At 70.9% G+C, this 57,671-nt stretch carries 51 protein-coding genes and 1 riboswitch (2 of these 52 only partly in view); of the genes, 14 read left to right on the top strand and 37 right to left on the bottom strand.

The window, feature by feature from the left end:
- Positions 1-290 carry the 5' end (the start) of a GDSL-type esterase/lipase family protein gene (locus B140_RS0108205; RefSeq protein ID WP_018118879.1) on the bottom strand. The gene continues 547 nt to the left of window position 1, outside the view, so only the first 290 of its 837 coding nucleotides appear in the window; its start codon is at positions 288-290; the stop codon falls past the left edge of the window.
- A 281-nt stretch (positions 291-571) separates the two neighbouring features.
- A riboswitch (SAM riboswitch) is annotated at positions 572-663 on the top strand.
- 7 nt (positions 664-670) lie between these two features.
- Between B140_RS0108205 and B140_RS0108200 the strand changes: the two genes are divergently transcribed.
- The 3 genes from B140_RS0108200 to B140_RS0108190 are packed head-to-tail and all read left to right on the top strand — an operon-like array spanning position 671 to position 5,463.
- Entirely contained in the window at positions 671-1,738 is a 1,068-nt protein-coding gene (locus tag B140_RS0108200) for a methylenetetrahydrofolate reductase (RefSeq protein ID WP_018118878.1), read from the top strand.
- A 33-nt stretch (positions 1,739-1,771) separates the two neighbouring features.
- Entirely contained in the window at positions 1,772-4,108 is a 2,337-nt protein-coding gene (gene metE / locus B140_RS0108195; protein ID WP_040426339.1) for a 5-methyltetrahydropteroyltriglutamate--homocysteine S-methyltransferase, read from the top strand.
- A 53-nt stretch (positions 4,109-4,161) separates the two neighbouring features.
- Entirely contained in the window at positions 4,162-5,463 is a 1,302-nt protein-coding gene (locus B140_RS0108190; protein ID WP_018118876.1) for an MFS transporter, read from the top strand.
- A gap of 8 nt (positions 5,464-5,471) precedes the next feature.
- Here B140_RS0108190 and B140_RS0108185 read toward each other — a convergent pair whose 3' ends face one another.
- From B140_RS0108185 to B140_RS0108150, 8 genes are all read right to left on the bottom strand, one after another.
- Positions 5,472-7,100 carry an ABC-F family ATP-binding cassette domain-containing protein gene (locus B140_RS0108185; protein WP_026166153.1) on the bottom strand — a complete coding sequence of 543 codons (1,629 nt, stop codon included), beginning with the start codon at positions 7,098-7,100 and terminating at the stop codon, positions 5,472-5,474.
- Between the two features lie 23 nt (positions 7,101-7,123).
- Positions 7,124-7,489 carry a metal-sulfur cluster assembly factor gene (locus tag B140_RS0108180; protein ID WP_083912282.1) on the bottom strand — a complete coding sequence of 122 codons (366 nt, stop codon included), beginning with the start codon at positions 7,487-7,489 and terminating at the stop codon, positions 7,124-7,126.
- Positions 7,486-7,932: a Fe-S cluster assembly sulfur transfer protein SufU gene (gene sufU / locus B140_RS0108175; protein WP_018118873.1), complete on the bottom strand. Its 447-nt coding sequence runs from the start codon at positions 7,930-7,932 to the stop codon at positions 7,486-7,488. The genes B140_RS0108180 and sufU overlap by 4 nt, the downstream gene beginning before the upstream one ends.
- A complete protein-coding gene (locus tag B140_RS0108170; protein WP_018118872.1) occupies positions 7,929-9,203 on the bottom strand; it encodes a cysteine desulfurase in 1,275 nt (424 codons plus the stop codon). The genes sufU and B140_RS0108170 overlap by 4 nt, the downstream gene beginning before the upstream one ends.
- Complete coding sequence (gene sufC, locus B140_RS0108165) at positions 9,203-9,958, bottom strand: Fe-S cluster assembly ATPase SufC (protein ID WP_018118871.1); 756 nt, start codon at positions 9,956-9,958, stop codon at positions 9,203-9,205. Before sufC ends, B140_RS0108170 begins: the two co-directional genes overlap by 1 nt.
- Before the next feature lie 67 nt (positions 9,959-10,025).
- Positions 10,026-11,195, bottom strand: a complete 1,170-nt coding sequence (gene sufD, locus B140_RS0108160) for a Fe-S cluster assembly protein SufD (RefSeq protein WP_018118870.1) — start codon at positions 11,193-11,195, stop codon at positions 10,026-10,028.
- Entirely contained in the window at positions 11,196-12,641 is a 1,446-nt protein-coding gene (gene sufB, locus B140_RS0108155) for a Fe-S cluster assembly protein SufB (RefSeq protein WP_018118869.1), read from the bottom strand.
- Complete coding sequence (locus tag B140_RS0108150) at positions 12,638-13,309, bottom strand: helix-turn-helix transcriptional regulator (protein ID WP_018118868.1); 672 nt, start codon at positions 13,307-13,309, stop codon at positions 12,638-12,640. Before B140_RS0108150 ends, sufB begins: the two co-directional genes overlap by 4 nt.
- 142 nt (positions 13,310-13,451) lie before the next feature.
- On the opposite strand from B140_RS0108150, the gene mptB reads away from it, so the two are divergent.
- From mptB to B140_RS13790, 6 genes are all read left to right on the top strand, one after another.
- The gene (gene mptB, locus B140_RS0108145; protein WP_040426337.1) at positions 13,452-15,119 is read left to right on the top strand and encodes a polyprenol phosphomannose-dependent alpha 1,6 mannosyltransferase MptB; all 1,668 of its coding nucleotides are present in this window, start codon (positions 13,452-13,454) and stop codon (positions 15,117-15,119) included.
- A 6-nt stretch (positions 15,120-15,125) separates the two neighbouring features.
- Positions 15,126-16,052, top strand: a complete 927-nt coding sequence (locus B140_RS0108140; protein WP_018118866.1) for an ABC transporter ATP-binding protein — start codon at positions 15,126-15,128, stop codon at positions 16,050-16,052.
- Positions 16,053-16,056: 4 nt separating this feature from the next.
- The gene (locus B140_RS0108135) at positions 16,057-16,818 is read left to right on the top strand and encodes an ABC transporter permease (protein WP_018118865.1); all 762 of its coding nucleotides are present in this window, start codon (positions 16,057-16,059) and stop codon (positions 16,816-16,818) included.
- Positions 16,819-16,862: 44 nt separating this feature from the next.
- On the top strand, positions 16,863-17,879 hold the full coding sequence (locus tag B140_RS0108130) for a zinc-dependent alcohol dehydrogenase family protein (RefSeq protein WP_018118864.1): 1,017 nt from the start codon (positions 16,863-16,865) through the stop codon (positions 17,877-17,879).
- Positions 17,880-18,081: 202 nt separating this feature from the next.
- Positions 18,082-19,008, top strand: a complete 927-nt coding sequence (locus B140_RS0108125) for a COX15/CtaA family protein (RefSeq protein ID WP_018118863.1) — start codon at positions 18,082-18,084, stop codon at positions 19,006-19,008.
- Positions 19,005-19,895 carry a zinc-binding dehydrogenase gene (locus B140_RS13790; RefSeq protein ID WP_018118862.1) on the top strand — a complete coding sequence of 297 codons (891 nt, stop codon included), beginning with the start codon at positions 19,005-19,007 and terminating at the stop codon, positions 19,893-19,895. Before B140_RS0108125 ends, B140_RS13790 begins: the two co-directional genes overlap by 4 nt.
- A 19-nt stretch (positions 19,896-19,914) precedes the next feature.
- Here the strand turns inward: B140_RS13790 and B140_RS0108115 are convergent, their stop codons facing one another.
- Complete coding sequence (locus tag B140_RS0108115; RefSeq protein WP_018118861.1) at positions 19,915-20,847, bottom strand: heme o synthase; 933 nt, start codon at positions 20,845-20,847, stop codon at positions 19,915-19,917.
- 240 nt (positions 20,848-21,087) lie between these two features.
- Here B140_RS0108115 and tkt point away from each other — a divergent pair, with 240 nt between their 5' ends.
- The 5 genes from tkt (at position 21,088) to pgl (ending at position 27,527) form a co-directional block, all read left to right on the top strand.
- Positions 21,088-23,181: a transketolase gene (tkt, locus tag B140_RS0108110; RefSeq protein WP_018118860.1), complete on the top strand. Its 2,094-nt coding sequence runs from the start codon at positions 21,088-21,090 to the stop codon at positions 23,179-23,181.
- 28 nt (positions 23,182-23,209) lie between these two features.
- Positions 23,210-24,292 (top strand): transaldolase, encoded by a 1,083-nt coding sequence (tal, locus tag B140_RS0108105; RefSeq protein ID WP_018118859.1) that lies wholly within the window; start codon positions 23,210-23,212, stop codon positions 24,290-24,292.
- Between the two features lie 86 nt (positions 24,293-24,378).
- Positions 24,379-25,896, top strand: coding sequence for a glucose-6-phosphate dehydrogenase (zwf, locus tag B140_RS0108100; protein WP_026166150.1), 1,518 nt, complete (start codon positions 24,379-24,381; stop codon positions 25,894-25,896).
- Between the two features lie 15 nt (positions 25,897-25,911).
- Positions 25,912-26,817 carry a glucose-6-phosphate dehydrogenase assembly protein OpcA gene (locus B140_RS0108095; RefSeq protein WP_018118857.1) on the top strand — a complete coding sequence of 302 codons (906 nt, stop codon included), beginning with the start codon at positions 25,912-25,914 and terminating at the stop codon, positions 26,815-26,817.
- A complete protein-coding gene (gene pgl, locus B140_RS0108090) occupies positions 26,817-27,527 on the top strand; it encodes a 6-phosphogluconolactonase (RefSeq protein ID WP_018118856.1) in 711 nt (236 codons plus the stop codon). Before B140_RS0108095 ends, pgl begins: the two co-directional genes overlap by 1 nt.
- 42 nt (positions 27,528-27,569) lie before the next feature.
- Here the strand turns inward: pgl and secG are convergent, their stop codons facing one another.
- From secG to carA, 27 genes are all read right to left on the bottom strand, one after another.
- Positions 27,570-27,803, bottom strand: coding sequence for a preprotein translocase subunit SecG (gene secG, locus B140_RS0108085; protein ID WP_018118855.1), 234 nt, complete (start codon positions 27,801-27,803; stop codon positions 27,570-27,572).
- Between the two features lie 81 nt (positions 27,804-27,884).
- A complete protein-coding gene (gene ppc / locus B140_RS0108080; RefSeq protein WP_018118854.1) occupies positions 27,885-30,674 on the bottom strand; it encodes a phosphoenolpyruvate carboxylase in 2,790 nt (929 codons plus the stop codon).
- Between the two features lie 61 nt (positions 30,675-30,735).
- Positions 30,736-31,518, bottom strand: coding sequence for a triose-phosphate isomerase (gene tpiA, locus B140_RS0108075; protein ID WP_026166148.1), 783 nt, complete (start codon positions 31,516-31,518; stop codon positions 30,736-30,738).
- Between the two features lie 28 nt (positions 31,519-31,546).
- Positions 31,547-32,767: a phosphoglycerate kinase gene (locus tag B140_RS0108070; RefSeq protein ID WP_018118852.1), complete on the bottom strand. Its 1,221-nt coding sequence runs from the start codon at positions 32,765-32,767 to the stop codon at positions 31,547-31,549.
- An 87-nt stretch (positions 32,768-32,854) separates the two neighbouring features.
- The gene (gene gap / locus B140_RS0108065) at positions 32,855-33,859 is read right to left on the bottom strand and encodes a type I glyceraldehyde-3-phosphate dehydrogenase (RefSeq protein ID WP_018118851.1); all 1,005 of its coding nucleotides are present in this window, start codon (positions 33,857-33,859) and stop codon (positions 32,855-32,857) included.
- A gap of 278 nt (positions 33,860-34,137) precedes the next feature.
- Complete coding sequence (whiA, locus tag B140_RS0108060; protein ID WP_018118850.1) at positions 34,138-35,148, bottom strand: DNA-binding protein WhiA; 1,011 nt, start codon at positions 35,146-35,148, stop codon at positions 34,138-34,140.
- A 14-nt stretch (positions 35,149-35,162) separates the two neighbouring features.
- The gene (locus B140_RS0108055) at positions 35,163-36,119 is read right to left on the bottom strand and encodes a gluconeogenesis factor YvcK family protein (RefSeq protein WP_018118849.1); all 957 of its coding nucleotides are present in this window, start codon (positions 36,117-36,119) and stop codon (positions 35,163-35,165) included.
- Positions 36,120-36,149: 30 nt separating this feature from the next.
- On the bottom strand, positions 36,150-37,037 hold the full coding sequence (gene rapZ / locus B140_RS0108050; RefSeq protein WP_018118848.1) for an RNase adapter RapZ: 888 nt from the start codon (positions 37,035-37,037) through the stop codon (positions 36,150-36,152).
- Between the two features lie 20 nt (positions 37,038-37,057).
- Complete coding sequence (gene uvrC, locus B140_RS0108045) at positions 37,058-39,130, bottom strand: excinuclease ABC subunit UvrC (protein ID WP_018118847.1); 2,073 nt, start codon at positions 39,128-39,130, stop codon at positions 37,058-37,060.
- Between the two features lie 2 nt (positions 39,131-39,132).
- On the bottom strand, positions 39,133-39,681 hold the full coding sequence (locus B140_RS0108040; protein ID WP_018118846.1) for a PH domain-containing protein: 549 nt from the start codon (positions 39,679-39,681) through the stop codon (positions 39,133-39,135).
- 53 nt (positions 39,682-39,734) lie between these two features.
- A complete protein-coding gene (gene ribH, locus B140_RS0108035; protein WP_018118845.1) occupies positions 39,735-40,211 on the bottom strand; it encodes a 6,7-dimethyl-8-ribityllumazine synthase in 477 nt (158 codons plus the stop codon).
- 6 nt (positions 40,212-40,217) lie between these two features.
- On the bottom strand, positions 40,218-41,489 hold the full coding sequence (locus B140_RS0108030; RefSeq protein ID WP_018118844.1) for a bifunctional 3,4-dihydroxy-2-butanone-4-phosphate synthase/GTP cyclohydrolase II: 1,272 nt from the start codon (positions 41,487-41,489) through the stop codon (positions 40,218-40,220).
- Between the two features lie 22 nt (positions 41,490-41,511).
- Positions 41,512-42,120, bottom strand: a complete 609-nt coding sequence (locus B140_RS0108025) for a riboflavin synthase (protein WP_026166146.1) — start codon at positions 42,118-42,120, stop codon at positions 41,512-41,514.
- Positions 42,120-43,109 carry a bifunctional diaminohydroxyphosphoribosylaminopyrimidine deaminase/5-amino-6-(5-phosphoribosylamino)uracil reductase RibD gene (ribD, locus tag B140_RS0108020; protein ID WP_018118842.1) on the bottom strand — a complete coding sequence of 330 codons (990 nt, stop codon included), beginning with the start codon at positions 43,107-43,109 and terminating at the stop codon, positions 42,120-42,122. Before ribD ends, B140_RS0108025 begins: the two co-directional genes overlap by 1 nt.
- A complete protein-coding gene (gene rpe, locus B140_RS0108015) occupies positions 43,106-43,768 on the bottom strand; it encodes a ribulose-phosphate 3-epimerase (protein WP_018118841.1) in 663 nt (220 codons plus the stop codon). Before rpe ends, ribD begins: the two co-directional genes overlap by 4 nt.
- A gap of 39 nt (positions 43,769-43,807) precedes the next feature.
- Positions 43,808-45,346 carry an RsmB/NOP family class I SAM-dependent RNA methyltransferase gene (locus B140_RS0108010; protein WP_018118840.1) on the bottom strand — a complete coding sequence of 513 codons (1,539 nt, stop codon included), beginning with the start codon at positions 45,344-45,346 and terminating at the stop codon, positions 43,808-43,810.
- Positions 45,343-46,287 (bottom strand): methionyl-tRNA formyltransferase, encoded by a 945-nt coding sequence (fmt, locus tag B140_RS0108005; protein WP_018118839.1) that lies wholly within the window; start codon positions 46,285-46,287, stop codon positions 45,343-45,345. The genes B140_RS0108010 and fmt overlap by 4 nt, the downstream gene beginning before the upstream one ends.
- 25 nt (positions 46,288-46,312) lie before the next feature.
- Entirely contained in the window at positions 46,313-46,825 is a 513-nt protein-coding gene (gene def, locus B140_RS0108000) for a peptide deformylase (protein ID WP_026166145.1), read from the bottom strand.
- Between the two features lie 19 nt (positions 46,826-46,844).
- Positions 46,845-48,875, bottom strand: a complete 2,031-nt coding sequence (locus B140_RS0107995) for a primosomal protein N' (protein ID WP_018118837.1) — start codon at positions 48,873-48,875, stop codon at positions 46,845-46,847.
- 11 nt (positions 48,876-48,886) lie between these two features.
- Positions 48,887-50,110 (bottom strand): methionine adenosyltransferase, encoded by a 1,224-nt coding sequence (metK, locus tag B140_RS0107990; RefSeq protein WP_040426305.1) that lies wholly within the window; start codon positions 50,108-50,110, stop codon positions 48,887-48,889.
- A gap of 56 nt (positions 50,111-50,166) precedes the next feature.
- A complete protein-coding gene (gene coaBC / locus B140_RS12285; protein ID WP_018118835.1) occupies positions 50,167-51,414 on the bottom strand; it encodes a bifunctional phosphopantothenoylcysteine decarboxylase/phosphopantothenate--cysteine ligase CoaBC in 1,248 nt (415 codons plus the stop codon).
- A 79-nt stretch (positions 51,415-51,493) separates the two neighbouring features.
- A complete protein-coding gene (gene rpoZ / locus B140_RS0107980) occupies positions 51,494-51,784 on the bottom strand; it encodes a DNA-directed RNA polymerase subunit omega (protein WP_018118834.1) in 291 nt (96 codons plus the stop codon).
- 32 nt (positions 51,785-51,816) lie between these two features.
- Positions 51,817-52,389 carry a guanylate kinase gene (gene gmk, locus B140_RS0107975; RefSeq protein ID WP_018118833.1) on the bottom strand — a complete coding sequence of 191 codons (573 nt, stop codon included), beginning with the start codon at positions 52,387-52,389 and terminating at the stop codon, positions 51,817-51,819.
- Between the two features lie 3 nt (positions 52,390-52,392).
- Positions 52,393-52,716, bottom strand: coding sequence for an integration host factor, actinobacterial type (gene mihF / locus B140_RS0107970; protein WP_018118832.1), 324 nt, complete (start codon positions 52,714-52,716; stop codon positions 52,393-52,395).
- 204 nt (positions 52,717-52,920) lie between these two features.
- On the bottom strand, positions 52,921-53,745 hold the full coding sequence (pyrF, locus tag B140_RS0107965) for an orotidine-5'-phosphate decarboxylase (protein ID WP_018118831.1): 825 nt from the start codon (positions 53,743-53,745) through the stop codon (positions 52,921-52,923).
- The gene (gene carB, locus B140_RS0107960; RefSeq protein WP_018118830.1) at positions 53,742-57,083 is read right to left on the bottom strand and encodes a carbamoyl-phosphate synthase large subunit; all 3,342 of its coding nucleotides are present in this window, start codon (positions 57,081-57,083) and stop codon (positions 53,742-53,744) included. The genes pyrF and carB overlap by 4 nt, the downstream gene beginning before the upstream one ends.
- A gap of 30 nt (positions 57,084-57,113) precedes the next feature.
- Positions 57,114-57,671: the final stretch of a glutamine-hydrolyzing carbamoyl-phosphate synthase small subunit gene (gene carA / locus B140_RS0107955; RefSeq protein WP_083912280.1), read on the bottom strand. 642 nt of this gene lie beyond the right edge of the window; 558 of the gene's 1,200 nt are visible here — the last part of the coding sequence; its start codon lies beyond the right edge, outside the window; its stop codon occupies positions 57,114-57,116.

The following is a 57,671-nucleotide window of genomic DNA, read 5'->3' as shown; positions in this document are numbered from 1 at the left end:
GCCCCCGGGCAGGAGTAGTCGTGGGCCTCCATGCCCTTGAGGCGCGCCACCTGCTTGACCATGCCGTTGGGGTCGGAGGCGCAGTGGTTGTGCACGTTGTGCTTCTGCTCCTCCGGGATGGGCAGGCCCGCGGAGAGGTGATCGAGGAGGCGGGGGTTGGCCATGACGGAGTCGCCGAAGCCCACGAGGGCGTTGGGGGACGCGGTGGCGGGGACGGCGCTGAGTCCCAGCGAGAGGGCGACGGCGGACGCGGCGAACAGCGCGCGCCGAGACAGGGAACGGACGCTCATTTATTCTTCCTCTGCTTTCACGACATGAAACCTATGGGGCGGATGGTGCTCATGTTAATCGGAAATCCGCTGAAACCATACTAGGCCCGAGGTTATTTTGTCACCAAAATTGGAGCATTTATCAGATTGTTACACAGATACTCTACCCATCGCCGCGCCGCGGGCGGGCGTTACCCCGCGCGGGGGGATGGGTATTTATTTTCACATGGTGACCTGCGTCAATGCCGGAAGTTTGCGCGGAATGTACCGCACGGTCTGTCTTGTCTCCTAGGCTGGTCAGCAACCTATTCAGAGCGGCCGAGAGACCCGGCTCTACGACGCCGCAGCAACCCCCAGAGCCCTGGAAGGGTGCTACAGCCAGGTTCGATAGGGAGTAACCCATGTCTACTGCACACCTGTACGCCGGGTACCGCCCCGGCGTACCCACGGACACCCCCACCGTGTCCTTCGAGCTGTACCCGCCCCGCAACCCCTCCCGAGGGTCCGGGGTGTGGGCGGGCATCAGCCGCCTCATCGACACCGCCCCGGACTACGTCTCCGTGACCTACGGGGCCGCAGGAAAGCGCACCGACACCCGCGACCGCTCCGTGCAGGTGCTGCTCAACGTCCTGGACCGGCACCGGGATCTGCCCGCCGTGGCGCACCTGACCTGCCTGGGCTCCACGCGGGCGGAGCTCACCCTCCTCGTGCGCCTGCTGCTGCGCGCCGGGGTCCGCGACTTCCTGGCGCTGCGCGGCGATCCCCCCGGCGGGGACCCGGACTACCGCCCCCCGGCGGACGAGCCCGCCCGCGCGGTGGACCTCGTGCGCCTGATCCGCGAGGTGGCGGCGCAGGAACTCCCCCTGGGTGTGGGGCGCGGGTACAACGGCGCGGGCGCGGCCACCGCCGCCCGGCCGGAGGACTACGTCTCCATCGCGGTGGCGGCCTACCCCGCCACCGGGGGCCGGGCGCGGGCCAACGACATCGCGGCGCTGGCGGAAAAGGAGGCCGCGGGCGCGGACTACGCGATCACGCAGGTCTTTTACTCCGAGGAGGACTACGCCTCCATGGTCCGGGAGCTGCGCATGGTGGGCTCCAGGCTGCCGATCGTGCCCGGCATCATGCCCCTGCACGACCTCAACCGCCTGCGCGCCATGGAAAGGCTGGCGGGCATCCCCGTGCCCAAGCGCATCGAGCGGATCTTCACCCAGGCCACCAGCCCGGACCGCCTGGTGCGCGACACCTTGAGCGCCACCGTGGACCTCATCGGAGGGGTGCTGGACGCCGGGGCGCCCGGCATCCACCTCTATACCTTCAACCGTCCGCGCCCCACCCTGGACATCCTGGAGTACCTCCGGGCCTCGGGGTATCTGGGCAGGACCGCCGGGCCGCGCGCGCCGCGCGACCCGGCGGTGGACACGGAGCTCGTCTCCCTCGCCCTGCACCGCATGACCCCGAGCTACTACTGACCTCACCCCTCAAAGAGAAAGGTTTTGACCATCATGACCGTCTTTCCCTCCGCCACCGTGCTGGGCTACCCGCGCATCGGCGCGAACCGCGAACTCAAGCGCGCCCTGGAGTCCTTCTGGTCCGGACGCGGCGGCGACCCCGCCGAGACCGCCGAGCGGCTGCGCGCCGCCCGCACCGAGCGGCTGCGCGGGCTCGGCCTGACCGAGGAGTCGGCCGTCCCGGAGGACTTTAGCTACTACGACCAGGTGCTCGACGTCGCCATCGCCACCGGCGCCCTGCCCTCCCGGTTTGCCGCGGAGCGCGAGGCCCTGGCGCGGGCCCAGGACCCCGACTCCGAGGAGGCGCTGCGCGCCCAGTTCACGGTGGCGCGCGGGCAGGGCGATCGCCCCGCCCTCGAGCTGACCAAGTGGTTCGACTCCAACTACCACTACCTCGTGCCGGAGATCGGCCCGGAGACCGAGTTCGAGTGGCTCGGCTCCCCGCGCATCGCGGCGGCCCGGCTGGGCGCGCGGCCCGTGATCGTGGGCCCGGTGACCTTCCTCGCCCTGGCCAAGGCCAGCGAGGAGGCGCCGGAGGGTTACAACCCCCTGGATCGCCTGGCGGACCTGCTGCCGGTGTACGCGCGGTACCTGAGCGAGCTGAAGGCGGCCGGGGCGCGGTGGGTGCAGCTCGACGAGCCCGCCCTGGTCACCGACCGCCACCGCACCCCGCAGGAGCGCTCCGCGCTGCTGGCGGCGCTGCGCACCGCCTACACCGCCCTGGCCACGCCGGACGCCCCCCAGATTGCGGTGGCGCTGACCTACGGGCACGCCTTCGACGCCGTGGACGCGCTGGCGGAGACGGACGTGCAGGCCGTGATCATCGACGCCGTGCGCGGCGCGGTTCCCGGCGCGCGGGAGCTGGGGCGCTGGGGGCAGTCCCTCGCCGGAAGGACCCTGGGCGTGGGCGTGGTCTCCGGGCGTAACATCTGGCGCGCGGACCTCGACGCGGCCCTGGCCGTGCTGCGCGGGATCAAGGAGGGGCTGGGCGAGTCCGTGGCGGTGTCCGTGACCACCTCCACCTCGCTCCAGCACGTCCCGCACGACGTGGAGCGCGAGACCCAGCTCGATGAGGAGCTGCGCTCGTGGCTGTCCTTCGCGGACCAGAAGGTGCGCGAGGTGGCCACGCTGGCGCGCGGCCTGGCCGAGGGGGACGAGGCCATCGCCGCCGAGCTGGAGGAGGCGCGCGCGGCGGCGGCCTCCCGCCGGGCCCACCCCGGCGTGGAAAGGAGCGAGGTGCGCCGGGCCGTGGCCGGGGTCACCGAGGAGCAGCGCACGCGCGGCGACGCCGCCGCCCGCCACGCGGCCCAGGACGCGGCGCTGGGCCTGCCGGTGCTGCCCACCACCACCATCGGCTCCTTCCCCCAGACCGACGAGATCCGCCGTGCCCGCGCCGCGCACCGCGGCGGCAAGATCGACGATCGCGCCTACGAGGACGCGATGAAAAAGGAGATCGCGGAGGTCATCCGGGCGCAGGAGGAGATCGGCCTGGACGTGCTGGTGCACGGCGAGGCGGAGCGCAACGACATGGTGCAGTACTTCGCGGAGAACTTCGAGGGCTTTGCCACCACCGTGCACGGCTGGGTGCAGTCCTACGGCTCGCGGTGCACCCGCCCCTCGATCCTGTGGGGCGACGTCACCCGCCCGGAGGCCATCACCGTGGAGTGGTCGCGCTACGCGCAGTCGCTGACCAGCCGCCCGGTCAAGGGCATGCTCACCGGGCCGGTGACCATCATGGCGTGGTCCTTCGTGCGCGAGGACATCCCCTGGGGCGAGGTGGCGGATCAGCTCGGCCTCGCGCTGCGCGCCGAGGTGGGCGACCTGGAGGCCGCCGGGATCGGGATCATCCAGGTGGACGAGCCCGCCATCCGCGAGCTGCTTCCCCTGCGCGAGGAGGACCGGGAGGAGTACCTGGAGTGGTCCGTGGGCGCCTTCCGCCTGGCCACCGCCGGGGCCGCCGAGTCCACCAGCATCCACACCCACCTGTGCTACTCGGACTTTGCCACCATCGTGGACGCCATCGACCGCCTGGACGCGGACGTGACCTCCATCGAGGCCTCGCGCTCCAAGCTCAAGGTGCTGCCCGCCGTGGCCGAGCACGGCTTCCACCGGGGCCTGGGCCCCGGCGTGTGGGACATCCACTCCGCCCGCGTGCCCTCCACCGAGGAGATCGTGGAGCTGCTGCGCGTGGCCGTGGGGGCGCTGGATCCCCAGCAGGTGTGGGTGAACCCGGACTGCGGGCTCAAGACCCGAGGCTGGGAGGAGACCACGGCCACGCTGCGCAACCTCGTGGAGGCGGCGCGCGTCGTCCGGGGTGACCTGGATAACTAAGGGGGATATGCTCAGGGTCGCCTCTGTTTTTCTTAAGCGAAGGGAGCGTGACCATGAGCGCCGCAGCGCCCGAGAAGAGATCCACGCTGGGCACCGCCCGCACGATCGTTGCCGCCTCCAGCGGCAACCTCGTCGAGTGGTTCGACTTTTATATCTACGCCTTCTTCAGCGTCTACTTCGCGGACAAGTTCTTCACCGGCACCGGGGAGACGGGGGCGCTGCTGAGGTCCGCGGCGGTGTTCTTCGCGGGCTTTCTCATGCGGCCCATCGGGGGATACCTCTTTGGCCGGATCGCGGACCGCCACGGCAGGAAGCGGTCCATGCTCATCGCCATCCTCCTCATGTGCGCGGGCTCGCTGATGATGGCGGCGCTGCCCACGGCGGAGACGGTGGGCACCTGGGCCCCGGTGCTGCTGCTCGTGGTGCGCTGCCTGCAGGGCATCTCCGTGGGCGGGGAATACGGCTCCACCGCCACCTACATGTCCGAGGTGGCCACCCCGGGGCGCCGGGGTTTCTTCTCCAGCTTCCAGTACGTCACCCTCATCGGCGGGCAGCTCCTGGCGAGCCTGCTGGCGGTGACCATGACCTCCTTCCTCAGCGAGGAGCAGATCGCGGGCGGCTGGTGGCGCCTGCCCTTCGTGATCGGGGCCTGCGCGGCCGTGGTGGCGCTGTGGCTGCGCTCGCACCTGCACGAGACCACCTCCCGGGAGAGCCGGGAGGACGCCTCGGCGGGCTCCTTCCTGGAGATCCTGGTGGGCTACCCCCGCCCCTTCCTCGTGGTCCTGGGGATCACGGCGGCGGGCTCCCTGGCCTTCTACACCTTCACCACGTACATGCAGAAGTACCTGATCAACACCGGCGGCTTCGCCAAGGCGGACGTGGCGGACGCGATGACGCTCTGCCTGCTGGCGTTCATGGTGATCCAGCCCGCCGTCGGGGCGCTCTCGGATAGGATCGGGCGCAAGAACTCCATGCTGGTTTTCGCCCTGGGCATGATGGCGCTCCCGGTTCCCCTCTTCGGCTTCCTCCAGGGTCAGGCCTCCCTGTGGGCCTGCGCGGGGGCGATCCTGGTGGCGATGTTCTTCCTGAGCTTTTATACCTCGGTCTCGGGCATCGTCAAGGCGGAGATGTTCCCCGCGCACGTGCGCGGCCTGGGCGTGGGCTTTACCTACGCCATCGCCAACTCGCTGTTCGGCGGCTCCGCGGAGTACGTGGCCCTCGGGCTCAAGGACGCGGGCGCCGGGTGGGTGTTTCCCTGGTACGTGGTGGCGATGGCCGCCCTCGGGCTGGTGGCGGTGCTCTTCATGCGGGACCACCGCTACCACTCCACGATCGACGCCCCCGCGCCGCGCTAGGGGTACCGCTACGCCAGCTCCACGATCTCCATGTACTCGTCGCCCCAGAGATCCTCGGTGCCATCCGGCAGCACGATCACCCGCTCCGGCTCCAGGGCGCGCACGGCGCCCGGGTCGTGGGTGACCAGCACCACCGCGCCCGTGTAGGACCGCAGGGCGTCGAGCACCTGCTCGCGGGAGATGGGATCGAGGTTGTTGGTGGGCTCGTCGAGCAGCAGCACGTTGGCCCGGGAGGAGACCAGGGTGGCCAGGGCCAGCCGGGTCTTTTCGCCGCCGGAGAGGGTGCCCGCGGGCTGCTCCAGCTTCTCCCCGGAGAACATGAAGGCCCCGAGCAGGCCGCGCAGGTCCTGCTCGCCCGCCTCCGGGCAGGCGTCGATGGTGTTCTGCCAGACGCTCTTGGCGGGGTCGATCGTGTCGTGCTCCTGGGCGAAGTAGCCCACCTTGAGGCCGTGCCCGGTGACGATGCCCCCCTCGCCGTCGGTGCGCTCCACCCCGGCCAGCAGCTTGAGCAGGGTGGTCTTGCCCGCGCCGTTGAAGCCCAGCACCACCACCCGGGAGCCCTTGTCGATGGCCAGGTCGATGCCCGCGAACACCTCCAGGGAGCCGTACATCTTGGTCAGCCCCTTGGCGAACATGGGGGTCTTGCCGCACGGGGCGGGCTCCGGGAAGGAGATGTGCGCGACCTTGTCCGCCACCCGCACCTCGTCGAGGGCGTCGATCATCCGCTCGGCGCGGGCGGCCATCTGCTTGGCCGCCTTGGCCTTGGTGGCCTTGGCGCCGAGCTTCTCCGCCTGGGTGCGCAGCGCGGAGGCGCGCTTCTCCGCGTTGGCGCGCTCGCGCCGCCGCCGCGCCTCGTCCAGGGCGCGGGCGTCCTTGTACTTGCTAAAGCCCATGTTGTACACGTCGGCCTCGGCGCGCACGGCGTCAAGGTACCAGATCTTGTTGCACACGTCGTCCAGCAGCTCCACGTCGTGCGAGATCATGATGAGCCCGCCCTCGTGCTTGCGCAGGAAGCCGCGCAGCCAGGTGATCGAGTCCGCGTCCAGGTGGTTGGTGGGCTCGTCGAGCAGCAGCGTGGTGGCCGACTTGCCCGAGCCCGCCGTGGCGGCAAAGAGGATCTGGGCCAGCTCCACGCGGCGGCGCTGGCCGCCGGAAAGGGTGTGAAGCCGCTGGTCCAGGATGCGGGCGGGCAGGCCCAGGTTGTCGCAGATCTGGGCGGCCTCGGAGTCCGCCTCGTAGCCGCCCAGGGCGTGGTACTGCTCCTCCAGCCGGGAGTACTTACCGATGGCCTTGTCGCGCGCGGCCTCGTCCCCGCCCTCCATGATCTCCTGCTGGCGGATCATGGAGGCGCGGATGCGATCCAGCCCGCGCGCGGAGAGCACGCGATCCCGGGCCGTCTGCTCGATGTTGCCCTCCCGGGAGTCCTGCGGCAGGTAGCCCACCTCCCCGGAGACGGTCACCGAGCCGCCGTAGGGCTGCGTCTCCCCCGCCAGGATGCGCATGGTGGTGGTCTTGCCCGCGCCGTTGCGGCCCACCAGGCCGATGCGGTCCCCCGCCTGCACCCGAAGATGCTGGCCGGGGGCCGTCAGCAGGGTGCGGGCGCCGACGCGCACTTCCAGATCATTGGTGACAATCACAAGGAAGCAGTGTATCAACCGGCCTAGACGGAAAAACCGAGGGCGCGGAGTTGCTCGCGCCCCTCCTCCGTAATCATGTGCGGGCCCCACGGGGGCATCCACACCCAGTTGATCTGCAGCTCGTCCGCCGCTCCCCCGCCCACCACGGCGGCCTCGGACTGATCCTCCAGCATGTCCGTGAGCGGGCAGGCCGGGGAGGTCAGCGTCATGTTCACCACGGCGCGCTTGACCCCCTCGGTGGCGTGGTCGATCCAGATGTCATACACCAGACCCAGGTCCACCACGTTGATGCCCAGCTCGGGGTCGATCACGTCGCGCATGCACTCCTCGATGGTCGAGGCGTCCGCGACGTCCTGCTCCGTTTGGTCCGGTCGTTGTGGTTCCGTCATCGCTTCTCCAATGCTTCCGTGGTGGCCGCCTCGAACGCCTTCCAGCCCAGCAGCGCGCACTTCACGCGCGCGGGGTACTTGGATACCCCGGCGAACGCGATGCCGTCGCCGATGACCTCGGGATCGCCCTCGCGCTGGCCCCGGGAGGTAATCATCGCCTCGAACTCCGCGAGCTTGGCGCGGGCCTCCTCCAGCGGGCGGCCCACGATCTCCTGGGCCATCACGGAGGTGGAGGCCTGGCTGATGGAGCAGCCCTCGGCGTCGTAGGAGACGTCCTCCACCGTGTGGCCGTCGGCGGAAAGCTGCACCCGCAGCGTCAGCTCGTCCCCGCAGGAGGGGTTGACGTGGTGCACCTCCGCCTCGAAGGGCTCGCGCAGGCCCGCGTGCTCCGGGTTCTTGTAGTGATCCAGGATCACCTCCTGGTACATGGACTCCAGGTTCATGCGCTCACCCCAAAGAAGGTCTTGGCGGCCTCGATGGCCTCCACCAGGCGGTCCACCTCTGCCCTGGTGTTGTACAGGTAAAAGGAGGCGCGCGCGGTGGACTGCGCGCCCAGGCTGCGGTGCGCGGGCCAGGCGCAGTGGTGCCCCACGCGGATGCACACCCCGCGATCGTCCAGCACCTGGCCGAGGTCGTGCGGGTGCACGCCCTCGACCACGAAGGAGATCGCCCCGCTGCGATCGCGAGACTCGGTGGGGCCCACGATCCGCAGCCCGGCCACGCTCCCCAGCCGCTCCAGGGCGTAGGCGGTCAGCTCGCGCTCGTGCGCGGCGATGTGCTCCATGCCCACGGACTCCAGGAAATCCACCGCCGCCCCCAGGCCCACCACCTGGCTGGTCATCTGCGTGCCCGCCTCGAAGCGCTGCGGGGGCGCGGCGAAGGTGGTCCCCTCCATGCGGACCACCTCGATCATGGAGCCGCCGGTGAGGAAGGGCGGCAGGGAGTCCAGCAGCTCCCCGCGCCCGTAGAGCGCGCCCACGCCCGCGGGCCCGCACATCTTGTGCCCGGAGAACGCCGCGAAGTCCACGCCCAGCTCGCGGAAGTTCACCGGCTGGTGGGGCACGGACTGGCAGGCATCGAGCACCGTGAGCGCGCCGACGGCGCGGGCGCGGCGCACGATCTCGGGCACGTCCGCCACGGCGCCCGTCACGTTGGACTGGTGGGTAAAGGCAACCACCTTGACGGACTCGTCCAGCTCGAGGGAATCGAGGTCGATGCGGCCGTCCTCGGTGGCGGAGTACCACCTCAGCGTGGCGCCCGTGCGGCGGCACAGCTCCTGCCACGGCACCAGGTTGGCGTGATGCTCCAGCTCCGTGACCACCACGGTATCGCCCCGGGTTACCCGCAGGTCGCCCGCGCGCTCGTCGCCCAGCGTGAAGGCCACCAGGTTGAGCGCCTCCGTGGCGTTCTTGGTGAAGGCGATCTCCGAGCCGCGCGCGCCCACGAAGCGCGCGATGGCCGCGCGCGCGTGCTCGTAGGCGTCCGTGGCCTCCTCCGCGAGCTGGTAGGCGCCGCGATGCACGGGGGCGTTGGTGTGCAGCACGAAGCGCTCCTCCGCGCGCCAGACCCGCTCGGGGCGCTGGGAGGTGGCGCCGGAGTCCAGGTACACCAGCGGCGCCCCCCCGCGCACGGTGCGCGCGAGGATGGGAAACTCGGCCCGCAGCGCCTCGGTGTCGAGGCCGCCCTCGGGACGCAGGAACTCCGACGCCGCCATTACAGGAACTGCTCGTAGCCGTCGGCCTCGAGCTGGTCCGCCAGCTCCGGACCGCCGGTGGTGACGATCTGGCCGTTGGCAAAGACGTGGATGACGTCCGGCTTGACGTACTCGAGGATGCGCTTGTAGTGGGTGATCATCAGGATGCCGCCGTTGGTGTCGCGCTGGTAGCGGTTGATCCCCTCGGAGACCACGCGCAGGGCGTCCACGTCCAGGCCGGAGTCCGTCTCATCCATCACCGCGAACTTGGGGCGCATGAGGTCGAGCTGAAGCACCTCGTGGCGCTTCTTCTCGCCGCCGGAGAAGCCCTCGTTCACGGAGCGCTCGCTGAAGGACTTGTCGATCTTCAGGTTCTCGCGGGCCTCGTTGACCTCCTTGACCCACTCGCGCAGCTTGGGGGCCTCGCCGCGCACGGCGGTCACCGCGGTGCGCATGAAGTTGGACATGGACACGCCCGGGACCTCGGTGGGGTACTGCATGGCGAGGAACAGGCCCGCGCGGGCGCGCTCGTCCACGGACATCTCCAGGATGTTCTCGCCGTCGAGCAGCACCTCGCCCTCGGTGATCTCGTAGCGGGGGTGCCCGGCCAGCGTGTAGGCCAGGGTGGACTTGCCGGAGCCGTTGGGGCCCATGATGGCGTGAATCTCCCCGGAGTTCAGGGTGAGGTTCACGCCCTTGAGGATGGGCTTGGGCTCGGCGGACTCGTCGGAGGGAAGAACCTGGGCGTGGAGGTTCTTGATTTCCAGGGTAGACATGAGGTGATTTCTCCTGATCGTGGTGTGCAGTGTGGTCGGAGGTGGTCGGACGCGGGTGGGGCGTGGCTTAGGCGGTCACGCGCTCGAGCTCGCTGACCACGCGGGACTCGAGCTCCTCCCGGATCTCCTCCACCGGAATGTGGTTGATGACCTCGGTGAAAAAGCCCCGGATGATGAGGCGGCGGGCCTCGGCCTCGGAGATGCCTCGGCTCATCAGGTAAAAGAGCTGCTCCTCGTCGAAGCGTCCCACCGTGGCGGCGTGCCCGGCCCCGGCGATCTCGCCGGTCTCGATCTCCAGGTTGGGGATGGCGTCCGCGCGGGCGGCCTCGCTGAGCACCAGGTTGCGGTTGGTCTCGTAGGTGTCCGTGCCCTGCGCGTTGGCGCGGATGAGCACGTCGCCCACCCAGGTGGTGCGGGTGTCCGGCTTGTCCGTGGCGGGGTCGCCCTGCAGGGCGCCCTTGTACAGCACGTTGGAGCGGCAGTTGGGCTGCGCGTGGTCCACCAGCAGGCGGTTCTCAAAGTACTGGCCGTCGTCGGCAAAGTACACGCCCAGCATCTCGGCGTCGCCGCCCTGGTCCTCGAACTTCACGCGCGGCACCAGGCGCACCACCTCGCCGCCGAACACGGCCACGTTGTGCCGCAGCACGGCGTCGCGGCCCACCAGGGCGTTCTGGTTGGACAGATGCACCGCATCGTCCTCCCAGTCCGCGTCCACGATCACGGTGAGGCGGGAGTTCGCGCCCAGCACGAACTGCACGTTGTCCGCGTGGGTGCCGCTGCCCCGGTAGTTCAGGGCCACCGTGGCCTCGGCGCCCTGCTCCAGCTCCACGACCACGGCGCCGAAGGAGGTCACGCCCTCCCCCTTGCCGGTGACCGTGACGGTGACCGGCTGCGCGGTCACCGAGTCGCGGGCAAAGCTCACCAGGGTGGCGTCCTCCATCGCGGTCCAGGCCTGCGCGCCCACCCGGTCCGAGGGGGCGCCGGCGCGGGTGGCGCGCTCGTCGTCCTTGGCGATACGCTCGGTGCGCGCCTGCGCGCCCTCGGGGATGCGCACGTCCACGTCCGGGGCCACCGCCGGGGAGAAGGAGCCGTTGTGCAGGCCGCGCAGGCGGCGCAGGGAGATGAAGCGCCACTCCTCGTCCTTGCCGCGCGGCACCTCGAAGTCCTCCACGTTAAAGGAGGTCAGCACGTCGCCCTTGTTGTTGTGGGCGGTGGCGTTGGTGAGGGTCTTGGCCATTTATCCCACCGATCCTTCCATCTGTAGCTCGATCAGCCGGTTCAGTTCCAGCGCGTACTCCATGGGCAGTTCCTTGGCGATGGGCTCGACGAAGCCTCGGACGATCATCGCCATCGCGTCGGCCTCGTCGATGCCGCGGCTCATCAGGTAGAAGAGCTGCTCCTCCGAGACCTGGGACACCGTGGCCTCGTGGCCCAGGGTCACGTGGTCGTTGCGGATGTCGTTGTACGGGTAGGTGTCCGAGCGGGAGATGTTGTCCACCAGCAGGGCGTCGCACTCCACGTTGGCGGTGCAGTGATGCGCGTTGGCGTTGATCTGCACCAGGCCCCGGTAGGCGGCGCGGCCGCCGGAGCGGGCCACGGACTTGGACACGATGTTCGAGGAGGTGTACGGGGCCATGTGCACCATCTTGGCGCCCGTGTCCTGGAACTGCCCCTCCCCCGCGAAGGCGGCGGAGAGCACCTCACCCTTGGCGTAGGGGCCGGTCATCCACACGGCCGGGTACTTCATGTTCACCTTGGAGCCGATGTTGCCGTCGATCCACTCCATCGTGGCGCCCTCTTCCGCCTTGGCGCGCTGGGTGACCAGGTTGTAGACGTTGTTGGACCAGTTCTGAATGGTGGTGTAGCGGCAGCGGCCGCCCTTTTTCACCACGATCTCCACCACGGCGGCGTGGAGGGAGTCGGACTGGTAGATCGGGGCGGTGCAGCCCTCCACGTAGTGGACGTAGGCGTCCTCGTCCACCACGATGAGGGTGCGCTCGAACTGCCCCATGTTCTCCGTGTTGATACGGAAGTAGGCCTGCAGCGGGATGTCCACGTGCACGCCCTTGGGCACGTAGATAAAGGAGCCCCCGGACCACACGGCGGCGTTGAGGGCGGAGAACTTGTTGTCCCCGGCGGGCACCACCGTGCCAAAGTACTCCTTGAACAGCTCCGGGTACTTCTGGAGGGCGGTGTCCGTGTCCACGAAGATCACGCCCTGCTCCTCCAGGTCCTCGCGGATCTGGTGGTAGACCACCTCGGACTCGTACTGGGCGGCCACGCCCGCCACCAGGCGCTGCTTCTCCGCCTCGGGGATGCCCAGGCGGTCGTAGGTGTTGCGGATGTCCTCCGGGAGGTCGTCCCAGGAGGTCGCCTGCCGCTCCGTGGAGCGCACGAAGTACTTGATGCTGTCGAAGTCGATCTTGCTCAGGTCCGCGCCCCAGGTGGGCACGGGCTTCTTGTCAAAGATGTTGAGGGCCTTGAGGCGCTGCTCGAGCATCCACTCGGGCTCGTTCTTCTGAGCGGAGATGTCGCGCACCACCTCCTCGCTCAGGCCGCGGCGCGCGGCCGAGCCGGCGGCGTCGGAGTCGTGCCAGCCGTAGTTATAGCCGCCCATCGAGGCGATGATCTCGTCATCGTTCATGGGGCGCTGCTCGTCAAGGTTCTGCGTCGCCTGGGTCATGAACCGCTCCTTTCGTCAGGAGAATTGGTGGGGTGAACGGGAACGTTGGTGGTGCAGATCCCGTGGCCGTCCGCGATGGAGGCCAGCGGTTGCACGTGGGTGCCCAGTAGCTCGGAGATCACCTCGTGCTCTGCCTCGCACAGTTCCGGGTATTGCGCTGCCACCTGGGAAACCGGGCAGTGGTGTTGGCAGATTTGGATGCCGCCGCCCGCGCGCTGCACGGTGGCGGCATAGCCGTGGTCGTCGAACGCCCGTGCCAGGGCGTGCGCCGTCTCCTCGACGGACCTTCCTCTGTGCACGGAGCCCACGATGGCCTCGGTGCGGGCGCGGGCGAGCTCGCGGATGGCCTCGCTGCCCCCGCTGCGGCGCAGCGCCTCGAGGGCCAGGCCCGCCAGGGCGTCGTAATCGTGGCCAAAGTGCTCGCGGCCGCGGTGAGTCAGGTGGAAGTATTTGGCCGGGCGGCCCCGCGTGGTGCGCGTGGCGGAGCGCCGAGACTCGGCGTAGGCCAAACCCTCCTCGAGGAGAATGTCCAGGTGCCTCCGCACGCCGGCGGCGGAGAGGCCAAGACGCTCGCCCAGGGCAGCAGCGGTAAGGGGGCCGTGGGTGAGCAGGCTGCGCATGATGGCCCGGCGGGTGTCCCCCTCCGAGGAGCCTGTGGAGCGCGTCATGCGTACATCACCTCCTGTGATGGCGTACCGATTCTTCCGAGGAACGATCGTCTCTTTTTAGACAACACTAGTGTTACTAAAATTGTTCCCCGACGCAAAAGTCCCCTTCTCCCGCGCGGCGCCCCGCGCCCTCGCTACGATGATGCCTGTGCGACAACTACCCTCCGCGCTGTGGCAGGCGCTGACCCGCGACCTCCCGCGCCTGGGCGCGGCGGGCTCGCGCTCGGCGGGGCTGCACCGCGATGGCGACGCCGGGGAGGACCAGGCGGCCCCCTCGGCCACCCGGCGCAGCCGGGAGCTGCTGCGCTTTGCCCTCCTGCGGTGGGTGGGCACCACCGGGGCCCTGCTGCTGGCCCTCGGCGCCCTGGGCGGCGGGGCCCTCCCGGTGGTGGACAACCCCTATCAGTCCTTCCCCGGCGGCACCACCCTGAGCCAGATGATGCAGACCTCCTCCTCCGTGGTGCTGGTGGGCACCGCGCTCGTGGTGCTCGCGTGGATCGGGATGGCCCCGCTCGTAGGAGTCACGCTCTGGGGCCGCCCCCTGCCTCGGGTGGTCGGCGTCCGGCGGCTGTGGAGCACCTGGATCGCCTGGATGATCCCCCTGCTGTGGACCGCCCCGATCTTCACCCAGGACATCTACTCCTACCTGGCCCAGGGGGCCATCGTCCGCGAGGGCATGGACGCCTATGCCGCCGGGCCCATCGACCTGCTCGGCACCGATCACCACCTGGCCCGCTCGGTGCCCTTCATCTGGGCGCACTCCCCCTCCCCCTACGGTCCCGTGGCCATGGGATTCTCCGCCCTCATCAGCGGGCTGACGGGGGACTCCATCGTGCTCGGCGTGCTGGCCCACCGGCTGCTCAGCGTGCTCATGCTGGCGGCCGCGGGCTGGGCCGTGCTCTCCATCGCCCGGCGCTGCCGGGTGTATCCGCCCGCCGCTCTGTGGCTGGGCATCCTCAACCCCCTCGTGCTCCTGCACCTTGTGGGCGGCATTCACAACGAATCCCTCATGCTGGGCCTCATGCTCGTGGGCCTCGAGGTGGGCCTGCGCGGGGTGGAGCACCCCCACCCCCGCCGCCGCCTCGGACTGCTGGCCGCCTCCGGCGCGCTGCTGGCCTGCGCGGGTATGGTCAAGGTCACGGCCTTCCTCGGGCTCGGTTTCATCGGCATGGCCTTCGCCCGCCGCCTGCACCTGGGCGGGCGGCGCGCCCCGTGGGCCGTGGCGCTGGCCGGGCTGTTCTTCCTCGCGGTCCTCGCGGCCACCGTGGCGACGGTCTCGCTGCTCAGCGGCATCGGCCTGGGCTGGGTGACCGGGCAGGGCGGCGCCACGACCATACGCAGCTGGATGTCCGTGACCACCGACGTGGGCGTGATCGCCGGGGCGCTCGGCATGCAGCTCGGCCTCGGGGACCACACCACCGCGATGCTCCTGCTGACCCGGCTGGTGGGGCTGGCGGTGGCCGGGGCCCTGATCGTGCGCATGCTGCTGGCCACCCTGTGGGGCAGGATTCACCCGGTGGGGGCCTTCGGGGTGGCGCTCTTCGTGCTCGTGGTGCTGTTCCCGGTGGTGCACCCCTGGTACGTGCTGTGGGCCGTGGTGCCCCTGGCGGCCTGGGCCAACCGCGCGGTGTTCCGCGTGGCGGTGGTGGCCTACAGCGCGGCCTTTAGCTTCTTCGTGCTCCCGCGCGGCCTGGCGCTGCCCGCCGGGACCGTGGTGAACATCTACCTCGGCGCGGCCGTGGCCCTGGCCGTGCTGGTGCCCCTGGGCTGGTGGTGGTTCCGGCGCGCGGGCCTGGTTGGCCTAGACTGAGGGACCGTGCCTGTCGATAACGCCCTCGAACTGCGCGGCGTGGTCAAGTCCTACCGCGCCACCACCGCCGTCAACGAGTTATCGCTGTGTGCGCGGCACGGGGAGATCCTCGCCATCCTCGGCCCCAACGGGGCGGGAAAGACCACCACCATCGACATGTGCGTGGGATTCCAGCGCCCCAGCTCGGGGCGCATCAGGGTGCTGGGGCTCGACCCCGCCGCGCAGCCGGAGCGGGTGCGCGAGCGCATCGGCATCATGCTGCAGGGCGGCGGCTCCTACTCGGGGATCAAAGTGGAGGAGATGCTGCGGCTCACCGCCGCGTACAGCGCCCACCCCCTCGACCCGGAGTGGCTGATGGAGGTCGTGGGGCTCTCCGGCGTGCGCCGCCGCACCTACCGGCGCCTCTCCGGGGGACAGCAGCAGCGCCTCTCCCTGGCCCTGGCCCTCATCGGCCGCCCGGAGCTGGTGTTCCTGGACGAGCCCACTGCGGGGATGGACGCGCAGTCCCGCCTGGCGGTGTGGGAGATCATGCGGGACCTGCGCCGCGACGGCGTCACGGTGGTGCTCACCACGCACCTCATGGACGAGGCCGAGGCGCTGGCGGATCGCGTGGTCATCATGGATCGCGGCCGCGCGGTGGCCAGCGGCACGCCGGAGGAGCTCACCACCGGCTCCCAGCGGCAGGTGCGCCTGCGCACGGCCCGCGAGCTGGACGCGGCGGGCCTGGAGCGCGAGGCCGGGCTGCCCGCCGGGTCCTGCGCGGCCCTGCGCCCCCTGCACTACGTGGTGCGGGTGGACCCCACCCCGGACGTGGTGGCCGCGGTGGCGCGGGCCGCCGCGGCGCAGGGCGTGCTCCTGCGCGGCCTGGACGTGGAGCACCGCAGCCTGGAGGATGCGTTCCTCGAGATCACCGGCAGAGAGCTAAGGAGCTGAACCGTTGCCCTATCCCCGTGGTACCTTTGCCCCCGCGCCCCGGCGGGCCCCCAGGGCCGCGCTCGTGGCAGCGCAGGGGCGCATCGAGACCCTGCTTTTCCTGCGGCACGGCGAGCAGCAGTTGCTGAGCCTCATCATCCCGCTGGGGCTGCTCATCGGCATCGCCCACGTCCCCATCCTGGACGACCCCGACCCCCTGCGCCAGGGCTTTCCCATGATGCTCGCCATCGCGGCCACCTCCTCGGGCTTTACCGGACAGGCCATCTCGCTCGCCTTCGACCGCCGCTACGGCGCCCTGAAGCGCACGGGGGCCTCGGGTGTGCCCTCCTGGGTCATCATCGCGGGCAAGATCATCGCGGTGGCAACGATGGTGCTGCTGCAGACGCTGGTGCTGGGCACCGCGGCCTTCCTGCTGGGCTGGAGGGTGGCCCCCCTGGCCCTCGTGGTCGGGGCGCTCACGCTGATCCTCGGGGCCGCCGCGTTTACCTCCCTGGGCCTGCTCATGGGCGGCACGCTGGGCTCCGAGCTGGTGCTGGCGCTCGCCAACCTGATCTGGGTGCTCATGGTGGGCGTGGTGGGCCTGGTGCTCTACCACTCCCAGCTCGGCGTCGGTACCTGGTGGGACCTCGTCCCCTCCGTGGCCCTGGCCAGCGGGCTCACCAGCGCCTTCGAGGGGCACGTCCCCTGGATGCAGTGGGCGATCCTGGCTGTGTGGCTGGCGGCGGTGGCCACGGCGGCCCGGCGGTGGTTCCGCTTCAGCAGCTAGAGTGGGCGCGCACCTGTTTTCTCGTGATTTTTAGGAGTGCCCGCATGAAGGCCACGTTTATCCACGGCCCCGGCGACGTCCGCGTCGCGGAGGTGGACAAGCCGCGCGTGGTGGAGCCCACCGACGCCGTCATCAAGATCGCCGCCACCTGCGTGTGCGGCTCCGACCTGTGGAGCTATCGCGGCACCGACGAGGTGGCCGAGCCCACCCGCATGGGCCACGAGTACGTGGGCGTGGTGGAGGAGGTGGGAGACCAGGTGAGCACGGTTGCCCCCGGGGACTTCGTGGTCGGCTCCTTCTGCCTGTCCGATAACACCTGCGAGATCTGCGCGGACGGCTACCCCTCGCGCTGCGTCAACGGGGGCTTCGTGGGCGAGGCGCAGGCGGAGTACCTGCGGGTCCCGCTGGCCGACGGCACCCTGGTGGCAACGCCCTCCCACCCGGACGAGGACCTGATCCCCTCCCTGCTGGCCGCCTCCGACGTCCTGGGAACCGGCTGGTTCGCGGCGGACGAGGCGCAGGCGGGGCCGGGTAAGACCGTCGTGGTGGTGGGCGACGGCGCCGTGGGCCTGCTGGCGATCCTGTCCGCCAAACAGATGGGCGCGCGGCGCATCATCGCCATGAGCCGCCACGCGGACCGCCAAGCCCTGGCCCGCGAGTTCGGCGCCACCGACGTGGTGGAGGAGCGCGGCGAGGCCGGGGTGGCCAGGGTCAAGGAACTCACCGGCGGCCTCGGCGCGCACAGCGTGGTGGAGGCCGTGGGAACTCAGGAGTCCATGCGGCAGGCGGTGGCCTCCTGCCGCCCCGGCGGGCACGTGGGCTACGTGGGCGTGGCGCACGGGGTCTCCCTGCCCGGCGAGGAGCTGTTCGCCTCCGAGGTGCACCTCATGGGCGGCCCGGCCCCGGTGCGCAAGTACCTGCCGGAGCTGATCCGGCTGATCTTCGAGCGCGCCATCGAGCCCGGCAAGGTCTTTACCAAGGAGGTGGCGCTGGAGGACATCGCGGAGGGCTACCGGGCGATGGACCGGCGCGAGGCCATCAAGGTCCTGGTGCGCCCCTAGCCGCGATTTTTAGCAGCGATGCCCCGCCGTGATTCCTGGCCGTGATGCTTGGTCCTGATTCCCGGCCCTGATTCCCAGCGGCGTCGGCCCGGGCCGGTGGAAAGTTCCGCCGGTGCCGGGTGTTTTTTCTTACGCGCTCCCGCCGGGCCGCCGTGTGGGCTTTTGCCCCCAGGGAGCATTAGGCTAGTACCTTGTGAGTACCGTGCTGACCAACCTCAAAAAGACCCCCTCCCCGAGCACGCAGCGGCTCCTCGCGCTGATCCTGCTGCTGTGCCAGGGGGGCATCACGGTCACCGGTTCCATCGTGCGCGTGACCGGCTCCGGGCTGGGGTGCAACACCTGGCCGCAGTGCCACGAGGGCTCCCTGGTCCCGGTGCGCGGGGCCGCCCCCCTGGTCCACCAGGCCATCGAGTTTGGCAACCGCCTGCTTACCTTCGTGCTCGTGGCGGCGGTGGTGGCCGTGTTCGTGGGACTCGTGCGCGCCGAGCGCCGCGCCGAGCTGATCGCGTACGCCCTGGTCTCGGGCCTGGGGGTGGTGCTCCAGGCGGTCATCGGCGGCATCTCCGTGAAGCTGGACCTCCAGTGGTGGTCCGTGGCGCTGCACTTCTTGCCCTCCATGGTGCTGGTGTGGGTGGCCGCGCTGCTCTACGTCCGCGTCGCGGAGCCCGACGACGCCTCCCCCGTCCGCGCCTACCCCCGGGCCGCCCGGTGGAGCGCGGTGGTGGCCGCCTGCGCGATGGCGGTGGTGCTGGTCACCGGGACGATGGTCACCGGGGCGGGGCCGCACGCGGGCGACGCCGAGGCCGGGATGTCCGGGCGCCTGGACGTGGACATCGACGTCATGGCCCACGTTCACGGCTACCTCATGTACGCGTACCTGCTGTGCACCTTCGTCACCGTCGTGCTGCTCACCCGGTACCGCGCCCCGGAGCGGGCGCGGCGCGCGGGGCTCGTGCTGCTGGGGATGATCGTGGTGCAGGCCGCGATCGGCATCGCGCAGTACCGCCTGGGGGTGCCCCGGTGGTCCGTGCCCATGCACATCGCGATGTCCTCGGTGGTGGTGGCGTGCACGGCCTTCCTCTACGCGCACGGGTTCGTGCGGCAGAAAGCGCCCGCCGAGCGGCCATGAGGGTGCTACGAGCGGGAGCCGCCCCCGCGCTCGCCTCCGCGCCCGCGCCGCGCCCCGCCGAGGGTCAGGTGCTGGTGCGCACCCACGCCGCCTCCCTCGACCCGGCCCCCGAGGGGGAGATCATGGGGCTGCAGGGCACCGGCAGGATCGAGGAGGACCCCCAGGGCCTGCTGCCCACCGGCACCGCCGTGGCGTGGGCCGGGGTGCCCGGCTCCTGCGCCGAGTGGGTGTGCGTGCCGCGCCACCGCGTGGTGGCGGTGCCCCGGGGGATCGACACCGAGGTGGCGGCCACCATGCTCCTGCCCGCCATGACGGCGCACCTCCTGCTGTTCTCCCTGCGCCCCGTGGAGGCGGGGGCCACCGTGCTCATCAACCCCGCCGACGACCCGGTGGGCCTCATCGCCGCGCAGTGGGTCCACGCGCTGGGGGCCAGGGCGATCGCGGTGTCCGCCTCCGGGGAGTCCGCCCACCTCGAGCGGGCCACCGTGGTGCGCCGGGCGCACGTGGCCCCGCGGCGGGCCGCCGAGGTGGGCGGGGTGGACCTGGCGCTGCACGGGGCCGGAAAGCCGGGGCTGGAGCACGCGCTGTCCAGCCTGCGCCGCAGGGGCACCCTGTGCCTGTACGGGGACCCCGAGCAGCCGGTCAAGAGGCTCTCCCCCGTGGAGCTGGCCGCCCGGGGCTCCCTCTCCCTGGCCTGCCCGCGCCTGGAGGATTACCTCGAGGAGCCGGACGGCTTCCGGATGCGCTCGCAGGCCGTGACCCAGGCCATCGTGGAGGGGACGATCACCGTTCCCCTGGCGGGCGCCTGCGAGGCCGAGGAGGCGGCCGACGCCGCCGCGCGGCTGCGGCGGAATAGAAGCACCGGCCTGGTGGCCGTGCGCTTCTAGGCGGCCCCGGCGGAAACCCCTAGAAGGCCGCGGCGCCCCACCCCAGGGCCTGCCCGAAGGTCTGCCAGCCCAGGATGGCGTCCACGGAGAGCGCCACGAACAGCACCGCCAGGTAGTTGTTCGAGAGGATAAAGAGCTTCAGCGGCTTGACGTCCGCGCCCGCGCGCACGCCCCGGTGGAGCTGGGTGGCCATGAGGAGAAAGACCGCCCCGGATACCACCGCGCCCGCGAGGTAGATCCAGGAGGTGGCGGGCACCAGCAGCAGGGAGACGCCCACGGTGGCCCAGCTATACCAAAGGATCTGGCGGGTGACCTCCACGGGGGTGCGCACCACGGGAAGCATGGGCACCCCGGCGCGCTCGTAGTCCTCCCGGTACTTCATCGCCAGCGCCCAGGTGTGCGGGGGCGTCCACAGGAAGATGATGAGCCACAGCACGAGGGCCTGCCACCAGCCCCAGGCCGAGGCGTCCGGGGTGTTATCGGTGATCACGGCCCAGCCCACGGCCACGGGCATGCAGCCGGCGGCGCCGCCCCAGACGATGTTCATGTGGGTGCGGCGCTTGAGGTACTTGGTGTACACCACGATGTAGAACCAGATGGTGAACATGACAAAGACGGCCGCGAGCAGGGACCGGCACAGCAGCCACAGCCACAGGAAGCTCACCATGGTGAGCGTCCAGGCGAAGATCGCGGCGTTGCGGTTGGATACCGTGTGGCGCACCAGCGGGCGGGCCCGGGTCCGGCCCATCTTCTGGTCGATGTCGGAGTCCGCCACCATGTTGAAGGTGTTGGCGGCCGCCGCGCCCATCCAGCCTCCGACGAGGGTGAGCAGGATGAGGACGATATTGTTTTCCCCACGATCGGCCTGCAACATCGCGGGGATGGTGGCCACGAGGAGCAGCTCGATCACTCGTGGCTTCGTCAGCGCGATGTACGCCTTGATCGTGTTCAAGGAAAGTGCCTCCAGCGATGTCATGGTCTCCTCGGCCGCCCCGCTGCGGTCGAGCCGGGGTGCGCGTTCGTTCCCGCAGCGATCATATTCGCCGCCGTCGGGGTGCGCACAATCCTTTTCACTCTATCGTGTCCGGGTAATCCGCGGGGAACCGGAGGGGCACCGCTGTGCCGGGGAGAAAAACACTAAGGTGGTACCCACACCTTAAAGTCTTATTGAAGCGAACGTGAGGACAACACTGTGCCCCTCTCCCCCGAACTCCAAGCTCTCACCACGCGCCGCTACCCCGAGGGGTGGGCGGACGCCGATACCAAGGCCGTGGATACCGCCCGCGTCCTGGCCGCGGACGCCGTGCAGCGCTGCGGCAGCGGCCACCCCGGCACGGCGATGAGCCTGGCCCCCCTGGCCTACACCCTCTACCAGCGCGTGCTGCGCCACGATCCCGCCGATCCCTCCTGGGTGGGGCGGGATCGCTTTGTGCTCTCCGCCGGGCATTCCTCCCTGACCCAGTACATCCAGCTCTACCTGGGCGGCTTCGACCTGGAGCTGGACGACCTCAAGGCCCTGCGCACCTGGGGCTCCCTGACCCCGGGCCACCCGGAGTACGGGCACACCAGGGGCGTGGAGATGACCACCGGCCCCCTGGGGCAGGGCCTCTCCTCCGCCGTGGGCATGGCGATGGCCGCCCGCCGCGAGCGCGGGCTGTTCGACCCGGAGGCCGCCCCGGGCCAGTCCCCCTTCGATCACCACGTCTACGTGATCGCCTCGGACGGCGACCTCGAGGAGGGCGTGACCGCGGAGGCCAGCTCCCTGGCCGGAACCCAGCAGCTCGGCAACCTGATCGTGTTCTGGGACGATAACCGCATCTCCATCGAGGACGATACCCAGATCGCCTTCACCGAGGATGTGGTGGCGCGCTACCGGGCCTACGGCTGGCAGACCCTGGAGATCGAGGGCGGCGAGGACGTGGCGGCCCTCGAGGAGGCCATCGCGCAGGCCAAGGCGGAGACCACCCGCCCCACCTTCATTCGCGTGCGCACCGTGATCGGCTACCCCGCCCCGACCCTGGCGAACACGGGCAAGGTGCACGGGGCCGCCCTGGGCGAGGAGGAGGTGGCCGGGGTGAAGTCCGCCCTGGGCTTCGACCCGGAGGCGAGCTTCGAGGTGGCCGAGGAGGTCATCGCGCACACCCGGAAGCTCGTCGAGCGCGGGGCGCAGGAGCGCGAGCGGTGGCAGCGGGACTTCGACCGCTGGGCCGAGGCCAACCCGCAGCGGCACGCCCTGTTCTCCCGCCTGCAGGCGGGGGAGCTCCCCGAGGGGTGGGACGCCGAGCTGCCCGAGTGGGAGGCCGACGCCAAGGGCCTGGCCACGCGCAAGGCCTCCGAGGCGGTGCTCCAGGCCCTCGGGGCCACGCTGCCGGAGCTGTGGGGCGGCTCGGCGGACCTCGCCGGCTCCAACAACACGGTGATCAAGGGCTCCCCCTCCTTCGGCCCGGAGGCCATCTCCACCGGCGCCTTCCAGGCGGAGCCCTACGGCCGCAACCTGCACTTTGGCATCCGCGAGCACGCCATGGGCGCCATCCTCAACGGCATCGCGCTGCACGGCCCCACCCGCCCCTACGGCGGCACCTTCCTGATCTTCTCGGACTACATGCGCCCCGCCGTGCGCCTGGCCGCGCTGATGGGCACCGACGTCTACTACGTGTGGACGCACGACTCCATCGGCCTGGGCGAGGACGGCCCCACCCACCAGCCGGTGGAGTCCCTGGCGGCCCTGCGCGCCATCCCCAACCTCGCGGTGCTGCGCCCGGCGGACGCCAACGAGACGGCCGCAGCGTGGCGCGCCGCCCTCGTAGACGAGCAGCACGGCCCCAAGGCCTTCGCCCTGACCCGCCAGAACGTGCCGGTGCTGGAGGGCACCAAGGAGCGCGCCGCCCGGGGCGTGGAGCGCGGCGCCTACGTGCTGGTGGAGGGCTCGCGCGAGGTCCCGGACGTGATCCTCATGGGCTCCGGCTCCGAGGTGCAGCTCGCGGTGGCCGCCGCGCGGGAGCTGGAGGATCAGGGCATCGCCGCCCGCGTGGTGTCCGTGCCCTGCCTGGACTGGTTCGAGCGGCAGGAGCAGTCCTACATCGACGAGGTGCTGCCGCCCCAGGTCTCCGCCCGCGTCTCCGTGGAGGCGGGCATCGCCATGCCCTGGTACCGCTTCCTGGGCACCCGGGGCCGCGCGGTCTCGCTGGAGCACTTCGGCGCCTCGGCGGACTACGAGCGCCTGTACCGGGAGTTCGGCATCACGGCCGAGGCCGTGGTGGAGGCCGCCAAGGAAACACTCGCCTAGCAACGACGATTTTTTAAGGAGCCGCATCGTGAGCAACACCATTGAGAAGCTGGCCGACATCGGCACCATGACGTGGTTGGACGACCTCTCCCGGGAGCGCATCTCCTCGGGAAACCTGGAGCGGATGATCGCCACGGAAAAGATCGCCGGTGTGACCACCAACCCGGCCATCTTCGCCGCCGCGATGTCGGCGGGCACCTCCTACGACGAGCAGATTGAGCGGCTGCGCGCGGAGGGCGCCAGCGCCGACGCCGCCGTGTACGCCATGAGCGTGGAGGACGTGCGCAACGCCTGCGACGCCTTCGCGGAGGTATTCCGCGCCACCGGCGGGCGCGACGGCCGCGTGTCCATCGAGGTCGATCCGCGCATCTCCGCGGACGCGGAGGTCACGCTGAGGCAGGCGCGCGAGCTGTGGCGGCAGGTGGATCGCCCCAACGCGATGATCAAGATCCCCGCCACCGAGGGTTCCCTGCCCGCCATCGCCGACGCCCTCGCGGAGGGCATCAGCGTGAACGTCACCCTCATCTTCTCCGTGGAGCGCTACGCGCGGGTGATCGAGGCCTACCGCGAGGGCATCCGCCGCGCCGCGCGGGCCGGGCACGACGTCTCCCGCATCTTCTCCGTGGCCTCCTTCTTCGTCTCCCGCATGGACACCGAGGTGGACAAGCGCCTGGAGGCGCTGGGCACCCCCGAGGCGCTGGCCCTGCGGGGCAAGGCTGGCGTGGCGAACGCGCGCCGCGCCTACGGGCTGTTCCGCGCCGCCTTTGCGGAGGCGGACCTGCCGGAGGGGGCCACGGTGCAGCGCCCGCTGTGGGCCTCCACCGGCGTGAAGAACCCCGCCTACCCCGCCACCCTGTACGTGACGGAGCTGGCGGGCCCGGACACGGTGAACACCATGCCGCAGGCCACCATCGACGCCGTGCTGGCCGCCGAGGACCTGCGCGGTGACACCCTCTCCGGCACCCAGGAGGAGGCCGAGGAGGTCTTTGCCGCCCTGGAGCGCGTGGGCATCGACCTCGACGACGTCTTTGCCACGCTCGAGCGCGAGGGCGTGGACAAGTTCGTCACCGCCTGGGAGGAACTGCTGGACTCCATGGGTAAGCGGCTGTAAAGGGTATCTCTGGGATACTGGGCCGGGGCCGGATTCTCGCCGCCCCGGCCAGCGCTATTCTTTGTGCGAAAGGGAAGAGAAAGAACGTGATAAACCCATTGCGAGATCCCCGCGATAAGCGGCTGCCCCTTATCGCGGGCCCCTCGGGGATGGTGATCTTTGGCGTCACCGGGGATCTGGCCCGCAAGAAGCTGCTCCCGGCCATCTACGACCTCGCCAACAGGGGTTTGCTGCCCGCCGGTTTTACCCTGGTGGGCTACGGGCGCAGGGAATGGAGCAAGGAGGACTTCGAGCAGTACGTGCTCGCGGCCGTCAAGGAGAAGGCGCGCACGGAGTTCCACGAGAACGTGTGGCGGCGCCTGGCCGAGGGCATGCACTTTGTCACCGGCGACTTTGACGACGACGCCGCCTTTGACCGCCTGGCGGACACCCTGGCGGAGATGGACCGCACGCGCGGCACCTCCGGCAACTGGGCCCTCTACCTCTCCGTGCCCCCGGACTTCTTCTCCACCGTGTGCCATCAGCTGGAGCGCAGCGGGGTGGCGCAGGCTCCGGATCACTCCTGGCGCCGGGTGATCATCGAGAAGCCCTTCGGCCACGACCAGGAGTCCGCGGAGGAGCTGAACCACATCGTCAACGCGGTGTTCCCCGAGTCCTCCGTGTTCCGCATCGATCACTACCTGGGCAAGGAGACGGTGCAGAACATCATGGCGCTGCGCTTTGCTAACCAGCTCTTCGAGCCCTTCTGGAACGCGCACTACATCGACCACGTCCAGATCACCATGGCGGAGGACATCGGCGTGGGCGGGCGCGCGGGCTACTACGACACGATCGGCGCGGCCCGCGACGTCATCCAGAATCACCTGATCCAGCTCCTGGCGCTGGTGGCCATGGAGGAGCCCATCTCCTTCTCCCCCAACCAGCTCCGGGCGGAGAAGGTCAAGGTCCTGCGCGCCACCCGGCCCGTGTACCCGCTGGAGGAGACCACCGCGCGCGGCCAGTACACCGCCGGGTGGCAGGGCTCCACGAGCGTTAAGGGGCTGCGCGAGGAGGAGGGCTTCGACCCCGATTCCACCACGGAGACCTACGCGGCCTGCACCCTGGAGATCGCCTCCCGCCGGTGGGCCGGGGTGCCCTTCTACCTGCGCACGGGCAAGCGGCTGGGGCGGCGGGTCACGGAGATCGCCCTGATCTTCAAGTCCGCGCCGCACCATCTCTTTGGCGACCAGGGCACCCACGCTCTCGAGCACAACGCCGTGGTGATCCGCATCCAGCCGGACGAGGGCGTGCTCATGCGCTTTGGCTCCAAGGTGCCGGGCTCCGCGATGGAGGTCCGGGACGTGAACATGGACTTCTCCTACGCCGAGGCCTTCACCGAGGAGTCCCCCGAGGCCTACGAGCGCCTGATCCTCGACGCGCTGCGCGACGAGTCCAGCCTCTTTCCCACCAACGCGGAGGTCGAGCTGAGCTGGAAGATCCTCGACCCGGTGCTGGAGCACTGGGCCGCCCACGGCAAGCCCGACGAGTACCAGGCGGGCACCTGGGGGCCGGAGTCCGCCGATCGCATGCTTACCCGAACCGGCCGCGCCTGGCGGCGGCCCTAGAGAAAGGCGCAGGACGTGATCATCGACCTTCCCAACACCACCACGCGGGACATCGCCGCCTCCCTGCAGCACATCCACGAGACCACGGCCCAGACCACCGGGCGCGTGCTCACCCTCATCGTCATGGCGGGGACGGGGGACGACCTGCCGGAGATCATCCGCGCCACCACCGACGCCTCCTGGGAGCACCCCTCCCGGGTGCTCGTGCTCATCGACGGCGGCCCCGCCGAGGCCTCCGGGGTGGACGCGGAGGTGCGCGTGGGCGGCAGCGTGGGCGCCAGCGAGTTCGTCATCATGACGCTGCGCGGCGAGGTGGCCGCCCACGCCAACGCCGTGGTCACCCCCCTGCTGCTGCCGGACACCCCCATCGTGGTGTGGTGGCCCTCCCGCGCCCCCGAGAACCCCGCCGAGCACCCGGTGGGCAGGCTCGCCCAGCGCAGGATCACCGACTCCGCGCTGCGCCCGGAGGCATACTCCCCCGGGGACTCCGACCTCGCCTGGGCGCGCATCACCCAGTGGCGCGGGATCGTCTCCTCCGCCCTGGACGCCCACCCGCACGAGCCGGTCACCGGGGTGCTCATCAAGGGACCCCGGGTAAGCCCCAGCATCGACCTGGCGGCCGGGTGGCTGGCCCGGTGCCTGGGCGTGCCCGTGCGCCGGGGGGTGGCCACCCACGAGATCTCCGGCGGCCTGGAGCCCTGCGAGCTGCGCCTGGAGCGCCCCGGCGGGCCGATCACCATCCACAACCGCAGCCACTCCACGGTGTCCGTGCGGATGCCCCAGCGCCCGGAGTCCCTCGTGGCCATGAGCCCGCGTTCCACCGCGGACTGCCTGGCCGAGGAGCTGCGCCACCTTGACCCCGACGTCATCTATGCCGAGGCCCTGGCGAGCATGGGCTCGGTCGTCTTTGAGGAGGAATAATGCCGCAGATTCGCCGCTACGCGGACCTGAACGCCCTGGTGCGGGCCGCCGCCGAGGAGACCGCCCGGGTGATCGCCCGGGCCCAGGCCGGGGGGGACGGCCTGGCCCGGCTCGTCCTGACCGGGGGCGGGGCGGGCATCGCCCTGCTGGAATCGCTGAGCGCCCGCGAGGACATCGACTGGGGCCGGGTGCACGTCTTTTTTGGCGACGAGCGCAACGTGCCCGTGGCCGATCCCGAGTCCAACGAGGGGCAGGCGCGCGCCGCCCTGCTGGACAAGGTGGGCATCCCCGCCGAGCAGATTCACGGGATGGGGCTGGACGGTAATGCGGACATGGAGGCCGCCGCCGAGCGCTACGAGGAGGAGCTGCGCCGCTGGGCCCCGGAGGGCTTCGACGTGCACTTCCTGGGCATGGGCGGCGAGGGGCACGTCAACTCGCTGTTCCCGCATTCTGCCGCCACGGCGGAGAGCCGACGCTGGGTGGTGCCCGTGTACGACTCCCCCAAGCCCCCCGCACAGCGGCTCAGCCTCACGCTGCCCGCCGTGGGACGGGCGCGGCGGGTGTGGCTGCTGGTCTCCGGTGCGGCCAAGGCCGAGGCCGCCGCGGCGGTGGCGCAGCGCAAAAACGCCGCGGACTGGCCGGCCGCGGGGGCCAGGGGCGCGGCGGAGACGGTGCTCTTCCTCGACGAGGAGGCCGCCGCAGCGCTCTAGCGCGGGCGACCGAGGGGCCCTAAAGGCCCCGCGAGGCTGCCGTTAGGCGTAGGCCTGAATCAGGTTCAGGGCGATGATGCAAACCACCCAGATCAGCGCCACGATGATGGTGTAGCGATCAAGGTTCTTCTCCACCACCGTGGAGCCGGACAGGTTGGACTGCACGCCGCCGCCGAAGAGGCTGGACAGGCCGCCGCCCTTGCCCTTGTGCAGCAGCACCAGCACCGTCATCAAAACGGCGGTCAGCACAAGAATGATCTCAAACGCAAGAACCATGTCATTCCTTATTTCACGTCTATTGAGGGAACCCTCCCCACCCTACACCACGGGCGGGGAGGCCACGGGGAGCGCCGCCGGTTAGCCGGAGTTCCGCAGCGCGGTGGCGAGCCCGTTCATGGTGAGCTGGATGCCCGAGGCTACGCTGTCGCGCTGGTCACCGGCCCGGTAGCGGCGCAGCAGCTCCACCTGGATGATGTTCAGCGGCAGCAGGTATGGGTAGCGCGCCCGCACGGACCGCGCCAGCGCGGGGTTGTCCTCCAGCAGCCGATCCCGCCCGGTGACCCGCCCGAACATCTCGAGGGTGAGGTCGTACTCTTCCCGGATCGTGCGGTAGATCCGGGAGGCGACCTCCGCGTCCCCGATCAGGTCCGCGTAGAGCCTGGCCAGCTCCATCTCCGCCTTGCTCATCACCTGAGCCATGTTGGAGAGCACGGAGTTAAAGAAGGGCCAGGACTCGTTGAGGGCGCGCAGCTCCGCCACCCGCTCCTCCGGGTTCTCCCCCGCCTCGACCCACTGGTGCAGGGCGCTGCCCACCCCGAACCAACCGGGGAGCATGACGCGCGACTGCGACCACGAGAGCACCCAGGGGATCGCGCGCAGGTCGGCCAGCGTCTCCGTCTGCTTGCGCGAGGAGGGCCGCGAGCCGATGTTGAGCGCCCCGATCTCCTGCAGCGGGGTGGACTCGGTGAAGTATTGGATAAAGCCGGGATCCTCGTGCGCCAGGGCGGAGTACGCGCGCTGGCTGGCCTTAGAGAGCCAGGACATGATCTCGTAGGCGCGCTGGGGATCGTCCAGGTCGTTGATGTTGAGCACGCTGGCCTCCAGCGTGGCGGAGACCAGGGCCTCGAGGTTCCAGCGGGCGGTGTCCCGGGAGCCGTACTTGGCGGAGATGATCTCCCCCTGCTCCGTGATGCGCACGGAACCGGCCACGGCCCCGTGCGGCTGCGCGAGGATGGCCTCGTAGGAGGGGCCGCCGCCGCGCCCCACGGTGCCGCCGCGCCCGTGGAAGAGGCGCAGGCGCAGGCCGTGCTCGCGGCACACGCGCACGAGGTCCATCTCCCCGCTGTAGAGCGCCCAGTTGGCCGCGAAGTACCCGCCGTCCTTGTTGGAATCGGAGTAGCCGAGCATGACCTCCTGGACGTCCCCGCGCTGCCGCAGGTATTCGCGGTAGAGGGGCAGCCGCCACAGCTTCTCCAGGATGCCGGCCCCGGCGCCGAGGTCCTCGATGGTCTCGAAGAGCGGGATGACGTCCACGGTGCCGGTGGGGTGCTGCCCGCCGGCCCGGATCAGGCCCACCTCCTTGAGCAGCACCATCGGCTCGAGGACGTCGCTCACGGACTCCGCCATGGAGATGATGCAGTGCGGCACCGCCTCCGGGCCGAAGCGCTCCACGGCGGCCGCGGCCTGCCGGAAGATGCCCAGCTCCCGCTCGGTGACCTCCCCGTAGCCCGCGTGGCCGGTGGGCACGAGGGGGCGCGGGGTCTCCAGCTCCCGGACCAGGAGGGCGATCTTGTCCTCCTCGCTCAGCCCCCGGTAGTCCTCCGTCACGCGCGCCACGGAGAAGATCTCCGTGAGCACGTCCTCGTAGCTCTCGGAGTTCTGCCGGATGTCCATGGAGTAGAGGTGGAAGCCAAAGCTGTGCACCGCCGCCCGAAGCCGGGCCAGGCGGTCGTCCGCGATGATGTCGTCCCGGCTCGCGCGCAGGGAGGCGTCCACCACCGCGAGGTCCGCCTCGAACTCCTCGGCGGAGCCGTAGGGGGCGTGGGCGCGGTGCCACTCCCCCTCCACCGCCTCGGGCCCGATGAGGTGCGCGATGGTGGACAGCATGCGCCCGCGCATGCCGTGGATGGCCCTCCGGTAGGGCTCATCCACGCGGCTGGGCACGTCGTTCTTGCCCCGCTCGGCCAGCGCGTAGAGGTCCACGCTGACCTCGCTCATGCGGTCGGACACGCTGAGCTCGTGCTCCAGCCGGTGCAGCTCGGAGCAGTAGCGCTGGAGCACGGTGTGGGCCGCCCGGCTGGTGGCGTACTCCAGGGTCTGCGCCGTGACGTAGGGGTTGCCGTCGTGATCCCCGCCGATCCACGAGCCGGGGCGGATGATCGCGTGCGGGGGCACCTCCCGCCCCACCGCCTCGCGCAGGCGGGCCAGCACCGCAAGGTTGATGCGGGGGATCTCCTCGAGCAGGCTGAGCTTGTAGTAGCGCAGCCCCACCTCGATCTCGTCCTCGATGCGGGGGCGGGCCACCCGGATGAGGGCCGTCTGCCAGAGCACCGTGAGGCGGCGGCGGATGTCGGCCTCGATGGCCTCCAGGTCCCTCCGCGTGGCGGCGTTGTCCGGCAGGCCCAGCAGGCGGTGGCGGCGGCGCATGGCCGTGGCGATGTGCTTCTGCGCGTCAAAGACGGTGCGGCGCCGGGTCTCCGTTGGGTGCGCGGTGAGCACCGGGGCCACCAGCGTGTGCGGCAGCTCCTCCGCGAGCCGCTCCGGGGCCACCCGGGCGTCGCGGAACTTGGCCCAGGTGGCCTCCAGGGTGGAGTCCGGGGCCGGGGCGCCGCTGTACTGGTGGTCCAGCCGGTCCTGCTCGTCGTGCAGGTCCTCCGCAAGGTTGGCCATGAGGGCGAAGTGGCTAAAGGCCCGGATGACCGGCTCGGCGCGGTCCGGGTCGATGTCGCGGAACATGGCTACCAGGGAGGCCATGTCCTCCGTGCCCCCGGCGATGGAGAAGGCCTGGCGGCGGGCGGACTCCACGAGGTCAAAGACCTCGGGGCCCTCCTGCTGGGCGATCACCTCGCCCAGGATGCGCCCCAGGTAGCGTATGTCGTCCTGAAGGTTGATGGGTTGATCCACGATGGTGGGGGTGTCCTTCCTCATGACGCCGCGACGCCACCCAGCGTTGTGGGGGCGCCGCGGCGTCGGCATGCGTTTTTCCGTTTTAGTTCAGCGGACCGGCGGCGCTGGCCGCCAGCTTGGCAAAGGCCTGCCCGTCCAGGGAGGCCCCGCCCACGAGGCCGCCGTCCACGTCCGGCTGCCCCACGATCTCGGCCACCGTCTCGGCCTTCACCGAGCCGCCGTAGAGGATGCGGATGCCCTCGGCCACCTCCTCGGAGGCCAGCTCGCGGACGAGGCCGCGCAGCGCGTGGCACACCTCCTGGGCGTCGGCCGCGGAGGCCACCTTGCCGGTGCCGATGGCCCACACCGGCTCGTAGGCGATGACGGTGCGCGAGAGCTCCTCCGCGCTCAGGCCCTCGAGGGAGGCCCGGGTCTGCTCCACCACGTACTCCACGTGGGTGCCCTTCTCGCGGACCTCCAGGGGCTCGCCCACGCACACGATGGGCGAGATCCCCTTGTCCAGGGCGGCCTTGGACTTGGCGGCCACCTGGGCATCCGTCTCGTGGTGGTACTGGCGGCGCTCGGAGTGGCCGGTGACCACCCAGGAGCAGCCGAGCTTGGCCAGCATGGAGGCGGAGATCTCCCCGGTGTAGGCCCCGGACTCGTGCTCGGAGACGTCCTGGGCGCCGTAGGTGATCTGGAGCTTATCGCCCTCCACGAGGGTCTGCACGGAGCGCAAGTCCGTGAAGGGGACGGTCACCGCCACGTCCACCTTCTCGTAGTACTCCTTGGGCAGGGCGAAGGCGAGCTTCTGCACGGTGGCGATGGCCTCGAGGTGATCGAGGTTCATCTTCCAGTTTCCGGCGATCAAAGGGGTGCGTGCCATGAGGAAAAACCTTTCTGTTCTGCGGGGGTTACTGGGCGTCGAGGACGGCCACGCCGGGGAGTTCCTTGCCCTCAAGGAACTCCAGCGAGGCGCCGCCGCCGGTGGAGATGTGGGAGAAGCCCTCCTCGTCAAGCCCCAGGGCGCGCACGGAGGCCGCGGAATCCCCGCCGCCGACCACGCTGAAGGAGCCGTTGTGGGCGGTGGCGTCGATGATGGCCTGGGCCACCCCGGCGGTGCCCTTGGAGAAGGCCTCGAACTCAAAGACGCCCATCGGGCCGTTCCAGAACACCGTCTTGGAGTCCGCGAGCACCTCCGCGAACTTCTTCACGGACTCCGGGCCCACGTCCAGGGACTGCCAGCCCTCCGGGATGCCGTCGAGGGAGACCACGGTGTTCTCGGCGTCCGCCGCGAACTCCTTGGCGGCCACCAGGTCCACCGGGAGCACGATCTTCTCGCCGTAGCGCTCCAGCAGGTCCGCGCAGGTATCCACCATCTCCTTCTGCAGTAGGGACTCCTGGACGTCGTAGCCCTGGGCGGCCAGGAAGGTGTAGCACATGCCGCCGCCGATGATGAGGCGGTCCGCCTTCTGCGCCAGGGCCTCGATCACGCCGAGCTTGTCGGAGACCTTGGAGCCGCCGAGCACTACCACGTAGGGGTGCTCCGGGGAGGCGGCCACGGTATCGAGCACGTCCACCTCCTTGCCCACCAGGTAGCCCGCGTAGGCGGGCAGGCGCTTAGCCACGTCGTACACGGAGGCCTGGGCGCGGTGCACCACGCCGAAGCCGTCGGAGACGAAGGCCCCGTTATCGGCGGCCAGCGCCACCAGCTCCTCGGCGAAGGCGGCGCGCTCGGCCTCGTCCTTGGAGGTCTCGCGGGGGTCGAAGCGCACGTTCTCCAGCAGCACCACGTCCCCCTCGCTCAGGCCGTTGGCGCGCTCGTGGGCGTCCTCCCCCACCACGTCGCCGGCCAGGGCCACGTACTGCCCGAGGGCCTCGGAGAGCGCCTCGGCCACGGGGGCCAGGGAGTACTTGGCGTTGACCTCGCCCTTGGGGCGGCCCAGGTGCGCGGTGACGATGACCTTGGCGCCGCCCTCGATCAGGGCCTTGAGCGTGGGCAGGGAGGCGTTGATGCGGCCCGGGTCGGTGATCTCCCCGGCGTCGTTGAGCGGGACGTTGAAGTCGGAGCGCACGAGGATGTGGCGGCCCGCCACGCCCTCGGCAAGCAGATCGTCGATGGTCCTAATAGCCATGAGGGGTGAACTTCCTTTCGAGTGAAGAAAAGCGGCCCAGGTGTGCCGAGGCACACCCCGGGCCGCAGGGTTATCCAAGGATGGGCCTTAGAGCTTGGAGGCCACGTGCTCCGTCAGGCGCAGGAGCTGGCAGGTGTAGCCCCACTCGTTGTCGTACCAGGACACGACCTTGACCTGCTTGCCGATGACCTTGGTCAGGCCGGCGTCGAAGATGGAGCCGTGGGAATCCGTGACGATGTCGTGGGAGACGATCGGATCCTCGGTGTAGGCCAGGGTGTCGCCCATGGCGCCCTCGGCGGCGGCCTTGATGGCGGCGTTCACGGCCTCCACGGAAACCTCTTCCTTAGCGGTGAAGGTGAGGTCCGTGGCGGAGCCGGTGATCACCGGCACGCGCAGGGCGTAGCCGTCCAGCTTGCCCTTGAGCTCCGGGAGCACCAGGGCCACGGCCTTGGCCGCACCGGTGGAGGTGGGGACGATGTTCACGGCGGCGGCGCGGGCGCGGCGCAGGTCCTTGTGGGGGGCGTCGTGCAGGCGCTGGTCGCCGGTGTAGGCGTGCACCGTGGTCATCAGGCCCTCCTCGATACCGAAGGTATCGTTGAGCACCTTGGCCATCGGGGCCAGGCAGTTGGTGGTGCAGGAGGCGCCGGAGATCACGGTGTGCTTCTCCGGGTCGTAGTCCTCGTGGTTGACGTTGTACACGAAGGTGGCGTCCTCGTTCTTCGCCGGAGCGGAGATGATGACCTTCTTCGCGCCACCCTCAAGGTGAGCCTTCGCGGCGTTGGCATCGGTGAAGAAGCCGGTGGACTCGATCACGATGTCCACGTTGTGGGCGGCCCAGTCCAGGTTCTTCGGGTCGCGCTCGGCGGACACGGCGATGCGCTTGCCGCCCACGGTGATGGAATCGTCGTCGAACTCCACGTCCTGGTCCAGCTTGCCCAGGATCGAGTCGTACTTCAGCAGGGTGGACAGCGTCTTGTTGTCGGTCAGATCGTTAACGGCGACGACCTCGAGGTCCTCGCTGCGCTGCAGCACGGCACGGAAGAAGTTGCGGCCGATGCGGCCAAAGCCGTTGATGCCAACACGAATGGTCACTGTAAAAACTCCTCTAGGTTGAGAGCGGTGTCCAAAGCGCCAGGGGCGCTTTGCCTCACACGGACGAGTGTACCGCCCCCGGCCCGCGCCCGCAGCCACCCATCCGGGCGAGAACCCACAGAAACAAAAAGAATATCGGGTTTTTGCGCCGTTTTTCGGCGGAAACCCACAGGAAAACGTCCCCGGGCGGCGCCGCCCTACCCACATACGGGGGTAAGCGGGCGTCGCTCCCCGCGCAACGATCCCCCGACCCCGCAAAAAGTGATACTCACCACTTTTTACTCGTCGCCGTCAAGCATCTCCTCCGTGAGGGCGGAGCGGGTATCTTCCAGCCCCTCCTCCTGCGCCCGCTTGTCCGCCATGGACAGCAGGCGGCGAATCCGCCCCGCGATGGCGTCCTTGGTCATCGGCGGGTCCGCCAGCCGGCCCAGCTCCTCCAGCGAGGCCTGCCGGTGGGCCACCCGCAGGTGCCCCGCCTCCGCCAGATGCTCGGGCACGTCGTCCCCCAGCAGCTCCAGCGCGCGCTCCACGCGGGCGGCGGCCGCCACTGCGGCCCGGGCGGAGCGGCGCAGGTTGGCGTCGTCGAAGTTGGCCAGCCGATTGGTGCCCGTGACCTCCTCGCGCTCCTGGCGCAGGGCGTCCCACTCGAAGCGCGTGCGGTACGCGCCCATCCGGGTCAGCAGGGCTCCGATGGCCTCGGAGTCGCGCAGCGTGACCCGGTGCGTGCCCCGCGTCTCCTTGGGCTTGGCGGTCATCCCCAGGCGCCGAGCGCAGCCCACCAGCGCCAGGCTCGCCTCCTCCCGGGGGCACAGCACCTCCAGGGACACCGCCCGGCCGGGGGCGGCGAGGAAGCCCCGGGCGAGGAAGGCCCCCCGCCACGCGGCCTCCACGTCCCCGACGGTGCCGGAGACCACCTGCGGCGGCAGCCCCACGATGATCACGCCGGTGGGGCCGACCAACCCGGTGCGCCGCACCACGTCCATCGCGCCCGAGGTCACGCTCACCACGTGGCGGGGGGCCTTGCGACCGCTGCCGGGGCGCACCGTGCGCACCCGCGCCGTGGCCTCGAACAGGGCCTCGATCTCCCGGCGCAGGCGCTGCGCGGCGGCCAGGGAATCCAGCTCCGCCTCGATCAGGAGGCTCCCGCCCGCGTTCTCCATGGTGGAACTGCACCGCAGCATGGCCGCGACCTCCGCGATCCGGGCGCTCGTGCCGCGGGTCTCCACCGCCGCCAGCTCCGCCTTGGCCTTAGCGGTCAGCTCCGCTCTACCGGGTTCCTTTTTCTCCATAGTGCCGAGCAAGTCTAATATGCCTTGGCCAGGGAACGTAATGCCGCCGCCAGCTTGGCCGGGTCGTGGCGATTGGTGCGGCGCCCCTCCGCCACGGCCTCCACGTCCGCGAACTCCACGGTGGCCCCCAGGCGGGCGGCCGCGCGCTCCACGTGAGAGCGCTCGCCCCGGGTGGGGATGGAGTAGGCGTCGATGAGGATGCGATCCACCCGCAGGGCGGGCGCGTGCTGGGAGAGCATGTGGAGGTGGCGCTCCGAGGAAAAGCCCTGCGTCTCCCCCGGCTCGGCGGAGAGGTTCAGCACCACCACCTTGCGCGCGGGGGTGCGGTTGAGGGCCTCCACGATGCCGGGAACCAGCAGATGCGGGATCACGCTGGAAAACCACGATCCCGGCCCCAGGGTGACCACGTCCGCCTCCTCGATGGCGCGCTGCGCCTCCGGGTTGGCCGCGGGCTCCTCCGGCAGCAGGCGCACCCGGCGCACCGAACCGGGGGTGGAGGCCACCGCCACCTGGCCGCGCACCGGGCGCATGATCCGGGGATCATCGTCGAGCCCCGAGACGTCCGCCTCGATGTCCAGCGGCTGCAGGCACATCGGCAGCACCCGGCCCCGCGAGCCGGTCAGGCGGGCCACGGTGTCCAGGGCCTCCTGGGTGGAACCCAACACCTCCTCCAGGCCGGAGATGAGGAGGTTGCCCACCGCGTGCCCCGCCAGCGCCCCGTGGCCGCCGAAGCGGTGCTGGAGCGCGCGGGCCCACATCTGGTCCTCCTCGGAGTCCCCCGCCAGGGCGGCCAGCGCCATGCGCAGGTCCCCCGGGGGGATCATCTGCAGCTCCCGGCGGATGCGCCCCGAGGAGCCGCCGTCGTCAGCCACGGTCACGATCGCCGTGATCGTCTCGGGATCGCAGAGGCGATCCGCCCGCAGCGTCTGAAAAAGGCCGTGCCCGCCGCCCAGGCTCACGATGTGCCGCATGGCGCCTCCTCGTTTCTGACTCATCTCGGCCTAGTCTCGGGCGATGTCGCGGTGCACGACGTTGACGTTGAGGTCCGGGCGCCCGCCCAGCCGCTTGCCGATCTCCTCCGCGATGGCCACGGAGCGGTGGTGCCCGCCGGTGCAGCCGATGGAGACGGTCATGAAGTTCTTGCCCTCGTGCCGGTAGCCCTCCTGCATGGAGTCAAACATCTCCAGGAAGTTGCGCACGAAGGGCCGGGCGTCGCGCTGCCCCAGCACGTACTCGGCCACCGGGGCGTCGGTGCCGCGATAGGGGCGCAGCTCCGGCTGCCAGTAGGGGTTGGGCAGGAAGCGCACGTCCACGGTGATGTCCGAGTCCCGGGGGACGCCGTGCTTGAACCCGAAGGACTGCACCGTGACGTGGCGCCGCTTGTCCACCCGGGGCCCGAAGGTCTCCTCGATCCGGCGGCGCAGGTCGTGCACCGAGAGATCCGAGGTATCCAGCGTGACGTCCGCGTCCTCCTTGATCTCGCTGAGCACGCGGCGCTCCCGCGCGATCCCCTCCGCGAGGGTGTCCTCCCCCTGGAGGGGGTGGGTGCGGCGCACGCTGTCGAAGCGCTTAATCAGCACGTCGTCGCGCGCGTCCAGGAACAGGATCGTGGGAGCCAGCCCCCGGGCCCGCAGCTCTTCGAGCATCTGCAGCATGTTGCCCCGGAACATGCGGGCGCGTACGTCCGTGACCATGGCCAGCTTGCTCACCGGGGAATCCTCGGCGTCGCACAGGGCGGCCAGCCGCAGGATCAGCTCCGGCGGGAGGTTGTGCGCCACATACCAGTCGCGATCCTCAAAGACCTTGGCCGCGGTGGAAAGACCGGCCCCGGACATCCCCGTGATCAGCATGGGGGGCTGGGCGAGATGATGCAGGCTCATGGCGGCCATTGTACGTCAGTTCTTAAGGCTCATCCCCCGGGATGCAGCCCCTCGAACACCGCCCGGGCGAGCGCCGGGCCGAACCCCTTGACCTGCTCGATGTCCTCGGCGCTGGCCTCCTTGAGCCGCTTGAGCGAGCCGAAGTGGCGCACCAGCTCCGTGCGGCGGGCCTGCCCCAGCCCCCGGATGTCGTCCAGCTCCGAGCGCCGCATCCGCTTGGAGCGCTGCTGGCGGTGGTAGCCGATGGCGAAGCGGTGCGCCTCGTCGCGCACCTGCTGCAGCAGGTACAAACCCTGGGACTGGCGCGGCAGGATCACCGGGTCCTCCTCCCCCGGCAGCCACAGCTCCTCGAGGCGCTTGGCCAGGCCCACCAGGGTCACGTCCACGATCCCCAGCTCGTCGAACACCCGCTGGGCCGCGGCCACCTGCGGGGCGCCGCCGTCCACGATGAATAGTTGCGGCGGGTAGGCAAAGCGCTGCGCCTCGGCGGCCTGCTCCTCCACCCGCTCGTCGCTGAAGGTGGAGCCGTCGAACTCCTCGGACTCCGGCACCGCGCGCTGGGTGTGGTGCCGCAGGAACCGACGCCGCGTCACCTCCGCGATGGAGCCCACGTCGTCGCTGCGGCCCTCCCCTGCGGCCTCCTTGATCCGGTACCGGCGGTAGTCGGACTTCTTGGGCAGGCCGTCCTCGAACACCACCAGGGACGCCACCACGTCGGTGCCCTGCAGGTGGGAGATGTCCGTGCACTCGATGCGCAGCGGGGCGGAGTCCATGCCCAGGGCGTCCTGGATGTCCTGGATCGCCGCCGAGCGGGCGGTGAGATCCCCCACGCGCTTGAGCTTGTGCTGCCGCAGCGCGTCCTTGGCGTTGCGGGCCACCGTCTCGATCAGCGCCCGCTTGTCCCCGCGCTGCGGCACCCGGATCTCCACCGGGCCGCCGCGCATTCCCTGGATCGCCCGGGTGGTCTCCCCGGCGTCCTCCGGCAGCTCCTGCACGAGGATCTGTCGGGGGATGGCCTGGTTGCGGCGGGTCTCCCCGGCGTCCTCGCGGTGGGAAAGCTGATCCACGCCGCGCCGCCGAATCCGCTCCGATTCCTCGCGCTCCTCCTGGTCGGCGCGCTCGGCGGCGTCCCCGTAGAACTGCACCAGGAAGTTCTGCATGAGCGCGGGCAGGGCCGGGTCGCGCTGCCCCTCCTCCAGGGGCTCCGCGCCTCCGGCCTGGTCGCCGGACTTTTCCACCACCCAGCCGCGCTGCCCGCGCACCCGGCCGTCGCGCACGTGGAACACCTGCACTGCGGCCTCCAGCTCGTCGGTGGCAAAGGCCACGACGTCCGCGTTCGTGCCGTCGCCCAGCACCACGGACTGCTGCTCCATGAGCTTGTCGATGGCCCCCAGGTCGTCGCGCAGCCGGGCCGCGCGCTCGAACTCCAGCTCCTGCGCCGCCTGCTCCATCTGCCTGTTCAGGCGGGCGCGCACCGGATCCGTGTGGCCCTGCATAAAGGAGCAAAAGCCCTCCGCGATCTCCCGGTGCTCCTCCTCGCCCACCCGCCCCACGCAGGGGGCGGCGCACTTATCGATGTAGCCCAGCAGGCACGGGCGGCCCAGCTGCTCGTGGCGGTGGAACACCCCCTTGGAGCAGGTGCGCAGGGGAAAGACGCGGGTGAGCAGGTCCAGCGTCTCGCGCACGGCCCAGGCGTGGGAGTAGGGGCCAAAATACCGCACGCCCCGGCGGCGCGGGCCCCGGTAAAAGAAGGCCCGGGGGAACCTCTCGCCCATGGACACGGCGAGCATGGGGTAGGTCTTATCGTCCCGGTACTTGACGTTAAAGCGCGGGTCGAAGCGCTTGATCCACGTGTACTCCAGTTGCAGGGCCTCGACCTCGCTGCCCACCACCGTCCACTCCACGGCGCAGGCGGTGAGCACCATCTGGCGGGTGCGGGGGTGCAGCTGCGTGATGTCCTGAAAGTAGTTGGACAGGCGGGCCCGCAGGTTCTTGGCCTTGCCCACGTAGAGCACCCGGGAATCCTCGCCCCGGAACTTGTACACGCCGGGCTCCGTGGGGATGGCGCCCGGGGCCGGGCGATACGTGATGGGATCGGCCACGGCTAATCCTGGGGCATGTAGCGCGCTTCCAGCGCGCGGAACTTCTCCACGTCCCCCACGATGCTGGCGCGGTCGGCCGACTGCATCGCCCACATGGGCACGTACTCGAAGTCCGGCAGCTCCAGGCGCGCCATGCGCGAGCCACGGGGGAAGGCCAGGCCGTAGACCACGGACCAGTGATAAAAGCGGGTGCCGATGAAGTTGCGCACCTCCACGCCGTCCGCGTTGACGCGCACCCGGGGGCGCTGCAGGGCCACGAACACCAGGAGGGACAAGACTACGCCCACCCCAAAGAAGGCGAAGCGATCCACGGTGGTCAGGGCGGTGCCCGTATCGCCCACGCCCACCACCACGGACATGAAGATGTGCACCGCCATGATCACGGCCGCCGCCACCCAGGACAGCACCTTAAGCCGGGCGGAGGTCACCTCCAGCTCCCACGGCCGGGTGGACACCACCGCCGTGGGATCCGCGGCGTTATAGCGCTGCACGTCCGACTCGCTCAGGGGAGTCCCGCCGTGCTGATCCTTGCCCTGCTGCTTGCTGTCCACCCGCGCCTCGCTTTTCTGACCGGTACCTCGTTTGATTCTAGTTCCCCCGCGCCCTAGCCCGTAATCCCGCGCAGCACCACGGCGGTGTGCAGCGCCGCGATGGCGGCCTCCGCGCCCTTGTCCTCCACGGCGCCCTCCCCGCCCGAGCGCTCCACGGCCTGCTCGTAGGTGTGCGTGGTGAGCACCCCGTTGCCCACGGGGGTGGACTCGGTGAGCGCGATGCTGCTCAGCCCGCTCATCACAGACTCGCAGACGTACTCGAAGTGGGGCGTGCCGCCCTGGATGACGCACCCCAGGGCCACCACCGCGTCATAGCGGCGGGCCAGCTCCTGGGCCACCACCGGGATCTCCAGGGCGCCGATCACCCGGAACTCCGCCACGCTCGCCCCGGCCTCCCGGGCGGTGGCCACCGCCCGGGCGTGCAGCCGGTCGCAGATCTCCTCGTTCCAGGTGGAACTGAGCACCGCCACGGTGATGCCCGTGGCGTCGAGGACGTCGGTGCCCACGCTGGGCAGGCCTTCCTTAGCCATAACTGCTTACTCTCCTTCCGGGCGGCCCTGGCGGGCCTCCCACTGTGCCACGGCGGGCAGGTCGTGCCCCATGCGATCGCGCTTGGTCCGAAGGTAACGCACGTTGTCCGCGTTGACCTCCACCGGCACGGTCACCCGTCCCTCGATGACGAGGCCGTGCTCCTCCAGTGCGCTGCTCTTGCCGGGGTTGTTGGTGATGAGGGACACCGAACGCACCCCCAGGCAGCGCAGGATCTGCGCCCCCGTATCGTACTCCCGGGCGTCCGCGGGCTGGCCCAGGGCGAGGTTGGCCTCCACCGTGTCCATGCCCCGATCCTGCAGCGCGTAGGCCTTGAGCTTCTCGATCAGCCCGATACCCCGGCCCTCCTGCCCCCGCAGGTAGAGCACGATGCCGCGCCCGGCCTCCTGCACCATGCGCAGGGAGTGGCGTAGCTGCTGGCCGCAGTCGCAGCGCCGCGAGCCAAAGACGTCCCCGGTGAGGCACTCGGAGTGGATGCGCACCAGGATGTCCTCCCCACCGTCGCGGTCCGGCTCCCCCGCGATGAGGGCCACGTGCTCCTGCCCGGTGACGGTGTTGACGAAGCCCACGGAGCGGAACGTCCCAAACTCCGTGGGCAGCACCGTCTCCACCGCGCGCTCCACGAGGACGTCGTTGCGCCGCCGCCAGGCTATGAGCTGGTCGATCGAGATCATGCGCAGGCCGTGGGCGTCCGCGAAGCGGCGCAGCTCCGGGGCGCGGGCCATGTCCGTGGGATCGTCCTCGGAGACCACCTCGCAGAGCACGCCCGCCGGGCGCAGCCCCGCGGCGCGGGCGAGGTCGATGGCGGCCTCGGTGTGGCCGTCGCGCACGAGCACGCCGCCGTCGCGGGCGCGCAGCGGCACCACGTGCCCCGGGCGGGTGAACTGCTCGGGGGTGGAGTTGGGGTCCGCGAGGCGGCGGATGGTCTCCGCCCGGGAGGTGGCCGAGATGCCCGTGGTGCCGGTGGCGGCGTCCACCGTCACGGTGTAGGCGGTGCCGCGGGCGTCCTCGTTGCGGCTGACCATGGGGGGCAGGCCCAGGCGGTCGGCGTCCTCGTTGGTCAGCGGGGCGCAGATGTAGCCCGAGGTGTAGCGCACCATGAAGCCCAGCAGCTCGGGGGTGGCCTTCTCCGCCGCGAAGATGAGGTCGCCCTCGTTCTCCCGGTCCTCGTTGTCCACCACCACCACGGCCTTGCCCGCCGCGATGTCCGCGATGGCCTCGTCCACGCTATCCAGGTGAATCTTCTGATCCGCATTCACAGTCACGTCGATCACTTTAGCCCTACCGCGCCGCCGATCCGGACGTGGGGGCCACCAACCTTTCCACGTACTTGGCCAGCACGTCCACCTCCACGTTCACCGCGTCGCCCTCCTCCAGGCGGCCGTGGGTGGTCTCCGCCAGGGTGGCGGGGATCAGGGAGACCTCGAACCAGTCCGGGCCCAGCGCGGAGACGGTCAGCGAGGTCCCGTTGAGGGTGATCGAGCCCTTCTCCACCACGTAGCGGGCCAGGGAATCCGGGAGCGCAAAGCGCAGCACGTCCCAGTGCTCGGAGCGCCGCCGGTGCAGCAGGGCCGCCGTGGCGTCCACGTGGCCCTGCACCACGTGCCCGCCCAGGCGCTGCCCCACCGCCAGGGCGCGCTCCAGGTTCACCGGTGCCCCCACGCGCAGCGACCCCAGGTTGCTGCGGGAGAGGGACTCCCGCATGACGTCCGCGGAGAACCCCTCCTCGTCCCGGTCCGCCACAGTCAGGCACACCCCGTTGACGCTGATGGAATCGCCCAGCCGGGTGCCCTCCAGCACCGTGGCGGCGCGGACGCTCATCCGCACCGCGTCGCCCTGATCCTCCAGGGCCCGCACCGCGCCTACTTCCTCAACAATCCCGGTAAACATCACTCGCCTCTTTCCATCTCTATGAGCGTATCGGGGCCCAGCCGGTGCACCCGCAGGGTGCGCCAGCGCCGCGCCGCGTCCAGGGTAGGCGCCAGCGGGCTGCGCACCACGCCGAGGCCGCCGCCCAGCACCAGGGGGGCGACGTAGGCCTGCAGGGCGTCCACGTAGTCCCCGGCCAGGGCGGAGTGGGCCAGGCCCGCGCCGCCCTCGATGAGCACGTCGCGGTCGCCCTTGCGCCACAACGCCTCCAGGGCCTGCGGGATTCCCGGGTACTGCTCGAAGCCCTGCTCGCGCATGTACTCCGGCACCGCGCGCGTGCCGATCACCACGCGGCGCGGCTGGTGCGGGTACAGGCCGCGCGCGCAGCGCGCGGTGAGCGCCGGACGGTCCGCCCACGCCGTGCCCGTGCCCACGATGATGGCGTCGCGCCGCGAGCGGTCGAGGTGCACCCAGGAGCGGGCCTGGGGGCCGGTGATCCACCTGCTCGTGCCGTCCGGGGCGGCGGTGAAGCCGTCGAGGCTCTGCGCGAACTTGAGGGTCACGTGCGGGCGGTGATTGCGCATCGCCGCCAGCCAGGGCCGCAGCGGCTCCACCTCGGCGTCCAGCCGGTGCACCTCCACCCCGCGCTCCCGGAGGAACCGCGCTCCCCCGCCCTCCTCATCCCCGGGATCGGGGTGGGCGTAGTACACCCGGGCCACGCCCGCGCGCAGCAGGGCGCGGGTGCACGGGCCGGTGCGGCCCGTGTGATTGCAGGGCTCCAGGGTGACCACTGCGGTGCCGCCCTGGGCCGCCGCCCCCGCCTGGTCGAGGGCCACCACCTCCGCGTGCGGGCCGCCCGGGGGCTGGGTGGCGCCCACCCCGGCCACCCACCCCTGGGCGGCGAGGATCACGGCCCCCACCGGGGGGTTCGGGCTGGTGATCCCCTTGACCGCCCAGGAGGCCTCCACGGCGAGGTCGAGGGCGCGGCGAATCTCTAGCTCATCGCTCATGAGAGGCGGGCGCGCTCGCGCAGGGAGGTCACCATCCCGGCGGGGTCCTCGGCCTTGTACACGGCGGACCCGGCCACGAAGGCGTCGCACCCGGCCTGCGCGGCGGCGGCGATGGTCTCCTCGGAGATGCCGCCGTCGATCTCGATGAGGGTGTCCAGGCCCCGGGCGTCGATCTCGCGGCGCAGGGCGCGCACCTTGTCGAGCTGATCCGGCATGAAGGACTGCCCGCCGAAGCCGGGCTCCACGGACATCACCAGCACCTCGTCGAAGTGCTCCAGGTGCGGGAGATAGGGCTCGATGGGGGTGGCGGGCTTGAGGGAGAAGGCCGCCCGCACTCCCAGATCGCGGATGGTGCGGGCCAGCCCCACCGGGTCCTCCGTGGCCTCCACGTGGAAGATCAGGGTGGCGGCCCCGGCCTGCGCGTAGCGCTCCACCCAGCGCTCCGGGTTCTCGATCATCAGGTGCACGTCCAGCGGCTTATCGGTCAGGGCGCGCACGGTGGCGGTGATGTCCGGACCAAAGGAGAGGTTGGGCACGAAGTGCCCGTCCATGATGTCCACGTGCACCCAGTCCGCGGTGGAGATGCGGGCGATCTCCTCGCCCAATCGGGAGAAGTCCGCGGCCAGGATGGAGGGGGCGATAATCGGGGCGTGTTGCATGAAACCAGTGTAGCCAGGCCGCTAGGCCGGCGGCACACCCTACGCCCTGCGCAGCGCCGCGAAGAACATCGCGTCCGTGCCGTGGCGGTGCGGCCACATCTGCACCGAGGGGGCATCCCCCACCCGGTCCATGCCGGGAACCAGGTCGCGCGCGGGCAGCTCCTCGGCGCCCCGCTCCGCCACGGCCCGCTCCACGATCTCGCGGGTCTCCCGCAGGTCCGGGGAGCAGGTGGAGTACACCACCACGCCGCCGGGCCGGACCAGGTCCAGCGCGGCGCCGAGCAGCTCGTACTGGAGCGCGCGCAGCTCCTCGATGTCGGTCTCCTGCTTGCGCCAGCGGGCCTCGGGGCGCCGCCGCAGGGCGCCGAGCCCCGAGCAGGGGGCGTCCACCAGCACGCGGTCGTAGCCGGGGGTCAGCCCGCTGCGGCGGCCGTCGGCTACGTGCACCGTCACCGGCAGCCCGCGCACGGCCTTGCGGACCAGCTCGGCGCGGTGCGCGGCGGGTTCCACTGCGTCCACCCGCGCCCGGTCGATCCGGGCCAGCGCCCCCAGGAGCGCGGCCTTGCCCCCGGGCCCGGCGCACAGGTCCAGCCACCGGCCGGAGTCCTCGCCCAGCACCGGGGCGGTGGCCACCGCCCGTGCGATGAGCTGGCTGCCCTCGTCCTGCACCGCCGCGAGGCCCTGGCGCACGGGCTCCAGCTCCGAGGGGGAGCCGGATTCGAGGTACACGGCGTACGGGCTGTAGCGCCCCTCCTCGCCGCCGACCACTAGGGCCAGCTCCTCCGCGCTGATCTCCCCGGGCCGGGCCACGAGGTGCACCGTGGGGCGCAGGGAGTCCGCTTCCAGGGCCCGCTCCAGCTCCCCCAAGCCCGCCGCACCTGCCGCGTCCGCCCCCAGCGCGGCGGCAAAGGAGCGCGCGATCCACTCGGGATGGGCGTGGCGGAAGGCCGCCCCGGCGAGGGGGTCGCGGGGGCTGAGCCGCTCCACCCACTCCGGCGCGGGGGTGCGTGCCACGGCGCGCAGGATGGCGTTGGCAAAGCCCTTGGCCCGCTCCTGGCCCGCCTCCGCCACCAGCTCCACGCTGGTGTCCACCGCGGCGTGCGGCTCCACCCTGGTGTAGAGCACCTGGTAGGCGCCCAGGCACAGGGCGTCGAGCACCTCCGGGGCCACCTCCCCCAAGGGGCGGGAGGAGCAGTGGGCGAGCACCGCGTCCAGCACGCCCTGCATGCGCAGCGTGCCGTAGGTGATCTCGGTGGCAAAGGCGGCGTCGCGCCCCTTGATCTTGCGCTCGCGCAGCGCGGCGGGCAGCGCGAGGTTGGCGTAGGCGCCCTGGGAGCGCACCGCCGCGAGCACCTCGTAGGCCACGCGGCGGGGGGCGTCCACCCGGGAGCGCGCGGGGCGCGGGGTGGCTCGGCGCGGGCGGGCCCCCTTATCCCGGGAAGCCCCCCTGCCCCGGGACCCGGCCCTGGGGGCGGGGGAGGCGGACCGCCCGGACCGCCCGGATTGCTCGGAAGGCCCGGCCTGCCCGGACTGTGCCGCCTTGGAGCGGGAACGGAAACCGCCGGATCGCGTGCTCACAGGAAACACTCCCCTTCCTCAAGCCGGGTGCCCCGCGCCCAATCGGCGGCGTCCATCATCTTCTTTCCCGGCGGCTGGAGGCGGGTCAGCCGCACCGGCTGGGTCCCGGTGCCCACCAGCACCTCCTTCTTCGAGGCCGCGACGCGTCCCGGCCCCAGGCCGCGCACCGCGCTGTCCAGGGGGATCTCCACCGGGGCCAGCTTGTAGCGCTGGTCGCCCAGCGTGGTCCAGGCGCCGGGTGCGGGGGTGTAGGCCCGGATGGCGCGGGCGATCCGCTCGGCGGGGGCCGCCCAGTCCACGCGGGCGTCCCCGGTGGCGATCTTGGGGGCGTAGCTGGCCTCGCCCTCCTGCGGGACGGGGCGCAGGGCCCCGGATTCCAGGCCCGTCATCGTGTCCACCAGCAGCTCGGCCCCCCGGTAGGCCAGGCGGGTGAGCAGGTCGTCCGCGGTATCGTGCGCGCGGATCTCCTCGTTGCGGCTGGCCAGGACGCCGCCGGTGTCCAGACCCTCGTCGATGCGGAAGGTGGTGGCCCCGGTGACCCTGTCCCCCGCCCGGATGGCCGCCTGCACGGGAGCCGCGCCGCGCCACGCGGGCAGCAGGGAGAAGTGGAGGTTGACCCACCCGTGGGGCGCTGCGTCGAGCAGGTCCGGGGTGATGAGGTTGCCGTAGGCCACCACTGGGATGGCCTGCGGGGCCAGCTCGCGCAGGCGGCGGCGCAGCTCCCGCCCGTCCGGGGTGTCCGCCGCGAGGGTGGCGGGGGTAAGCACCTCGATGCCGTGGCGGGCGGCCAGCTCCTTGACCGGCGAGGGGCGCAAGCTGCGGCCGCGCCCCCGGGGGGCGTCCGGCCGGGTGATGACCGCCAGCACCTCGTGGCGGGACTCGATGAGCGCCTGGAGGGCCACCACCGCGGGCTCGGGGGTTCCGGCGAAAACGATCTTCATGTGCTGATATTCCTCCTCGTGCGGGCTACTGGGCCCCGAACCATGCGGACGTGCGTATCTGTGCCATGGCCTCCTTGCGGTCCGCCGCGCTCGCCCTCTTGAGGTAGAGCACGCCGTCGAGGTGATCCGTCTCGTGCTGAATGCAGCGGGCCAGCAGCCCGGAGGCGGAGATCGCCACGGGCTTTCCCTCCACGTCCAGCCCGCGCAGGCGCACGCTGCGGTACCGGGGGATGGACAGGGAGATCTCCGGGATGGACAGGCACCCTTCGGTGCCCTCCTCCTTCTCCTCGCCCAGCGGCTCCCACACGGGGTTGATCACGTGGCCTTTGAGCCCGCCGGGGACGTGCGCGCAGTCGAACACAAAGACGCGACGCAGCACGCCCACCTGGTTCGCGGCAAGACCCACGCCCCCGGCGTCCGCCATCGTCTCCGTCATGTCCGCCACGAGGGTGCGCAGCGCGGCGTTGAACTCCGTGACCTCGCTGGCACGGGTGGTAAGCACCGGATCGCCAAACAGGCGGATGGGCAAAACAGTCATGGTGCACCATTGTATCGCCTTAGCCCACGTGCACCGGATCCACCCGGATCCGCAGCGGCAGATCCTCGCGCCGCGCGATCCGGGCGATCATGGCCGCCTTGAGGGCCGCGCCCAGCTCCCCGCGCGGGCCGAGCGGGGTGCGCACCAGGACGCGCTGCGCGGGGCCGAAGCGCCGCTCGTCATACTCCCCCGGCAGGTGCTCCCCCGGGGGCAGGTCCACGGGCCCGAGGACGTCGGCGTGCTCCGGCAGGCGGGCCTCCCTGAGCACGCTATCCACGGCCGCCGCCGCGCCGTCGATGGCGGCCATGTGCACGGCGGGGGGAAAGCGCACCTCCCGGCGCTGCTCCAGCTCCCGCGCGGCCGCGGTGGGCATGTCCCAGCGGATGAGGTGCTGCACCACCGGCAGGCCGGGATCGGCCGCCACGATCACGCGCCCGCCGCGGCGATGCGGCTCCACCAGCGTGGCCACGGCGGCCCACTTGGCCAGGGCGTCCTCCTCCGCGCGCAGGTCCTGGCGACCCAACAGCGCCCAGGTGTCCAGCAGCACGGCGGCCCCGTAGCGCCCGCCGCCCGCGATCCGTGGCTCCGCCCCGGGGGTGGCCACCACGAGCGCGGGGGCGTCGGGGATCTCCCGGTGCTGGTGGTTGCCCCCCGAGGCGATCACCCGGACCGAGGGGAAGGCCCGGCCCAGCTCCTCGGCGGTGCGCTGGTTGCCGAGCACCACGGCCCGCAGCGCGGTGGCGCCGCACTGGGCGCAGCGGTGGCGGGTATCGGGACGCCCGCACCAGCGGCAGGTGGGCACCGCCGCCTCCCGGGACTCCTCCCGGGGCAGCCCCAGGGGGCCGTTGCAGTGCCGACAGCGCGCCGGCGCGCGGCAGGAGCCGCAGGCCAGGGTGGGGATGTATCCCTTGCGGGGGGTATGCACGAGCACGGGGCGACCCGCGTCAAGCCCCCCGCGCAGCGCCTGGAAGGCCACGGCCGGGATGCGGGCGGCGCGGGCCAGGGGGTCCTTGGCCAGCTCGAAGTCCGAGTCCCCCACGGCCTGGATGCGCGGCATCCGGGCGCGCAGGGCGTCCCGGCTGGCCACCAGGTCGTGCGCCCACCCGGACTCCACGAGGAGCTGCGCCTCGGCGGTGCGGGCGTGCCCGGCGATGATGAGGGAGGCCTGCTCCGCCGAGGCCCGCGTGGTGAGCACCTCACGGGAATGGGCGTAGGGGGCGCGGGGGTCCACGTGGTTCTCGTCGCCGTCGAAGAGCACCACCGCCAGCTCCAGGCGGGCCACCGGGGCGAACGCCGCCGAGCGGGTGCCGATGACGATGCGCCCCTGGCCGTGCAGGATGGAAAGGAAGCGCCGGTACCGCGCCTGCGGGCCCAGCGCCGCCCCGAGCACGGTGATCTGCTTGGCGCCCACGTGCGCGCGCAGGGCCGCCTCCAGGGCGTCCACGTCGCCCTGATCCGGGGCCACCACGAGCACCCCGCCCCCGCCGAGCGCCACCTTGGCGGCCAGGGCCGCCAGGGCCGCCGCCCAATCGTCCCCGGGGGCAATCTGCCAGGCCACCCGGGCGCGCCGCCGATCCAGCACGGCGTCCACGAAGGACTCCCCGTGCTGGTACCCGGACCACGGGGAGAGGTCCGGCTCCCCGGCCTGCCCCAGCTCCTCCCAGGGGGTCTCGGTGTCCGCCGCCTCCGCGCTCGCGTGCCGGGCGGGCACCGCCGCGCGGATGAGGTCGGAGCGGGTCCCCGCGTACCGGGCGCACAGGGCGTCCACCAGGCGGCGGGTGCGCTCCGGGTACACCACCTCGGGGGAGATCACCCGCTCCAGATAGCGCAGTTGCCCCGGGTGCTCCGTGGCCTCCGCGCGCTCGACGAGCATGGCGTCCACCAGCCTGCCCGCGAAGCGGATGCGCACGCGCACGCCCGGCCGGGCCTGTTCGGACTGCTCCTGGGAGACCTGGTAGTCAAAGAGGCGATCCAGGTGCGCCAGGCCCAGCAGCGGCAGCACCCGCGCCACCGGCCGCTCGGCTGCGGGAACGCGGGGGGAGGTGGCCATGCTGGCCGATTTTACAACCCCGCGGCCGCCCGCAGCGTGGCCGCCCGCTGCGTGCTCTCCCAGGGCAGCTCCACGTCCGTGCGGCCGAAGTGCCCGTAGGCGGCGGTGGGGGCGTAGATGGGCCGCAGCAGGTCCAGCTCGCGGATGATGGCGGCGGGGCGCAGGTCAAAGACCTCGCTGACCGCGCGCTGGATGTCCACGTCGCTCAGCCCCTCCTTGGCGGTGCCGAAGGTCTCCACGTACAGCCCCACGGGGGTGGCCCGCCCGATGGCGTAGGCCACCTGCACCTCGGCGCGGTCCGCCAGGCCCGCCGCCACGATGTTCTTGGCCACCCAGCGCATGGCGTAGGCCCCGGAGCGGTCCACCTTGCTGGGGTCCTTGCCGGAGAAGGCGCCGCCGCCGTGGCGGGCCATGCCGCCGTAGGTGTCCACGATGATCTTGCGCCCGGTCAGCCCGGCGTCGCCCATCGGGCCGCCCAGGGTAAACGAGCCCGAGGGGTTAATCAGCAGGGTGAGATCCTCGGTGAGGAAGTTGCCCAGCCCGGCGTCCTGGATCACCCAGTCCAGCACGTGCGGGCGTAGCTGCTTTTCCAGCCAGGCGGAGTCCACCTCGGGGTCGTGCTGCGTGGAGATCACCACGGTGTCCAGGTACAGCGGGCGGCCGTCCTCGTCGTAGGCGAAGGTCACCTGGGTCTTGCCGTCCGGGCGCAGGTGCGGGACGATGGCCTCCTTGCGCACCTGGGACAGCCGTCGGGAGAGCCGGTGCGCCACGGCGATGGGCAGGGGCATGTACTCCGCGGTCTCGTTGGTGGCGTAGCCGAACATCAGGCCCTGGTCCCCGGCCCCGGCCTGGTCGTCGTCCTCGTAGTGCCCGCCGGAGCGCATCTCCTGGGAGGTGTCCACCCCGTGCCCGATCTCGGCGGACTGCTCCCCGATGGCGATGTTCACCCCGCAGGTGGTGCCGTCGAAGCCCACGTCGGAGGAGGTGAATCCGATCCGCACCAGGGTGCTGCGCACCAGGCTGGGGATGTCCACGTAGCCGGTGGTGCGCACCTCCCCCACCACGTGCACCTGCCCGGTGGTCACCAGGGTTTCCACCGCGACGTGGGCGTGGGCGTCCTCGGTCAGGATCGCGTCCAAGATCGTGTCCGAGACGGCATCGCAGATCTTATCGGGATGCCCCTCGGTCACGGACTCGCTGGTAAAAAGCCGCACGGAGCGCGGGGATGGTGCCACGATTCTTCCTTTACTTACTCGTCGCTCAACTAATCACTCAGGATAGACCAAGCGGTCTATTGTCGCAACGGGCGGGCCACCGCCCCGAGGGCGTCGAGGTAGGCGCGGGCCACCTCGTGCTTGCTGGCGTCGGCAACCTCCTCCACCGCGGCGCTCTCGCCCGGGCGCGCCCGCAACAGCCACCCCCGGTTGCGGCGCTCCCCGAACACCTTTCCCACGCCCACCTCGTTGCACATGAGGAGGTCGCAGCCCTTGCGCTCGAGCTTGGCCAGGCCGTGCTCCAGGGCGGAGCGCTCGGCATCGCCCGTCTCCGCCGCGAAGCCCGCGATGACGGTCCCATAGGGCACCTCACCGCGCTCGCGAGCCAGGACGGTGGCGCGCAGGATGTCCGGGTTTTCCACCAGGGGCACGGCGGCCAGGGAGCCCTCGTCCCTGCCCTTCTTCAGCTTGGACTCCGCGGCGCGCGCGGGGCGGAAGTCCGAGACGGCCGCCGCCATCACGATGGCGTCCGCCTCCGCGCGGTGCCGCTCCACCGCCTCGGCCATCTCCGCCGTGGAGGTCACCCGCTCCACCCGCACCCCGGCGGGGGCCGGGAGCGCGTCGGTGGCCCCGGCGATCAGGCGCACCCGCGCGCCGCGCTGGGCGGCCACCTCGGCCAGGGCAAAGCCCTGCCTCCCCGAGGAGCGGTTGCCCAGGTAGCGCACCGGGTCCAGGTTCTCCTGCGTGCCCCCGGCGGTGACCAGCAGGCTGCGGCCCACCATGTCCCGGGGCAGCGCTCCCCCGGCAACGACCATGCGCGCCAGGTCCGCGATCTGCTCCGGCTCCGGGAGCCTCCCCGGGCCGCTATCCACGCCCGTGAGCCGCCCGGAGGCGGGCTCCAGCACCGTCATGCCCCGGGAGCGCAGCAGCTCCACGTTGGCCTGCGTGGCGGGGTTGAGCCACATCTCCGTGTGCATGGCCGGGGAGAGGATCACCGGGCAGGTGGCCACCAGCACGGTGGCGCTGAGCAGGTCGTCCGCCCGGCCCCCGGCCAGCCGGGCCAGCAGGTCCGCGGTGGCCGGGGCGATGACGATCGCGTCCGCCTCCTGCCCCAGGCGCACGTGCTGCACCTCGTCCACGCCCTCGAACACGGAGGTGCTCACGGGATTGCCGGACAGCGCCTCGAAGGTGGCCGCGCCCACGAAGTTCAGCGCGCTGGGGGTGGGGATCACCCGCACCTCGTCCCCGGTCTCCTTGAAGTTGCGCACCAGGTGGCAGGCCTTGTAGGCGGCAATGCCACCCGCCACCCCCACGATGATCCTCATGCGTTGCTGCGTCCTTTCCCGCGATAAAGGCCGCCACCCGGGCGGGCGGCGGCCTCGTGCAATACCCCTGCCGGGGCGGTTAGCGGCCTTCCTCGTGCTCGAGGAGGTCGCCGTCGATCTCGCGCAGGGCGATGGACAGCGGCTTCTCCCCGGCCTCCGGGGTTACGAGCGGCCCGATGAACTCGAACACGCCCTCGTCGGCCTGCTGGTAGTAGCTGTTAATCTGGCGCGCGCGCTTGGCGGCAAAGATCACCAGGGCGTACTTGGAGGAGACCTTTTCCAAGAGGCGGTCGATCGGCGGGTCGGTAATGCCCACCGGCGGATCGAACACCGGTTGCTTCTTCTCGGTCTCGTTACTCACGTTTGTCACTTGCACCTATTCTTCGGTAGAGAAACTTGCTACTACTCGCCCCGCAGGATACCACCGATGGCGGCCACGGCGGTATCGACATCGTCGTTGACCACCACCCGATCGAACTCGTCCATCGCGGCCAGCTCCTCGCGGGCGGTGGACAGGCGGCGCTCGATCACGTCCTGGGCCTCCGTGCCCCGCCCGGTGAGGCGCTCCACGAGCACCTCCCAGGACGGCGGGGCCAGGAACACGGTGACGGCCTCGGGCATCATGGCCTTGACGTTGCGGGCGCCCTCGAGGTCCACCTCGACGAGCACGGGCCGCCCCTCGTTCAGGGCGCGGCGCACCGGTGCCGCGGGCGTTCCGGAGCGCTGGAGGCCGCCGTGAATCTCGGCCCACTCCAGCATCTCTCCCCTGTCGATGCGCTCCTGAAACTGCTCCGGGGTGACGTAGAAGTAATCCACCCCGTCCACCTCGCCCGGACGCGGGCTGCGCGTTGTCATGGAGACGCTAAAGTACAGGCCCTCGACGTTCCCGCGGAGGCGATGAACCACCGTGGACTTGCCCACGGCAGACGGGCCGGCCAGCACCACCAGCCGACCCCGGGGGTCCTCGCCAGCCATGCGCTAGTCCTCGGAGTAGCCGAAGCGGTCCAGCAGCGCGCGGCGCTGACGCTCGCCCAGGCCGCGCAGGCGGCGGGTGGGGGCGATCTCCAGCTCCTCCATGATTTCCTTGGCCTTGACCTTGCCCACCTTCGGCAGCGCCTCCAGGAGCGCCGATACCTTGGTCTTACCCACGATCTCGTCGTCCTGGGCCTTGTCCAGGACCTCCTTCAGGGTCATGTCGCCGCGCTTGAGCTTTTCCTTCAGCTCGGCGCGGGCCTTGCGGGCCTCAGCAGCCTTAGCAAGAGCTTCCTTGCGCTGCTCGTCAGTCAACTTCGGAAGGGCCACGGGGTTCCTCCAGTTCGTTTTGTTTCTTTCTTCTTCGGCGGTGCGCCTGGAATACCATCGCCGCCTCGCGCCGATGTTCGCTCAGTGTAACACCGCCGAGGGCGGGCCACCGCAATCGGCTCAGGGCAGACGGGTTATCTGGGCTGAAATTCCAGCACGACTCCCACTAAAATAGCAGGAGAAACCCGCCGCCCCGGCAGCCGGTCACTCTTTGAGCTCGGCGGCGAAGGCGGACGCCGCTTTCCGCAGGTCAGCCGCGTGCGGACCGGCGTTGAGCACGGCCCGCGAGACATTAGGATAGGCCAGGTCCAGGCGCTCTCCCATGATTTGCGCCACGTCCCTGGCGCTCCCGCCCTGGGCACCCACGCCGGGCATGAGCACCGGGCCGCCCAGGCCCCGGCAGTCCGGGGCCTGGGTCACCGTGGCACCCACCACCACGCCGAGGTTGCCCAGGGCCCCGTGGGCCCCGTGGGCGGCGTTGCGGCGCGCCACCTCGTCCACCACCTGCTGGGAGATGGTGCGGCCGTCCTCGCCCCGGTGCCCCTGCAGGGCGCGGGCCTCCGGGTTGGAGGTGGCCGCGAGCACGAACACGCCCCGCCCGGTGGCCTCCGCCGCAGCAAAGGCCGGCTCCAGCGCCCCCACCCCCAGGTAGGGGGAGACGGTGACGGCGTCGCTGCACAGCGGGGAGGCCTCGTCCAGCCAGGCCGAGGCGTAGCCCGCCATCGTGGAGCCGATGTCCCCGCGCTTGGCGTCGGCCACCACCAGGGCCCCGCCCCGGCGCAGCCCGGCGATGGTCTCCTCCAGCACCGCGAGGCCCGCGGAGCCGAAGCGCTCGTAGAAGGCCACCTGCGGCTTGACCAGGCACACGGTCTCCGCGAAGGCCTCCACGCAGCGCGCGGAGAACTCCGCCACGCCCGCCACGGTGTCGTCCAGCCCCCAGGCCCGGAGAAGCCCGGGATGGGGATCGATGCCCACGCACAGCCGCCCCCGCTTAAGGGCCAGGGCCGCCAGCCGATCGCCGAAGGTCACTTCTCCACCGCCTGGGCCGCCGGGGCGTGCTCCAGCTCCTGGAGGGCGCGCACGGTAAAGCCCTCGCCGCGCAGGGCCTCGATCCCCTGCACGGCGGCCGTCACGCCCTGCACCGTGGTCACGGCGGGCACGCCCACGTTGACGGCGGCCGCGCGGATGTCGTAGCCGTCGTGCCGGGCACCGGAGGAACCCGCGGGCGTGTTGAGGATCAGGTCCACCTCCCCGCCCCGGATGCGGTCCAGGATGGACCGGCCCCGGGCGCCCGAGCGCACGTCCGAGCCCTTGAGCACCTCCTCGCACTCGATGCCGTTGCGGCGCAGCATGCTGGCGGTGCCGGCGGTGGCCAGGATCTTAAAGCCCAGGGAGGCCAGGCGCTGGATCGGGAAGATCAGCGTGCGCTTGTCCCGGTTGGCCACGGAGACGAACACTGTGCCCTCGGTGGGCAGGCCGCCGAAGGCCGCCGCCTCCGCCTTGGCGTAGGCCGCGCCGAAGTTGGTGGCCACACCCATGACCTCGCCGGTGGACTTCATCTCGGGACTCAGCAGGGTGTCGAGCATGCTGCCATCCGGGCGGCGGAAGCGGTTGAAGGGCAGCACCGCCTCCTTGACGGCGATGGGGGCCGTGGTGGGCAGAGAGCCGCCGTCATAGGCGGTGGGGATCATCCCCTCCTCGCGCAGCTCGGCCAGCGTGGCGCCCAGCATGATCCGGGACGCCGCCTTGGCCAGGTGGACGCCGGTGGCCTTGGACACGAAGGGCACCGTGCGGGAGGCCCGGGGGTTGGCCTCGATGACGTAGAGGACGTCGTCCTTCAACGCGTACTGCACGTTCATCAGGCCGCGCACGCCGATGCCCCGGGCCAGCGCCGCCGTGGAGCGGCGCACGTTCTCGATGTCCTCCGGGCCCAGCGTCATCGGCGGCAGGGCGCAGGCGGAGTCGCCGGAGTGGATGCCGGCCTCCTCGATGTGCTCCATCACCCCGGCCAGGTACACCTCCTCGCCGTCGCACAGCGCGTCCACGTCGATCTCGATGGCGTTGTCCAGGAAGCGGTCCACCAGCACCGGGTGGTCGCTGCTCAGCTCCGTGGCGCGCTCGATGTAGCTGCTCAGGGAGGACTCGTCGTAGACGATCTCCATGCCGCGCCCGCCCAGCACGTAGGAGGGGCGCACCAGCACCGGGTAGCCAATGCCGGCGGCGACCTCCCGGGCCTCGCTAAACGACGTCGCGGTGCCGAAGGCCGGGGCGGGCAGCCCCGCGCGCCGCAGCACCTCCCCGAACTCGCCGCGATCCTCGGCCAGGTTGATGGACTCCGGGGTGGTGCCCACCACCGGCACCCCGGCGGCCTCCAGTCGCTCCGCCAGGCCCAGCGGGGTCTGGCCGCCGAGCTGCACGATCACGCCCGCCACGGTCCCGGACTGGCTCTCCGCGTGGTAGACCTCCATGACGTCCTCGAAGGTCAGGGGCTCGAAGTACAGGCGGTCGGCGGTGTCGTAGTCGGTGGACACGGTCTCCGGGTTGCAGTTGACCATCACCGTCTCATAGCCCACGCGGGACAGCTCCAGGGCCGCGTGCACGCAGGAGTAATCGAACTCGATGCCCTGGCCGATGCGGTTGGGCCCGGAGCCCAGGATGATGACCTTTTCCTTCTCCCGCTGCGGGCTGACCTCGGACTCCGCGGCCGGGTCCAGCTCGTAGGCCGAGTAATGGTAGGGGGTGCGGGCCTCGAACTCGGCGGCGCAGGTATCCACCGTCTTGTACACCGGGCGGATGCCCAGCGACCACCGCAGGCGGCGCACGCCCTCCTCCCCCGCGAACTCGGGGCGCAGGCGGGCGATCTGGGCGTCGGAGAGCCCAAAGACCTTGGCCCGACGCAGCAGGTCCTCGGTGAGCACCTGGGCCCCGGTCAGCTCCTCGCGGAACGCCACCAGCTCGGCCAGCTCCGCCAGGAACCAGGGGTCGATCCCGGAGGCCTCGTGCACCTGCTCCACGCTCGCACCCCAGCGCAGCGCCAGCTCGGCGTCGTACATGCGGCCCTCCGTGGGGCGGCGCAGGTCCTCGAGCACCTCCTCCACCGAGGCGAACTCCGGGTCCGGGGCCGTCCAGAAGCCCGCCTGCTTCTGCTCCAGGGAGCGCATGACCTTGTTGAGGCCCGCGATGTAGTTGCGGCCGATGCCCATCGCCTCGCCCACGGACTTCATGGTGGTGGTCAGGGTGTCGTCCGAGCCCACGAACTTCTCGAAGGCAAAGCGCGGGGCCTTGACGATCACGTAGTCCAGGGTGGGCTCGAAGGCCGCCGGGGTGACCCCCGTGATGTCGTTGGTGATCTCGTCCAGGGTGTAGCCGATGGCCAGCTTGGCCGCGATCTTGGCGATGGGAAAGCCCGTGGCCTTCGAGGCCAGCGCCGAGGAGCGGGAGACGCGCGGGTTCATCTCGATGGTAATCAGGCGGCCGTCGCGGGGGTTGAGGGCGAACTGGATGTTGCAGCCGCCGGTGTCCACGCCCACCTCGCGGATGATGGCGATGCCCTGATCGCGCATCTTCTGGTACTCGCGGTCCGTGAGCGTCATCGCCGGGGCCACCGTCACGGAGTCGCCGGTGTGCACGCCCAGCGCGTCCACGTTCTCGATGGAGGCGATGACCACCACGTTATCGTCGCCGTCGCGCATCAGCTCCAGCTCGTACTCCTTCCACCCGAGGATGGACTCCTCGATGAGCACGTTGGCCTCCGGGGAGGCCGCCAGGCCGCCGCCGGCGATGCGCTCCAGGTCCGCCTCGTCGTAGGCCAGGCCCGAGCCCAGCCCGCCCATGGTAAAGCTGGGGCGCACCACCACCGGCAGGCCCAGCTCGGCCACCGTCTCGTGCACCTCCTCCATGCTGTGGCACACGCGGGACCGGGCGGACTCACCGCCGATGGAGGCCACGATGTCCTTGAACTTCTGGCGGTCCTCGCCGCGCTCGATGGCCTCGATGTCCGCGCCGATCAGCTCCGCGCCGTGCTTGGCCAGCACCCCCTGGCGGTCGAGCTGGATCGCCGCGTTCAGGGCGGTCTGCCCGCCCAGGGTGGCCAGCACCGCGTCGATGGGGTGGCCCTGGGCGGCCTCCTTGGCAAAGATCTTGTCGATGTACTCCGGGGTGATGGGCTCCACGTAGGTGTGGTCCGCAAACTCCGGGTCCGTCATGATGGTCGCCGGGTTGGAGTTGATGAGGGTGACCCGCAGGCCCTCCTCCTTGAGCACGCGGCACGCCTGCGCGCCGGAGTAGTCGAACTCGCAGGCCTGGCCGATCACGATGGGACCGGAGCCGATGACCAGGACGTGATTAATATCGTTGCGCTTGGGCATGGGATTCCTGAAATACCTTCCTGGTTCCGCTTACTTCTGGGCGCCGTGCTGGGCCATCAGCTCGATGAACTGATCGAACAGGGGGCTGGCGTCGTGCGGGCCGGCGGCTGCCTCCGGGTGGTACTGCACCGAGTACGCCAGGCCGCTCTCGAGGGCCACGCCCTCCACCACGTCGTCGTTGAGGCACACGTGGGTGACCCTGGCCGGGCCAAAGTCCGTGTCAAAGGTCTCCCCGGCCTTGCCCTTGAGCGCAAAGCCGTGGTTCTGGGAGGTGATGTCGATCTTGCCGGTGGTGACGTTGAGCACCGGCACGTTGATGCCCCGGTGGCCAAACTTCATCTTGTAGGTCTCCATGCCCAGGGCGCGCCCGAGGATCTGGTTGCCAAAGCAGATGCCAAAGAAGGGGATCTTCTTCCCCAGCACCTCGCGCACCACCGCCACCATGGAATCCGCGGTGGCCGGGTCCCCGGGCCCGTTGGACACGAACACGCCGTCCGGCCGGTACTGCTCGACGTCCGCCCAGGTGGCGGTGGAGGGCACCACCACCGTGCGCACGCCGCGCGCCGCGAAGTTGCGCGGCGTGTTGGT

The sequence above is a fragment of the Corynebacterium mastitidis DSM 44356 genome, assembly GCF_000375365.1.
Taxonomy (GTDB): Bacteria; Actinomycetota; Actinomycetes; order Mycobacteriales; family Mycobacteriaceae; genus Corynebacterium; species Corynebacterium mastitidis.
This window is presented reverse-complemented; position numbering and strand designations above follow the sequence as displayed.

What these genes read in the sequence shown, in the direction of transcription:
- B140_RS0108200 (WP_018118878.1), top strand. Translation starts at nt 671, where the DNA reads ATGTCTACTGCACACCTGTACGCCGGGTACCGCCCCGGCGTACCCACG.
- metE (WP_040426339.1), top strand. Translation starts at nt 1,772, where the DNA reads ATGACCGTCTTTCCCTCCGCCACCGTGCTGGGCTACCCGCGCATCGGC.
- B140_RS0108190 (WP_018118876.1), top strand. Translation starts at nt 4,162, where the DNA reads ATGAGCGCCGCAGCGCCCGAGAAGAGATCCACGCTGGGCACCGCCCGC.
- B140_RS0108180 (WP_083912282.1), bottom strand. Translation starts at nt 7,489, where the DNA reads ATGACGGAACCACAACGACCGGACCAAACGGAGCAGGACGTCGCGGAC.
- sufU (WP_018118873.1), bottom strand. Translation starts at nt 7,932, where the DNA reads ATGAACCTGGAGTCCATGTACCAGGAGGTGATCCTGGATCACTACAAG.
- B140_RS0108170 (WP_018118872.1), bottom strand. Translation starts at nt 9,203, where the DNA reads ATGGCGGCGTCGGAGTTCCTGCGTCCCGAGGGCGGCCTCGACACCGAG.
- sufC (WP_018118871.1), bottom strand. Translation starts at nt 9,958, where the DNA reads ATGTCTACCCTGGAAATCAAGAACCTCCACGCCCAGGTTCTTCCCTCC.
- sufD (WP_018118870.1), bottom strand. Translation starts at nt 11,195, where the DNA reads ATGGCCAAGACCCTCACCAACGCCACCGCCCACAACAACAAGGGCGAC.
- sufB (WP_018118869.1), bottom strand. Translation starts at nt 12,641, where the DNA reads ATGACCCAGGCGACGCAGAACCTTGACGAGCAGCGCCCCATGAACGAT.
- B140_RS0108150 (WP_018118868.1), bottom strand. Translation starts at nt 13,309, where the DNA reads ATGACGCGCTCCACAGGCTCCTCGGAGGGGGACACCCGCCGGGCCATC.
- mptB (WP_040426337.1), top strand. Translation starts at nt 13,452, where the DNA reads ATGCCTGTGCGACAACTACCCTCCGCGCTGTGGCAGGCGCTGACCCGC.
- B140_RS0108130 (WP_018118864.1), top strand. Translation starts at nt 16,863, where the DNA reads ATGAAGGCCACGTTTATCCACGGCCCCGGCGACGTCCGCGTCGCGGAG.
- B140_RS13790 (WP_018118862.1), top strand. Translation starts at nt 19,005, where the DNA reads ATGAGGGTGCTACGAGCGGGAGCCGCCCCCGCGCTCGCCTCCGCGCCC.
- pgl (WP_018118856.1), top strand. Translation starts at nt 26,817, where the DNA reads ATGCCGCAGATTCGCCGCTACGCGGACCTGAACGCCCTGGTGCGGGCC.
- secG (WP_018118855.1), bottom strand. Translation starts at nt 27,803, where the DNA reads ATGGTTCTTGCGTTTGAGATCATTCTTGTGCTGACCGCCGTTTTGATG.
- ppc (WP_018118854.1), bottom strand. Translation starts at nt 30,674, where the DNA reads ATGAGGAAGGACACCCCCACCATCGTGGATCAACCCATCAACCTTCAG.
- tpiA (WP_026166148.1), bottom strand. Translation starts at nt 31,518, where the DNA reads ATGGCACGCACCCCTTTGATCGCCGGAAACTGGAAGATGAACCTCGAT.
- B140_RS0108070 (WP_018118852.1), bottom strand. Translation starts at nt 32,767, where the DNA reads ATGGCTATTAGGACCATCGACGATCTGCTTGCCGAGGGCGTGGCGGGC.
- whiA (WP_018118850.1), bottom strand. Translation starts at nt 35,148, where the DNA reads ATGGAGAAAAAGGAACCCGGTAGAGCGGAGCTGACCGCTAAGGCCAAG.
- B140_RS0108055 (WP_018118849.1), bottom strand. Translation starts at nt 36,119, where the DNA reads ATGCGGCACATCGTGAGCCTGGGCGGCGGGCACGGCCTTTTTCAGACG.
- rapZ (WP_018118848.1), bottom strand. Translation starts at nt 37,037, where the DNA reads ATGGCCGCCATGAGCCTGCATCATCTCGCCCAGCCCCCCATGCTGATC.
- ribH (WP_018118845.1), bottom strand. Translation starts at nt 40,211, where the DNA reads ATGGCTAAGGAAGGCCTGCCCAGCGTGGGCACCGACGTCCTCGACGCC.
- B140_RS0108025 (WP_026166146.1), bottom strand. Translation starts at nt 42,120, where the DNA reads ATGTTTACCGGGATTGTTGAGGAAGTAGGCGCGGTGCGGGCCCTGGAG.
- ribD (WP_018118842.1), bottom strand. Translation starts at nt 43,109, where the DNA reads ATGAGCGATGAGCTAGAGATTCGCCGCGCCCTCGACCTCGCCGTGGAG.
- rpe (WP_018118841.1), bottom strand. Translation starts at nt 43,768, where the DNA reads ATGCAACACGCCCCGATTATCGCCCCCTCCATCCTGGCCGCGGACTTC.
- fmt (WP_018118839.1), bottom strand. Translation starts at nt 46,287, where the DNA reads ATGAAGATCGTTTTCGCCGGAACCCCCGAGCCCGCGGTGGTGGCCCTC.
- def (WP_026166145.1), bottom strand. Translation starts at nt 46,825, where the DNA reads ATGACTGTTTTGCCCATCCGCCTGTTTGGCGATCCGGTGCTTACCACC.
- B140_RS0107995 (WP_018118837.1), bottom strand. Translation starts at nt 48,875, where the DNA reads ATGGCCACCTCCCCCCGCGTTCCCGCAGCCGAGCGGCCGGTGGCGCGG.
- coaBC (WP_018118835.1), bottom strand. Translation starts at nt 51,414, where the DNA reads ATGAGGATCATCGTGGGGGTGGCGGGTGGCATTGCCGCCTACAAGGCC.
- gmk (WP_018118833.1), bottom strand. Translation starts at nt 52,389, where the DNA reads ATGGCTGGCGAGGACCCCCGGGGTCGGCTGGTGGTGCTGGCCGGCCCG.
- carB (WP_018118830.1), bottom strand. Translation starts at nt 57,083, where the DNA reads ATGCCCAAGCGCAACGATATTAATCACGTCCTGGTCATCGGCTCCGGT.